Raw genomic sequence first — 51,454 nt, 5'->3', positions numbered from 1 at the left:
ACTAGCCTGCAATGTGCAATAGTGAATCTATCGGCTGCTTTGACTGCAAAGTAGACTTTGAGCAGAATTCACTGACTGACCGGTATAAGCCCAAACCTGACCTTCGGCACAATTGAGAATCTTAGTTCAATGGTCGGTTTAAACGTGCGCATTCTTCGGTGAGGGAGTTACGCTCGATGATCAATGGCGCTAAGACTACGGTAGAGGAAACAAGCAGGTTTACGTTATGCGAAGTACAGTCTTCTTGCCCTTAGTGGCATTTTTCCTATGCAACAATGTCTTAGCTCAATCCGCAACGGCAGCTTCTCTTGGGCTTTACGAGGTTTTTGGCGTTGAAGACGGAAGCATGCTGAAATTGCGTGCAGGACCGGGAATAGGGTTCAATGTGATCGTGGGACTTCCAAATGGTACCGCTTTAAGAGTTCACAGTTGCGAGCAGACCGGCGGCACCCGTTGGTGCCGCGTGTCCTTGCAACGTGCGCATGGCCTAAATGGGTTTGTCTCTTGGGCATATTTGCGAAAGTTGTAAGCATGACCTTGTTGCGGTGCCATCTTAGATGCTCAGATTTTTTTAGAAGAACCAAAATTGAATTGGTTAAGGTTGTATCCTAGCTTCGGCCAATATTGCACACACAATAGCTATTCAATCGAATGGCAGCGAACGACTGCTCCTAGCCCAAAGAGGTCACTGCCTTAACATTGACCATATACATTGTTACCGGTCTTTAATTTGCTTGTTGGTAGATATTTGTGATCCAAATGAAGCAGAGTTCGCCTTTGTATTTCTTCTTTGATTTTGGGCGGCGAAATACCAGAAAAACTACGCACAAGCTCGCACCTCGACCTAAGTTTCCCTTGCTTACTCAAGCTTATCCAAAAATTTGTAGTCTGTTGGCGGATCGTCGCAAATACCTGGCCCACACTCCAATAGAGCTGAGCCTGCGTTGGCGGCTCCCAAAGCTAAGATCAACATGAACGCCGTTTTGGCCAACTTGCTTCCACCGAACCGTTCCGATGCCCTAACGTCCGCAGCTAGATCATATTGCTTTTCAAAGACAAGCATCACCGCGGTTCCGAGTATGATCAATCCGAAGGCTATGCCGGCCCAAGTGTAAAAATGCAGACCAAGAACCGGAGACCCATAGTGCCCGGTGCCGGGCACTATGTGCAGTAGGATTTGGCGGATCGAAACGCTGATACCGAATATTGCTGCCACAAGGACGATTCCGTAGTTCCTTGCACGCGTACCCCATAACAGATTTAGCCCTAGCCCAAACCCCACGGCCACGAAACCGACACGCTGCAATAGACATAGCGGACAGGGTAATTCGTAGAGAACAAGTTGAAAATAGAATGCAAGAACCAACACTAGGCAAACAGCCAGGGCACCAAGCGCGTTCATATTTCGGGCAAATTCAGGTGACATGGAACGATCTCACAGTTGGATTGAAAGCGGCGTTGTTGCATGAAATTTAAGCCAATAAACGCTCGCCAAAAGCGTAACTACGAAGAGGGCGTATGAAAGGCGGACGAGTTTATAGTAAGCAAGCCCCAAGGCGCATGTGAACAACGCAAATAGTAATGCAATCATATTGATCCCTTTGATTTTTTGCCTTGCCGAGACTAGCAGATACTGAGGACACCGTTTCCTTTTCGAAAATCGGTTCTAAGCACCTTATCAAGTCTCGAATGATCTTCCGCATTGTTTGCTATACTGCCCCTCTGGGATTTCACTTTATGCCTCTGGGTCTTCCGAAGATATCCCGAGCTGTGCTAGTTCATCCCAAACACCATCAGGGATGGACCACTCTGCCCATTCCATCGCCTGTTGAACATGCTGAGGCCATGTCACTCCGCAAACGGTCGAAGTGATGTAGTCATTTTTCAAAGAGTGTTGCAACGCGACCGCCCCGACTGGGACATCGTAGTGACCGCATACCTCTTCAACAGCACGTATTGGCGCAAGTACTTCATCATCTGCAGGACGATAGACATAAAAGCGATGGATCGCGCTTCCTCGGGCAAGTGCACCTCCGGAATAAGGTGCTGCGTTCAATATCGAAACGCCTCGTGATTTCGCGAGTTCTATCAGAGGTGCCGCGTTGTCGTTTACCAGTGTGTGCCGGTTGTGTGTCAGGACCACGTCAAAATCCCAACCCTCCAAAATTGGCATCATCAAGTCTATACGTCCCGCTGCGATTCCGACCGCTTTTGCCAGACCTTCCTCCTTGATACGGAACAACTCTTCAATCGCGCCACCTGGTCCTTTGACCTCAGATAGATCACTTGCATATTCGACATCATGGACGTGGAGTATATCGACGCTGTCGACGCTTAGGGCCGAAAGACTTTCCTCGAATGACCTACGTGCCTGAGAAGCATCAAAGGCACCGGTTTCCATATCCCGGTCGACTTTGGTGGAAAGCACCCGCCCTTCCGGCCAACCGCCAAGCTCACGAATGACAGTTCCTATGCGCTCTTCACTTCGCCCCATGGCATAGCAACGGGATGTGTCCAGGAACGCATTTGGCTGCGAAAGAATTGCCCGAATTGTATCAATCGCGCGGTCTTCCTCAACTCCATACCCATAGATTTCCGGAATACTTCCCAACCCTGTCGATCCAAACCCGACGCGAGGAACCCGTATCCCTGTCTTCCCAATTTCGCGTAGCTCCGCCATGCCAACCTCCCAATTGGTTCCGGACGTTCATAGATGTTGCGCGAGTAGTCTGTTGAAAACAAGTCAGAGTTTCCGCGACGCTGTTTGGTCGTGCAGGAACCTTTCAAGCAATTACACTACGAGGGTCTTATGAAATGGCCACTTTGTCCCGCAGAGCTTTCATTCGTCGCAACTCTTTCCAATGTCTGCTTCGCGGACAAAGCTGCCACTAGCTAACAATTAAGCAATGGCAGCGGTTCGCGAGAAAGCGGACATGAAAATACCACAAAATATACCACTCAATGAAAGTATACGAGTATGGTCGGATAAAATCCAAAGAAACCCGCGAACGGGGTTACAGACATAAAATACAGAGGCTTTAGCAACCAAACGAGTTTCATCGAAATTTGGGAAAATCACCAAGTGGCGGACCGAGGAGGATTCGAACCCCCGACCCCTTGATTCGTAGTCAAGTACTCTATCCAGCTGAGCTATCGGTCCGCGTTGGTGAGGCGGTGTTTAGACCCGGGGCGGGGGACGTGCAAGCCGATTCTGCAAAAAATCATTAAAAAGTTAGATCGCCGCGTGGAAGGCTTATTTCGAAGGTTGTACCGGTGGGTCCGGTCTCTTTCAGCACGAGATCTCCACCATGTCCGCGCACCAGTTCCTGTGAAATCGCAAGTCCAAGGCCCGAGCCGCCCTTGCGCACGCCGCCTTGGAATGGCGTGAACAGATTCTCACGGGCTTTGGGTGGCAGGCCGGGGCCGGTATCGCGGATTTCGATGCACCAGCTGGCCTCCATGGCGCAGCCGGTGACAGTGACGCGCCCGGGTTTACCCGAGGCAACCAGAGCCTGCCGGGCGTTGCGCACGAGGTTCATGATCACGCGGAACAGTTGCTCCGGATCCGCGCGCACGACCAGATCCTCCGGCACTTCGTTCATGATTTCGACGCAGGCATCAGCAACGGCGAGCTGCTCGCTTGCGGCAACATCTTCGGCGATGTCGCGGACGCGCACCATGGTCAGGGTCGGCGCAGGCTCTTCCGCGCGGCCAAAGGCAAGGGTGCTTTCACACAGCGAAACCGCACGCGTGATCGAGTTGACCAGCTTGGGGGCCATGCGGCGGACAAGGGGATCATCGCTGGCTTCGATCCGATCCGTAAACAGCTGTGCCGAGGTCAGGATATTGCGCAGGTCATGGCTGACCTTGGCCACCGCACCACCCAACTGCGCCAGACGCTCGCGCTGTTTCAACGCCTGCGTCAGGTCGGTTTGCAACATCTTTAGGGCCTCTTCCGCCTCACGCAGTTCGGTGACCTTGGAGTTGGGAGTGATAATGCCGCGCGCATCCTCGGGCGCGCTGGCATAGCGTTGCATATAGCCGACAACGCTTTTGATCGGACGCACCAGCACGACGCGCACCGCAAGGAACAGGAAGAAGGCCGTAATGATCGAAATAACGAAAGACAGCCCCAGAATGCGCAGCCCATAGTCCACCATCGCCATGCGCAAAGGCATGCTATCAATAGTGACCTCGATCAGTAGACCGGCCCCTTTGACTGGCTCGCCAATCACGCGGATGACTTCATTCTCGGTGGTGAAAATCCGGTTCATTGCGTCGCGGATCAGGATCCACGGGCCAGCATCGCGCAGGTCATAGGTGTTGGTGATCTGTTCCGGGATCGGCGATGACAGCATCAGCTGCCGCACCTCATCGCGCCGCAGGACAACGTTGTAGACACCCGCATTTGCCAGTAGCTCGGCCTCAAGATCATCAGCGAGCATATCATCAGCCAGCAACGCCAAAGACGCGATCTGCGCGCGTTCCAGCCGGTTCAGCAGGAAGTCTTCTCGGAAACGCGCGATGGACGGCACAAAGATCAGGACCTCGGCCAACATCACGAAGACCGTCGTCAGGATCAGAAATCGGCCGGACAGCGAGTTCAATTGGCGCTCCTCTTCCGGTCAGGGGATCCAGCGTTGCACGAACCTGACCACGCGTTTAACCGTCTGATTCTCAAACAGCCTTGGCGAGAAATAAGCCCCCGCCACACGTTTGTTAAGTTCTCCGATCGTCGGATAGGGCGAAACCATCGCGGCGATCTGCCCCATCTTGAGGTTATTGGCCAGCGCAAGGGACCACAAGTTGATCAACTCTCCGGCCTGATGACCGACAATTGTCGCGCCTACGGGGCGTCCTTTCACGACCATGACCTTGATAAAGCCCTTTGTCTTACGCTCGGATATGGCGCGGTCATTGTGGTGGTAGTCGAAACGAGCAACCTCCATCGCATCGCCATGCTGTTCACGGGCCTGCGCCTCGGTCAAGCCAACTTGAGCCAGTTCGGGGTCCGTATAGGTGGCCCAAGGGATATGAGCGGTTTTCGCCTTTGACGGCAGACCAAATAGGGCTGAGCGGATGATGATGCCCGCGTGATACCCCGCTACATGGGTGAATTGCAGACCACCCGCCACATCACCAATGGCGTAGACCTTGCGGTTGGTCGTGCGCAGAGCGTCATCCACCTTGATCCCTGTGCGTGTGCGATCAATCCCGGCGACCTCAAGGTTCAGGCGTTCGACATTGGCCTTGCGTCCAGCCGCCATCAGAAGATGGGTCCCGGCAAAGATGTCTCCGTTCTGGGTGACAACTTCGACAGCGCAAGCCGAGCCTCGGATTTGCGCGACCATGGCTTGTTCTTGAATGTCGACGCCTTCGGACCGAAGGGTCTCCAAAACAAGGGCTGCAGCCTCGGGGTCATCCTTGCCCAGCGCCTTTGCGCCTTCGATCACAGTGACCTTGCAGCCCAGCCGGATATGGGCCTGCGCCATCTCTATCCCGATGGGGCCACCGCCGATAATCAACAGATGGTCGGGCTTATCCTTCAGATCAAAGATAGTTTCATTCGTGTAGAATGGTACCGAGTCCAGCCCCGGGATCGGCGGCACAAGCGGCGAAGAACCGGTGGCGATGACAACCCGCCTCGCGGTGATCACGTTCTCACCGGCCTGCACCTGTGTCGGAGACAGGAAGGTGCCGAATTCGCGGATCACCTTGACGCCGAAGCCCTCGAACCGTTCCTGACTGTCCATCGGCTCGATCTGAGCGATGACGCCCTGCACGTGATCCTTGGCTGCCGCATAGTCCACCTGCGGCACAACATCGGCCACGCCAAAAGGCGCTGAATGGGCCTGCCCATAGGCCATCTTGCCACTGGCGATCAGGGCCTTTGAAGGGACACAGCCAAAGTTCAGGCAATCCCCGCCCATCTTGTGGCCTTCCAGCAGGATCACATCGGCCCCCATCTGTGCGGCCCCTGCCGCAACCGACAAACCGCCCGACCCGGCGCCGATGACCAGGATATCTGTTTTCAGCTCTTTCATGGAATTCAGGCGTCCTTTTTCCCGCGCAGGGCTTTGATCAGAATGGGCAGAGCGGCCAATAGGCACAAGCCTATGATCGGACCGATAACAAAAGGTTCCCAAAGCAGCGAAACATCTGGCGTTTCTCCGCGATCAAAGACACCGCCCAGGCCGACACCGATCCAAGTGTAGACAATACCACCCGGAATGATGCCCAGCGCCGTAGTGAACAGGAAGTTGCGGAACTTCACGCCCACCAGAGCCGGGACCAGATTGGCCACAAAGAACGGAACCACGGGCACAAGACGCAGCAGGAACAGGACCGAGATTTCATTCTCCCGCAGGCCGTCCTTGAGTTTCTTGATGGTCCCTTCCGAGGATTCGAGTCGCGCCGTCAACGACTCACCCAAGCCCCAGCGCGCGGCCAGAAAGATGGCGGATGCGCCGATGGTGGCTGCGAACACGTTGAACGCGGTGCCTGCGAACAGGCCGAACAGGAAACCACCGGTCATCGAGGCGACGGCGGCCCCGGGCAGGGAAAACGCCACGATCACGATATAGATCCCAACGAAAGCTGCGGCCATGGCCCAATAATACTCATCCCTCCAGGCCAATAGGGCCTCGCGATTGTCGCGCAGGGTTTCAAAGGTCAGGTAGTCTCCAAGGGTGAAGAACCCCACCGCGGCAACGGTCAGTATCACAAGCAATGGAATATGCCGCGCAAACCCGCTGCGCGGTGCTTGGGTTGTTTCGCTCATCTGGCTGTCCGGCTTTGATTGTTTCATTCTGACCTCAAAATGCGCTTCCCTGTGGTCCGACAACAGGCCCCTCACGCGGCCTTGAACTCTGTGGCAGGGAATGTGAGGGTTCGGGGCGCAAAAAACCGGATTCTGAAATCTTTTGACCGGCCAGGTTACAGAATTGTTGCAAAAGGCGCGAAAACCCTTGCCTTGGGGTTTGACTTACCCCCCGCTTGGCAGTAGAGGACGGGCTTCGAACACTCGGGCTAGGCGAATCCGCGCCGCACCCACCGCTATAGATTGGAGACGGAGCGATGAAACGCACCTATCAGCCTTCGAACCTGGTTCGCAAACGCCGCCACGGTTTCCGCGCGCGCATGGCCACCAAAGCCGGCCGCAAAATCCTGAACGCGCGCCGTGCACGCGGCCGCAAATCGCTGAGCGCGTAAACCGCCTCACCGATCAGGTTATGAACATGACGCCGCCGGAGGCCCCTGAGGATGGTATCAACCAACCGAGGGTCAAGCCCCCGGCGGCGTCCGTTTGCGTGCCCAAACCTCTGACCGTTCTCAAGAATCGCTCCGACTTTCTGAAAGCGGCAAGGGCGCGTCGGCAAGGTACGTCCTCGATGATGGTGCAGGCGCGCAGGCGTGCGCCGGATGAGGGCGCAGGCATTCGCGTCGGGTTCACCTGTTCCAAGAAGGTCGGCAATGCGGTGGCCCGCAACCGCGCCAAGCGCCGCCTGCGTGAAGTCGCCCGTGCCGTACTGCCCACACAGGGGCATGAGGGCTGGGACTATGTCCTGATCGGCCGCGCCGAGTTCACCGCTGGGCGGGCGTTTGACGCCATGCTCGACGATCTGCGCTATGCGCTGCGCAAAATCCACGCCCCTCGCAAATGACGCTGCTGGCGCACATATTCGCCCTGCCCGTGCGCGCATACCGGTTGGTTTTCAGCCCCTGGGTCGGATTCAATTGTCGCTACCAACCCACATGCTCAGCCTATGCGCTGGAAGCGCTAGAGAAACACGGCGCGATCAAGGGCGCGTGGCTCGCCGCCCGTAGAATCGGGCGCTGCCACCCATTGGGTGGTACGGGGTATGACCCGGTGCCCGAGAAATCCGAAGACGATTAGACCAGCGCTAGATTCCCTCGGTCCGTAAACCTTCGGGTCGGGATAACTTCACGATCCAATTTACCCAGCAGAGTGTGGAGCAAATCCTCGTAGAATCGTGGCGAGTCGAAATACCAGCTGTGGCTGGCGGATGGCCCATCCGGGTAATCCGCGCGATTGTCATTGAAGAACTTGCCGCAATACAGGTTAACCGCCTTTTCAGGATGGTCCGAGGGCATACCCACCCGCCCTAATCTGCGCGAAACGCCCACGCGCTTGACCTCAGAGATCGAAAGAACCTCATCAAACGGGCTGTAGTAGCAGGTCAGCCTCGTACACCGCCGCATCAAGGATGAGTTCTTGGCGCTGCCTTCCCGGAAAGACTTGGCCGAAACATCCGCCGCGACAAAGGCGATCTGACTTGTGGTCCAGCTGTGTTGGGCGATCTCATGGTCGTCATCGGCGTAATCCATAGCCTCGCGCACCAGAAACGTCCCCATCGAATGCGCCAGAACGTAAACATTATGGGGGCAATCCGGGGTCTGCATTTTGGACAGACGTCTGATCCCGTCAATATACAGCTTATCCGCCGAGCGACGCGCATCGGCCCCGTCCGAGCTGTAGCCCAAGACGGATCCAACGCTTGGCCAGTCAAAGCTGACGATCACACCTTTTAAACCATGGGCCTCGAGCCCCTTCCGGATTTTGCGGTGCCGCTCCAGCATCTCGAACTGCTCGGTGTTGAAGCCATGCACGAAAAAGACGATGTGGCCCTTTTCATGATCCGTCGCCCCGACGGCCTGCTGCACCTTGCCCAGCCAGTCCGAAATTCGGATTTCATGTTTGCGCGCCGGTGTCTTTGCATCTGACGGTATCGCCAGATAGCGCGCCTTGCCCAGTTTGTTGGAATAGCTATTGCCGCTGCGTCCGCGGACGGTAACGAAATAGTCCAATTTAAACTCCGTCGATAAATCCGCAGAGCATATCACAGGCGGCGCTTTCCCCAAAAACCGGCCCGGGTTCACGACACCTTGCCCGCGCGCATCCTGCGCTGTAATCACGGCCCATGTTTGATGAAGCCGACGATATCCATCCGCTGTTTGCTGGCGCGCCCTCGACGACCGAGTTCAAGAAGCTGCGCAAACGCATCGTGCGCCAGACCCGTGAGGCGATCGAGCAGTACGGGATGATCGACCCGTCTGCCCATGACAAGGACGGCAAGCCGCCACGCTGGCTGGTCTGCCTGTCGGGCGGCAAAGACAGCTATACCCTGCTTGCTGTTCTTTATGAGCTGAAATGGCGCGGGTTGCTGCCGGTCGATTTTCTGGCCTGCAACTTGGATCAGGGACAGCCGGGCTTTCCCGCCACCGTCCTTCCCGAGTTTCTGGATAGGATGGGCGTTCCCCACCGGATCGAGTATCAGGACACCTATTCCGTTGTGATGGACAAGGTCCCGCAAGGCCGGACCTATTGCGCCCTGTGTTCGCGCCTGCGCCGGGGCAACCTGTATCGCATCGCGCGGGAAGAGGGCTGCTCGGCCGTGGTGCTGGGCCATCACCGCGATGACATTCTGGAAACCTTCTTCATGAACCTGTTCCACGGCGGGCGTCTGGCAACCATGCCGCCCAAACTGGTCAATGAAGAGGGCGACCTGTTCGTCTTCCGCCCGCTGGCCCATGTGGCCGAGGCCGATTGCGAGAAATTCGCCAAGGCGATGAACTATCCGATCATTCCCTGCGATCTTTGCGGCAGTCAGGATGGTTTGCAACGCCAGCAGGTCAAACAGATTCTCGATCAGTGGGAAAAGAACAGCCCCGGCCGCCGTCAGGTTATGTTCCGCGCGCTGACCAACGCCCGCCCCTCCCATTTGCTGGACCCGAAATTGTTCGACTTTTCAGGGCTTTCCCTGGATCTCAGCAAAAAAGACGAAAATTCTGCCAAAATTCCGCAGTTGCGTTAACGTCTGACTCAGACTGGTTTCCTACCGTTCACCTTGAGCGTTCGATGCCCAAGGCCTGGAATAGTTATGCGGAACCTTCCTGATTTTGACCGTTTTCTCCGTCCTGTGACCTCCGCCTTCAGCGGCCCATCTGCTCTGGCCTTTTTGCCAGCGCTCAGCCTTGGGGCTTTTTGGCTGGGCGGCGAACGCGCACTTGTCAGTGTGACGCTTGGCGTACCGTTGATATTCGCGGTGGCAGGGATTGTGAACAATCAGTCGAAAGCACGCGCAGTGCAGGCAATCGGTGGTGTGCTGCCGAACGACCAGTTCAATCTGGCCTTGGCAGAAAAGCTTGAAATCGCGTTGCAGCAAGAGGCTGGCGCCGCTTGCATCGCCATTGCAATCGACGGCTTTGCTGAGGTTGTGGATATTCACGGTCAAGCCTCCGCCGATCACATCCACCAGCAATTCTGCAGCCGCGTTCTTTCGATGATCCGCGACGATGATATTGCGATGTTGGTCGGGGATGACGGCCTGATGATCGGCTTGCATCCGTCGCAGCAACTGGATCTTGAGGCTTGTATTCAGATGTCCGGGCGCATCCAGTCTGCGGTAGAAGAGCCGATCATGCTCAATGGAATCGGCCTCTACCTGACCTGTTCGATTGGGTTCAGTATGAACAAAACCATTGCTGGCGATACGGTCTCCGACTGGAAAGCCGCCAGCACCGATGCGCTGACCGAGGCACAGCGCAGCGGGCCCTCGACGATTCGGGCCTATTCCTCCGAGACCCGGCGCAGGTCACTGGTCCGCAGCAATCTGCGCGAGGAGTTCGAGGCAGCGCTGGATCATGGCGACATCCGCCCGTGGTTCCAACCACAGGTGTCCACGGATACCGGCCGCGTCACGGGTTTTGAGGCGCTGGCGAGGTGGGAACATCCGCAGAAAGGCGTGCTAAGCCCGCAAGTCTTCCTGCCCTTCGCCGAACAAGCCGACCTGATGGAGCGTTTGGGTCAGGCCATCCGGCACCACGCCTTCACCGCCATGCGGGCCTGGGACAGGGCAGGCGTTATTGTGCCGCGTATGGGCGTCAACTTCTCCTCGGATGAGCTGCGCGCACCGGGCTTGATCGACCGCCTCAAATGGGAGCTTGATCAATTCGACCTGACCCCCGACAGGCTGACCGTCGAAGTGTTAGAGACCGTCTTTTCCCGACGCCCCGATGATGTGATCACCCGTAATGTCACCGGCCTTGCAGATTTGGGGTGCTGTATTGATCTGGACGATTTCGGCACCGGCCATGCTTCGATCGCGTCGATCAAGCGATTCAACGTCACGCGGATCAAGATCGACCGCTCATTCGTGGCCAAATCCGATCAGGACCCCAGCCAGCAACAGATGGCCAGCGCGATCCTGACCATGGCCGAACGCTTGAATCTTGAGACGCTGGCGGAAGGGGTCGAGACACCGGGGGAACATGCCCTGATGGCCCAGCTTGGATGTGATCACGTGCAGGGCTTTGGTATTGGCAAGCCAATGCCGTTCGAAAAGACGCTGGACTGGATGGCCGCGCATAACGGCAAGATGAACGGCGTTCCGAAAATCGGACGCCAAACCGGCTGAATTCCGTGAAAGAGTGGCCCGGAATGCCACGGCGCGACGAATTTGCAGCCGATTCCGCTTGACCTTTGGGCCTGCACTCTGTTGAACCCTGCGGGTGTCTTTCACTGCTCAAGGTGGCTGTCCCAGATGGACGATCAGAACAAGAATCTCATCCTTGCAACCGCGCTCAGCTTTCTCGTGATCCTGGTCTGGTTCGTGTTGTTCCCTCCGCCGGAACCCACGCCCGGAACGGAACAGACCGAGATCGCGGCAACCGAAGGGTCCGAGATTCAAACGCCCAGCGCAAGCGGCACCGGAACGGTTGGCGAGGCGACCGCAACCGCAGAAGAGGCTCAACCCGAAGAGCAAGCGCCGCGCGTTGCGATTGATACGCCCCGTCTTAAAGGCAGCCTGTCGCTGTCGGGCGGCCGCATTGATGAGCTGTTCCTGAAGGACTACAAAGTATCGCTTGAGGAAGACGCACCGATCGTGGAACTTCTGGCCCCCGTTGGGTCGGATTCGGCCTACTACGCCCTCTATGGCTGGGCGCCCGGATCCGGTGTGAGCGGCACGGATGTTCCCGGACCCAACACCCTTTGGACCCTTGAGCAGGGTGAGACATTGGGCGTAGACACCCCCATCACACTGGCGTGGGACAACGGAAACGGCCTGACCTTCCGCCGCACAGTCTCGGTGGACGAAAACTACATGTTCTCGGTGACCCAATCGGTCGAAAACGCCACCGACGCCGAGGTCAGTATGGCCCCCTACGGCATTCTGGCCCGCCATGGCATTGGCGAAGACGGCGATCTGCCGGGCCTCAAGAACTTCTTCATCCTGCATGAAGGGGTGATCGGCATGGCCGACGGGACTTTGACCGAGGTCGACTATGGCGATGTCCGCGACTTCGACATCGACCCGAACGAACGCGCTCAGGCCGAGGTCTATCAGGTCAAAGAGGACGGCTGGATCGGCTTCACCGATCACTACTGGATGACAACACTGATCCCCGAGCCCGGATCGGCCTTCAAAGCAGCCGCAAAATACGACTCGCGCCGCAAAATCTATCAGACCGAAACCGTACTTCCGACCCTGACAGTGGCTCCGGGTGCAACGGAAGAGGTCAGCACCCGCCTGTTCGCGGGCGCGAAGGAATGGGAAGCCATTCGGGAATACCAATCCGAGGGCGTTCAGAAATTCATCGACAGCATCGACTGGGGTTGGTTCTTCTTCCTGACGAAACCGATTTTCTGGCTGCTGCACAATATCAACCTTCTGATCGGCAACATGGGTTGGTCCATCATCGGCCTGACGCTGATCATCAAGGCGATCCTGTTCCCACTGGCGTTCAAATCCTACGTCTCGATGGCGAAGATGAAGGAGCTTCAGCCGCAGATGGAAGCCTTGAAAGAGGCTGCGGGCGACGACCGCCAGAAGATGCAGCAGGGCATGATGGAGCTGTACAAGAAGGAAAAGGTAAACCCCGCCGCGGGCTGTTTGCCGATCCTGATGCAGATCCCGATCTTCTTCTCTCTGTATAAGGTGATTTTCGTCACCATCGAACTGCGTCAGGCCCCGTGGTTTGGTCCATTCCAGGACCTCAGCGCGCCGGACCCGACCTCGATCTACAACTTGTTTGGCTTGTTGCCCTGGGCCGCACCCGCGCCCGAAAGCTTCCTTGCGCTGATCTTTATCGGGATCCTGCCCCTGCTGCTGGGTATCTCGATGTGGCTGCAGCAAAAGCTGAACCCGGCACCAACCGATCCGACACAGGCGATGATCTTTGCCTGGATGCCCTGGGTCTTCATGTTCATGCTGGGCGGGTTTGCCAGCGGTCTGGTGGTTTACTGGATCGCGAACAACACCATCACCTTCACCCAGCAGTATCTGATCATGCGCAGCCAAGGATATAAGCCGGACGTGTTTGGCAACATCAAGTCAGGCTTCAAGCGCACGCCGAAAACGGACGGCAAATGAGTGGGCAGGTCTCAGCCATCTGGCGGCACCCGATCAAGAGCCATGGGCGAGAAGCCCTGACCGAGATCACTGTACTCCCCGGGCAGACCATGCCCGGGGATCGTGTTTGGGCCGTCGCGCATGAGGCTGCCAGGACCGACGGCTCGGAATGGGCACCCTGCGTAAATTTCAGCCGCGGTGCGAAGGCGCCCAAGCTGATGGCAATCTCGACCGAATCCCACGGCGACAGCGTGACCCTTCGCCACCCTGATCGTCCGGATCTGAGCTTTGCACCCGATACCCAGCAGGACGTGTTTTTGGAGTGGGTCAAACCACTGATGCCTGCGGATCGCGCAGCATCGGCGCGGATCGTGCGTGTGCCCGGTCGGGGAATGACCGACAGTGATTTCCCTTCGATCAGCCTGTGCAACATGGCCAGCCACCGCGCTGTCGAACAGAAGCTGGGCCGTGAACTCTCACCCATCCGCTGGCGCGGCAATATCTGGTTCGATGGCCTGCCCCTGTGGGAGGAGTTCGATTGGCTCGGGCGTGAAGTTCAGATTGGACAGGCCGTGTTCCACGTGCGCGAACGGATCACGCGCTGTCTGGCAACCACTGCCAACCCCGACACGGGCGAGCGGGATGCGGACACGCTTGGCGCCTTGAACAGCTGGGACCATCAGGATTTCGGCGTCTATGCCGAGGTGATCCGAGGCGGTAAAATCCGCATTGACGACAAGGTTCAACTGCTATGACTGCCCTGCCTTTCCCTCTTGCCGAAGAACCTGACGCGTTCGCGCTGGAGCGTGGGCGCAAGCTGTTTGCAGGTGAATCCGAGTTCGTCAAAGGCGTCGTCGCGATGAACGGCCTGCCCGCCCCCGACCGGCTTGAGGTCTGTTTTGCCGGACGTTCGAACGTGGGGAAATCCAGCCTGATCAACGCGCTGACCGGCACCAAAGGTCTGGCACGTGCCTCAAACACACCGGGCCGCACGCAAGAGATCAACTTTTTCACCCAAGGTCCTGAGCTGTACCTGGTGGACCTGCCCGGCTATGGCTACGCCAACGCTCCGGTCAAGGTAGTTGAGAAATGGCAGCGGCTGTTGAAGCAGTATCTCAGCGGCCGGCAAACTCTACGCCGCGCCTTCGTTCTGATCGACTCACGCCATGGGGTGAAGCCTGTGGATGACGAGATCATGAAGCTTCTGGACACCAGCGCCGTGACTTTTCAATGCGTCATGACCAAGGCCGACAAGGTGAAGGCCAACGACCGCGAGAAAGTGCTGAACCAAGTTCGTACAGCCCTGTCCAAACATCCTGCCGCTTACCCCGAGATCGTTTTGACATCCTCAGACAAAGGGGATGGGGTGCCAACACTCCGCTCGATCATCGCCCATCTGGAATGACCCTGATCCTGCGCGTCTTTGGTGTTCTGACCCTGCTTGCACTGCTCATGACCAGTGCAATTCCGCAGGGCTGGATGCCGGCGCAAGGCAATGACGGCAAGATCCTATTGGTGCTTTGCACCGGAGCGGGAACGGTTGAGCAATGGGTCGATCTGAACCCGGACGATCCAATCCATGACGAGCATGACACGCGCTCCATGTGCCCTTTTGCGGGACTCACCGCGGACGCGAATTTGCCTGGGTTTGAGTTGATCATTCCAGCGGATTTCCAATTGCAGCCGCGTTGGGATCAATCCGATTTCACCCATCGCAGTGCGGGGTTCTACGCCCGCTATGATGCAAGGGGACCACCCCACTCCTCCTGAAACAGCGAAACCTTGTTTTTACCCTGCGCGTACCCGCGCGCGAGGGATGTCTGTATATGGAGATTTCAAATGGCAATGGATAGCCAAACTTCGGGCACGGCCCCGATGCAGAATACAGCTGCGCAAAAATTCTACTTTGCCGCGTGGCGGTGGCACTTCTACGCTGGGATTTTCGTGATCCCGTTTCTGATCATCCTCGCCGTGACCGGTTTGATGATGATGTTTATCACTCAGTTTGACGGGCGTGACGGCGAGAAAATCACAGTTGCAGTCGAAGGCAATGCCCTGCCCGTCTCGCAACAGGCCGAAGTCGCTTTGGTCGCGGTTCCCGGGCAGGTCGTCGAATGGATCGGCCCCAAGGCCGAGGATCTGGCGACCGTCTTCCGCGTCAAAACCGATGCGGGTCAACGCTTGGTCGCGGTCGACCCCTACGCTGGTCAGGTTCTGGAAATCTGGGATCGCCGTGCCGGATGGTATGATCTGGCGGACAATATCCACTCGACCCTTCTGATCGGTACCACTGGCGACCGCATCCTTGAAATCGCCGCAGGCCTGAGCCTCGTTCTGGTGTTCACCGGCCTCTATCTATGGTGGCCGCGCGGCAATGCGATGACGGGTTTTGTGCCCAACCTCAAGGCACGAGGGCGCGCGTTGTGGAAGTCCCTGCACGCGGTGGTCGGCTTCTGGATGTCGCTATTGCTAATCGTCTTCCTTGTCTCAGGCCTTTCTTGGGCCGGGGTCTGGGGCGGTATGATCGTTCAACCCTGGAGCAGCTTCCCAGCCGAGAAATGGGACAATGTGCCCTTGTCGGATGAAACCCATGCCAGCATGAACCACGGTCATCAGAACGACGTTCCCTGGGCGCTAGAGCAAACACCCATGCCTGCCTCCGGTTCTGACGCCGGACTTCAGGGCGTGCCAGAGGGAACTGTGATCGACATCGACGCCCTGGTCTCATTGGGGACAGCGTTGGAAATGACCGGACGATTCCGAGTGGCCTATCCGGGCGGCGAGGATGGCGTCTGGACACTCAACCGCGACAGCATGAGCAGCGACTCGACCGATCCGGTGAACGACCGAACTGTCCATGTCGACCAGTACACCGGCAAAATCTTGGCCGATGTCCGGTATGAGGACTATTCGCTGATGGGCAAATCCATGGCAGTCGGAATCCCATTCCATATGGGGTTGATGGGCACGTGGAACTTCATTCTCAACGTGGTGTTCTGCCTGTCGGTGATCTTCGTCTGCGTCTCAGGCGTGGTGATGTGGGTCAAGCGCCGCCCGCAAAAGGCGCGTCGTCTGGCGGCTCCACCGATGCCGGCGGAACTCCCCCTGTGGAAAGGCGCGGTCCTGATCGGGTTGTTCACAGCTATGGCTTTCCCATTGGTAGGGCTGACACTGTTGGGTGTACTGGTCTTCGACTTGCTGATCCTCAGCAATATTCCCGCGATGAAGCGCGCGATGAGCTGATCTGAACAGGGGCCGCGCCAACCCGGCGCGGCCATCGTTGACCGTATTTGCCTAGGTATGGTCTTGGCAGTCCGGTCCAAACGCCCTAACAGGGTGGATCAGAGGACTGACAGCCATGAAGACACGAGACATGAACCGGGATTGGATCGCCACCGCCGCAACCCTGAACAGCGCGTTGCCCTATTTGCAGCGCTATGATGGCGCGATTGTTGTCATCAAGCTGGGCGGCCATGCCATGGGCAGCGACGAGGCGATGGACAGCTTTGCCCGCGACGTCGTGCTCATGCGGCAGGTCGGGGTGAACCCGGTGATCGTGCATGGCGGTGGACCGATGATCAACGCGATGCTCAAACAGCTGGACATCCAGTCAGAGTTTGTGGGCGGCAAGCGCGTCACCGACAAAGCGACGGTGGAAGTGGTCGAGATGGTCCTGTCGGGGCTTGTGAACAAGCGGATCGTACAGGCGATCAACCGCCAGGGCGGCACCGCTGTGGGCCTGTCGGGCAAGGACGCCAACCTGATGACCTGCGAACAGACCGATCCTTCGCTGGGCTTTGTGGGGTCTCCGTCGAAGATGGACCCCAAGGTCCTGCACGACCTGTTCTCGCATGACGTCATCCCGGTCATCGCGCCGCTAGGCGCGGGCACCGAAGGAGAGACCTTTAACGTCAACGGCGATACGGCTGCGGGGGCTATCGCCTCGGCGCTGAAAGCGGATCGTCTGCTGCTGCTGACGGACGTCTCAGGTGTCAAGAACGCCGCTGGCGACGTGGTGACTGAACTGAAGGCCGGTCAGATCCGCGAAATGACTCTGGAAGGGACGATTGCCGGTGGTATGATCCCAAAGACCGAAACCGCGCTGGATGCGCTGCATAGTGGAGTGCGTGCGGTGGTTATTCTGGACGGACGCGCGCCCAACGCGGTCCTGCTGGAGCTATTCACCGAACACGGCGCCGGGTCGTTGATACGCCCCGACTAATACCAAACCGGAGGAGATATGACCCAACAGCCCGCCTCCTCTCACCACAATTATGACCGTGTCGAACACGCAGCGCGGCGGTTTGGGCTGATTGTCATGGGCGCGCTGCACCCGCGTCAGGTTCAAGCGAAACAACTGGATGGCGGAACGCTGATCCTTTTGGGCGCAGGGCCCGAGTTCTGGCCCCAGTTGAAAGCCGCGCCGGAATGGCAGGGCAAGGACCCGGTAGATCGTTGGTCACTCCGTGTGGTTGGGCAATTGGCACAGGAATTGGGCGCCGAGGCGCATTTTCCCTTCGGCGGCCCTCCCTACGCGCCGTTCATCGACTGGGCATTGAAATCAGGGCGGACCTTCAGCAGCCCTGTGGGCGCGCTGGTACATGACCAGATGGGCATGATGATCTCGTTGCGCGGCGCGCTTCATTTCGCCGATGAATTCCCAATACCCCTGGCAATCGCCCCTTCGCCATGCACCTCATGCGCAGCGCCTTGCACACAGACTTGCCCGGTAGGCGCGTTGAATGATCAAAGCTTCTACAATGTCGACGCCTGCCACACTCACCTTGCCACGCCCGAGGGGCGGGTCTGCATGACCGGAGGATGCCTCGCACGCCTCTCCTGCCCGGTTAGCGCCCACGCAGGCCGAGACCCGGACCAATCCGCACATCATATGAGGGCCTTTCATCCGTCATGACACACACCCTGATCCTGACCCGCCATGCCAAGTCCAGCTGGGATGATCCCAACCTCGGTGATCATGAGCGACCACTGAACAAACGTGGGCGCGCCTCAGCCCCGGCGATTGGATCTTGGCTCAAGAAAAACGGCTGGGTTCCGGATGAGCTTCTGAGCTCGAACTCCGTCCGCACACGCGAGACCTGGGACTACATGGGTCTGAGTGCTGAAAACGCCTACTACGCCTATGACCTCTATCTGGCGGGGCCGGATGCGATGCTGGCCGAGTTGAAGACGGCAACAGGCCGGACCGTGATGCTGCTAGGCCACAATCCCGGGATCGGTCAATTCGCGGCTCAGCTTGTCGAAACCGCGCCCGAGCACGCTCGGTTCCACGACTACCCGACCTGCGCCACAACGGTGATCCAGTTTGAGATCGACAAGTGGTCCGACATCCAGAAGCAAAGCGGCAAGGTCTTGGGCTTCGCGATCCCGCGCGAGCTTCTGAAATGAAAAAAGGCGGGGCAAAACCCCGCCTTTCCTTTGATGTAATCTCGATCAGTGTCCGAGGATCTGGCTTAGGAACAGCTTGGTGCGTTCGCTCTTCGGATTGTTGAAGAACTCTTCCGGTTCGTTCTGTTCCACGATCTGACCAGCATCCATGAAGATCACGCGGTTAGCGACCTGACGGGCAAAGCCCATCTCGTGGGTCACACAGAGCATGGTCATGCCTTCTTCAGCCAGCTCGATCATGGTGTCGAGCACCTCTTTGATCATCTCGGGGTCCAGCGCTGAGGTCGGTTCATCGAACAGCATGATCCGCGGCATCATGCAAAGCGAGCGGGCAATCGCCACACGCTGCTGCTGACCACCGGACAGTTGACCCGGGTACTTCAACGCCTGATCGGGGATCTTCACCTTCTCGAGGAAATGCATCGCGCGCTCTTCAGCCTCTTTCTTGGGCGTTTTGCGCACCCAGATCGGGGCCAGCGTGCAGTTCTCCAGAATGGTCAGATGCGGGAACAGGTTGAAATGCTGGAACACCATGCCAACCTCGGACCGGATCTTGTCGATGTTTTTCAGGTCATTCGACAGTTCGATCCCGTCCACCACGATCTTGCCCTGCTGGTGTTCCTCCAGCGCGTTAAGGCAGCGGATCAGGGTGGATTTGCCCGAGCCGGACGGGCCCGCGATCACAATCCGCTCGCCTTGGTTGACGGTCAGATTGATGTCGCGCAGCACGTGGAACGAGCCGTACCACTTGTTCATTCCGTTGATATCGATGGCGACCTCGTCGCTCACCTGCATCTTCGAGCGGTCGATTTCGCGGTCAATTGCAAGTTCAGACATGTGTTGAACTCCTTAGTGATGATCGGTGGCAAGGCGACGCTCGAGCCACTGAGAATATTGAGAGATGCCGTAGCAGACGACGAAGAACAGAAGCGCGGCAAAGCCTAGAAGCTCCCAATAGACGCCGTTCCATTCGGTTGACGCCAGGATGGGGCCTCGGATCATGCCCACCAGATCGAACATCGAAATGACCGAAACCAGTGTGGTGTCCTTGAACAGGCCAACGGCCACGTTCACGATACCAGGGATCGAGATCTTCAGAGCCTGCGGCAGGATGATCAACCGCATCGCCTGAGGGTAATCCAGACCAAGGCTGTCTGCTGCTTCATACTGTCCACGGGGAAGCGCTGCCAGACCGCCGCGGATCACCTCGGCGATATAGGCGGCTGAGAACATGGTGATCATGATCACAACGCGCAGGAACAGGTCGACTGTGCTGTCAGGCGGGAAGAAATAGGCCAGCATCACCGAAGCCACGAACAGCAGCGTGATCAGAGGCACGCCACGGATGAATTCGATGAAGATGACGCTCACCCACTTGATCAGCGGCATGTCGGACTGGCGACCCAGTGCCAGGGCAATGCCCAGCGGAACCGACAGCGACACACAGGTGACACCCAGCATCATGTTCAGCATGAAGCCACCAAGATCACGGCTGGGAACAGCTGTAAGCATCGCGTCTTCAGAAGCACCTTCCGGTATCAGCGCTCCGCCGACATTCCAAACGACAAGCGCCACAACGATTGCCCCGAAGAAGCCTGCCGCAAAGCTGTTCTTGCCGAATTTCTGGAACACGGCACCGCCCGCGACGCAACCCAGCAGAGCCACAAGCGGGACCAGAATGGTGCCACCCCAGATCAGCCAGAATGCAATGAACGGGTAGAGCGCTGTGAAGATCAGCATCTTGCGCGGCAGATCGAAAAACAGCACCGGCGCAAAGGCCACCAGCATCAGCACAAAGGCCAGGTTGGGGCGCCAGTAAGCTTCAACCGGGTATTTGAAGCCGTAGATCAGCTGTGGCCAGCGTTCGGTCAGAACCGCGAAACACGCGCCTGTCTTGCCACCCAGAATCTCACGACACTCTGCCAGCGAGTTCGCATTCCACACCCCGTTCAGAATCCACGGCAACGTGTTCTTCAGAAGGATGTAGATCAGGATCAGCGACAGAACCGTCAGGATGGTGTTGGCAACGCCAGAGAACAGGTTCTCACGCAGCCATTTGACCACGCCCGTCTCATTCGCCGGGGGCGGAGAGGGAGGGATGGTACCTTCGGCCACGAAAGCGATCGGATTGGTTGTTTGATCGGCCATGGCTCAGCGCTCCTTCAACTTGACGGATGCGTTGTAGACGTTCATCACCATCGAGATTACCAGCGAGGCGGTGAGGTAGAACAGCATCAAGAGCAGAACACATTCGATCGCACGACCGGTCTGGTTCAGGGTGATACCGCCCAACGTCGCGGTGATATCCGCGTAGCCCACGGCAATCGCAAGAGACGAGTTTTTGGTGATGTTGAGATACTGCGAAATCAGCGGCGGAATGATCACCCGCAGCGCTTGCGGCAGGATGACCAGATTCATGATCCGACCCTGACGCAGACCCAGAGCGGCCGCAGCTTCGGTCTGACCTTTTGAGATCGCCTGAATACCGGCACGCACGTTTTCCGCGATGAAGGCCCCGGTGTAGATCGACAAAGCAAACCACAAAGCGATCAGAGGACCACCGACCTTGATACCTCCGCTGAAGTTAAAGCCCTTCAGCGCGGGAATGTCCCAGGTCAGGCCCATCAGAACCATCAGCAACGCAAACGGCACCAGCCAGACGCCCAGTTTCACCAGCAGCGTTCTGGGGCGTTCACCGGTCTCTTCCTGTTTCTTGGTTGCCCGCTTTTCGATCTCGCGCGAGGCGAACCATGATCCGACCAGACCGGCAATCACCAGCAGCCAGTTCAGAATGGTTGCACTGAACAGGCCATGTGCGAATTCCGGACGGGGGATATAGACCCCGCGGTTGGTGAAGGCGAAGGCATCAAACAGCATGCTCGACGTGGGGTTATCACCGCGGAACGCCCGCGGCCCCGGCAGAACGGCCGTCATGATCGTGAAGATGATGATGATCCAGATCAGAACTGGAATGTTGCGGAAGATCTCGACATAGACCGCCATCAGCTTTGAGACGAGCCAGTTGTTCGAGAGCCGCAGAACCCCGGCGATCACTCCGAATATCGTTGCGGTGATACAGGCCAGAAACGCCACAAGCAGCGTGTTCAATAGCCCAACAACCGCTGCCCGCCCATGCGAGGACTGGCTGTCATATTCGATCAGACGCTGGTTGATGTCGTACCCGGCGGAATCGCCGAGGAATGTGTAGGATATGTTCAGGCCGGCGGCCCGAAGGTTCTGGATCAGGTTGTTGCCCAGATACCAAATGGATAGCGCAATAGCGATAGCCGCGATCACCTGAAAGGTCAGCGATCTGTAGCGGGTATCGTTTATGAGCATCGACAGCCGAAAATCAGCTTTCGGCGGGTCAGTCATAGTCGACATATTTTGGAATCCCCGTAGCTAGCGGACTTTGTTTTTATGGCGAGGTTGTCCCCGCTCTGCGTCCGTTCGCGTAAGTATTAGTGAAAAAGGGCGCAGGATGTCCTGCGCCCTTTTCCGTGGATGTCTTAGCGGAAAGGCGGCGAGTACAGCAGGCCGCCTTCGGTCCACTGAGCGTTCAGGCCGCGTGCCAGACCGATCGGAGTTTCTTCACCGATGTTCTTGGCAAACACTTCACCATAGTTGCCGTCCGCCTTGATGGCGCGCATGGCCCACTGTGCGTCCAGACCCAGCATCTCGCCCAGGGTACCTTCGGTGCCCAGCAGACGGTTGACTTCCGGGTTGTCGGTGCCAGCTGCCAGCTCGTCGATGTTCGCCGAGGTCACGCCCAGCTCTTCAGCCGAAACCAGCGCGTTCAGGGTCCAGCGGACAACATCGCCCCACTCGTGATCACCGTGACGGACCAGCGGGCCCAGCGGCTCTTTCGAGATGATTTCGGGCAGCAGGACGTGGTCACCGGGGTTTTCGAACGTGGCGCGGGTTGCGGCCAGGCCCGAAGCGTCGGTAGTGTAAACGTCACATGCGCCAGCCAGGTACTGCTGCTGCGCCTCGGCGTTGGTTTCGATCGGAACCGGCTCGTAGCTGATGTTGTTGGCGCGGAAGAAATCGGCCAGGTTCAGCTCGGTGGTGGTGCCGGTTTGGATGCAGACGGTGGCGCCGTCCAGTTCCTTGGCCGAGCTTACGCCCAGTGCCTTGGGAACCATGAAGCCCTGACCGTCATAGTAGTTCACGCCGGTGAATTCGAACTTCAGGTCGACGTCGCGGCTGAAGGTCCATGTGGTGTTACGGGCCAGCATGTCGATCTCGCCCGAGGCCAGAGCGGTGAAGCGCGTCTTGCCGGTGGTCGGAACGAATTCAACTGCGTTTGCGTCACCCAGAACAGCGGCGGCAACGGCACGGCACAGCGATACGTCGAAGCCTTTCCATTCGCCATTCGCGTCAGGTGCAGCGAAGCCAACCAGACCGGTGGTCACACCACAGTTCAGAGTGCCGCGCGCCTTGACGTCGTCTACAGTTCCCGCCGCGGCAGCACCTGCGGCCAGACCGGCCACTGTTGCCGCGCCCAAGATTACGGATTTTTTCATTTTTACCTCTTCCTGATTTTCCGCCCCGGTAAGGGCGGCTCTGCCCGGCATAGTGGATGCCGGAAAGGTTACCCCAAAGGTGTCTCCCCTTTAGTGGGCTTGAGTTTGGTCGCATTCATAAACAAACGTCAAGGGTCGGATCAGGGAAAACGATGGGTCTCCGCCTCTGGATTAGGCAGATGCGTAAAAAAACCAACGTTGGAAGGATCAAACAGAGAGATCGAAGAAGGTCTTGGCGTGCAAAAACGCGGCTTTCTTTGTTTCCGCAACGGCGTGGGCTTCGTCATCGTGGCCCCATTGTTCGATCTGCCAGTTCTCATCAAGTCGCGAAATGCGCCATATTTCGTCCGGTTCGCGCCAATCCTGTGCCGCCGCAAATCCCAGAATCAACGAACCAGACAAGCTGACCAGATCGTGGAAGGCCGCCAACTGAAACGCATCCAACGTATGGACCCGCTGACGCAACTGCGCCAAAGCCTCAGCCGATTGGGGCTGGTGCAGAACCCCCGCCACGGGAATCAGTCGGGCCTGCAGGGTCTCGGCGGCCCAGTCCAGCGCGGGATCCCAGTCTGCGGCCTGACGCTCTTGCAGCTCTTGCGGATGGGTGGCGCGATAGCACAGCAGATCGGAGTCACCGTAGTCCGCCAGCATATCCGCTACTTCGCCGTGCTGGATGCGCACCTTGTCGATCGCCGCATTGGCCGAGCGGGTAAAGGGCATGGTGGTCGGGTCCACCTCTTTGTCTTGAGCATCCCACTCAGCGGCAACGGCTTCAGCCATCGCTTTGGTCGGCAGAATCAATGCGGCCTTGGCCGGCGTTTTGACCCGACGGCCATCCAGTTCGACCGTATAGCCGTCCTCGGCCTCGACCGTGGTGCTGTTTGTCCAAAAGCGTTTCGGTTTCCAGTCGCTCATGTCTTCACTTCCAAAGAGTGGCCAGCGCATCCGGCAGCTGGTCGAATGTTTCAATCACACAAGAGGCCGCACTTAGCGCAGCAGTGTCGTGGTACCCCCACGAGACCCCGATCCCGGTGACGCCTGCAGCGGCGGCCATGTCCATGTCAAAGCTAGTATCCCCGATCATCACCGCATGCGCAGCCTCAACACCGGTTTCCGCCAGCGCAGTCTGAACCATCGACGGATGAGGTTTTGACGGGTGATGATCCGCCACCTGCCGGGTCACGAAATAGCGCTCCAACCCATGCGCTTCGATCAGCGCATCCAGACCGCGTTGCGATTTGCCCGTGGCGACGCCAAGCAAAATCTCTGGCACTGCATGCAGGGCTTCAATCGCGTCGCGCGCACCGGGATAAAGAGGGGAACTCGCCGCGCCGAGATCCAGCCGGTGCGCGTGATAGGCCTGCTTGTACCCTTCAACCAATTGCGCCTGAACGGTCGTCGACTGCTGTGGCACAAGCTGTGCAATGGCCAAAGGCAACGACAGGCCGACAATCGACAAAATGGCCTCACGGCTTGGTACCTCGACCGAGGCGGCCTGAAAACTGGCCGTCATCGAATGGACGATGCTGCCCTGACTGTCGACCAGCGTGCCATCGACATCGAACAAGACCAAACGCAGGGGTGCGCTCATTGCAGCTCCTCAAAGGGGTCGTCGGCGGCAAGGTCTTCGGTCCAGCCAAAAGTGTCCCAGCTGTCCTTCATATGCTCGGGCAGCGGGGCCTCAACCGTGATCGGTTTACGGGTCATCGGGTGCTGGAAAGACAAGCGCCGTGCGTGCAGGTGCAGTTTCTTGCTGATGATCCCGCCCAATTGCGCGCCCCAGCCATCGCCAAGGTTTTCCTGACCGGACCCGCCGTATTTCCCATCGCCGATGATCGGATGCCCAATCGCGGCCATATGCGCGCGCAATTGGTGAGTCCGGCCCGTAATCGGCTCCATCGCGACCCAAGCGGCGCGGCCCGCGACACGATAGAGCGTCGCGTAGTGGGTATGTGCCCGTTTCGCACCCGGCGTGCTGTCGATGTCGCCCATATGGACTGGGATCATCTTCTCACCCTCGCCCTGTTTGCCATGACCAGAAGCCTTGACCAGACCCGTTTTGATCTCGCCCAGATAGGGTGTCGGCACTCCGGCGACCAACGCCCAATAGATCTTGCGCGTATCGCGGTGACGGAAGGCAGCAGTCAACCCCTTAGCAGCCTCTCGCGTGCGGGCCAGCAGCAGAACGCCCGATGTGTCCTTGTCCAGCCGATGGACCAAACGCGGGTTCTCGTCATAGCCAAAGCGCAAAGCCTCAGACAGGCTGTCGACGTGGCGGGTCTGGCCACTGCCGCCCTGCACCGGCAGGCCGTGCGGCTTGTTCAGCGCCAAGACGTGATCGTCGCGATAGATAACACAGGACTGGATCATCTTCGCATCCGCCTCGGACACGCTGCGCTTTACTTCAGCCGGTTTGTGATCGGCATCCGGAAGAGGGGGCACGCGGACGACCTGCCCGACCTCCAGCCGGGTCGAGGCTTTGACGCGGCTGCCATCTACGCGCAGCTCTCCCTTGCGGCACATCTTTTCGATCCGCCCCTGGCTGACATGCGGAAACAGGCGGCGTAGCCAACGATCCACACGCTGGTCTCCGTCACCTTCTGCGACCGTAATCATCTGCACGCCACTCATGCCATCGCCCCTTGTCCCGCGCGGCCGATCCGCCCGGAGTATCCTGTTGCTACTGTCCTAGAAAACATGCGCGTCTGTGGCCTGCAACGGGTCGAGAGTCAAGCAATCGTAGGTGTTTCAGATGTTCAAGAAATCCCCATGTCGCCCGGCCCCGTCTCGAAACCGCCCGGCGCCTGCGGTCCCCTCCCGCCGGATCGCCTCCAGACCGTTGGCCCATTCAACCTTAAGCCCATCGCGCACTGACATCCCACGCGTTTCGATGATCGAGCGTCGGTCGGCCCGCACAGCCTCCTGCGGGAAACGGGCGATGTCGCAGGCCATGGCCTCAGCGGCGGCCCGCGCTTCTCCATGCGGCACGACTTTCTCTGCCAACCCGATCCGATAGCACTCCTCGGCCTCTACCTTGCGCCCAGTCAAAGCGATCTCAAGCGCTTTGCCCTGCCCAACCAAGCGCGGTAAGCGAACTGTACCGCCGTCCATCAGAGTAATTCCCCATCGGCGACAAAAAACCCCAAGGTAAGCCGTCTCAGCCATCACCCGTATGTCGCACCACAAGGCCAACTCCATCCCACCGGCGACGGCTGCACCGTCGATTGCTCCGATGACCGGCTTCGACAATTCCAACCGAGATGGCCCCATTGGCCCAAGCGTCGAGGTGGCGGATCCAATAGGAAAGCTGTGTTGCTCGTAATAGGCCTCACCCAATTCAGGGTCAGCCAGACTGGCGGCCAGCTTCAGGTCCCACCCGGCACAGAAATTGCCCCCCTTCCCCCAGAAAACGGCAACCTTTGCGGGGCCGTGTTCGAACTCAAGAAACGCATCCACCAGAGCCTTTGCATGATCCGGGTCAACAGCGTTCCGCGCCTCGGGCCGGTGATGGATGATGGTCCAAACGTCTTCGGTTTTGTCTATGGAAACGGGCATGACATGTCCTCCCTCATGGTCATTGACCCAAGGGAAGCCGGATGCGTGCCACCTGTCGCCTGTGACGTCACGGCAGCGCGTAGTTGACCCTGCGTTACCCGCTGTTGCGCTGCGTGCGCAGCTTGGCGAAATAGTCCAGCCGCTTCTTCAACTCACGCTCGAACCCACGTTCGACTGGTTGATACAGCACAGGCCGCTTCATCGTCTCGGGGAAGTAGTTCTGACCCGAGAACCCATCTTCTGCATCGTGGTCATAGGCGTAACCGTCGCCGTAGCCCTGATCCTTCATCAACGAAGTGGGCGCGTTCAGGATATGCTTGGGCGGCGGCTCACTGCCCGATTGCTTGGCCAAGCGCATCGCGGCCTTGTATCCCACATAGGCCCCGTTCGATTTCGGGGCCAGCGCCAGATAGACCAGCGCCTGCGCCAGCGCCAGCTCTCCCTCGGGCGAGCCGAGCCGTTCGTAGGTCTCCCACGATTGCAAACAGATAGCCTGCGCCTGGGGGTCGGCCAGACCGATATCCTCAACCGCCATGCGGGTGATCCGACGGGCCAGATAGCGCGGGTCTTCGCCCCCAGTCAGCATCCGCGCAAACCAATAGAGCGCCGCGTCCGGGTCCGAACCGCGCACCGATTTGTGCAAGGCCGAGATCAGGTTGTAATGCTCATCGCCGGATTTGTCATATTTCGCCGCACGCCGCATCAGACGCGTCGACAGCGCATCCGGGTCCAGCGGTGCGTCAACCTTCCACGCCGCAACCTGCTCGATCAGGTTCAGCAAGGCCCGCCCGTCGCCATCCGCCATCTCATGCAGTGCATCACGTGCGGCAGGCGTGAGGGGCAGCGCTTTGCCCAGTTCTTTTTCGGCCCGCTGGGTCAGACGTTCCAGATCGGCAAGGCTCAGGCGCTCCAGCACCAGAACTTGCGACCGGCTCAGGACCGCGGCGTTCAACTCGAATGACGGGTTTTCGGTCGTCGCCCCGACCAGCAGAATGGTCCCGTCTTCCATATGGGGCAGAAACCCGTCCTGCTGCGCTTTGTTGAAGCGGTGGATCTCATCCACGAACAGCAACGTCCCCTGTCCGTTTTGACGCCGGATCTTTGCCGCTTCGAACACCTTTTTCAGGTCCGGCACACCGGTAAAGATCGCGCTGATCTGAACGAAATGCAGATCGGTTTCCTGCGCCAGCAATCGCGCGATGGTCGTTTTTCCAACGCCCGGAGGCCCCCAGAAAATCAGGCTGGACAGGCTGCCTGAGGCCAGCATGACCCCCAAGGGCGCGTCGGAGCCCAGAACCTGCTCTTGCCCGATCACTTCGGCCAGCGTTTGTGGACGCAGGCGATCCGCCAAGGGGCGGTGCGGGTTCGCAGCTGGCTCGGCCGCGCCGGTATCGAACAGATCGCTCATGCGCTACAGCCGGATTCGCAGGGACAGGCTGCGGCCGCCACGTTGGATCAGCATGTTGATCCTGCGACCCGGATCGGTCAGCGCGTGCACCACGTCCTTAGGGCGCGCGATGTCTGCGCCATTGATCGCCTCCAGAACGTCGCCGACACGCAGACCCGCGCGGGCGCCGTATGGGCCGGGATCTACAACAACGACACCGGACTGGGACAGTTTAAGCCCCAGATCAATGATCACAGCAGGGTTGACGCCCGAGACTGTCAATTCGGGCAGTACAGTGCTTTCATCCAAGGTCGTCTTTTCGGCATCCGGCGTATCGGGCGCACGGATCAGCGCCACTTCGATGTCGTCGCTTTCCTCACCGCGCAAGCGGGTCAGAACGGATGTGCCGCCGACCCCCGCCACGGACATGCGGAATTTCATCTCGGCCGGAGAGTTCACCTCATCCCCGTCCACATGGGTAACCACATCGCCAACCCGCAATCCGGCCTCGGCCAGAGGGCTAAGGTCGTGCAAGTCCGAGATCACCACGCCCATAGGGATCACCAAACCCAGAGACTCGGCGATGTCGGCGCTCATGTGCTGGCCGCTCATACCCGCCCAGGGGCTGACAAACGTGTCATTGCCAGCTTGCGCCTGCCGCAGGAATTCGGCCACCAGATTGGCCGGGATGGCAAAGCCGATCCCGTTCGAGCCGCCCGAGCGCGTCAGGATCGAAGTGTTGATCCCGATCAGATCGCCATTCACGTCAATCAAGGCCCCGCCCGAGTTGCCCGGGTTGATCGCCGCATCGGTCTGAAGAAAATAGCCGCGCGCATTCCCGGTCGCCGTGCCGGTGCGCGCCAATCCCGATATAATGCCCGAAGACACCGTCTGCCCGATCCCGAACGGGTTACCGATCGCCAATGCCAATTCGCCCACCTCAACGTGATCCGAATCGCGCATGTTCAGGAAGGGCAGATCCTGAGCCTCTTCCAGCCGCAGGATCGCGATATCGCTTTCCTCATGGCCCAAAACCACCTCGGCGGTGAATTCGCGCCGGTCTGTCGTGACCACACGGATTTCAGTGGCCGAGCCGACCACGTGGTAATTCGACACCACATACCCATCCTCGGACAGGATCACGCCCGACCCGAGCGAGTTCTGCACCCGCTGCTGAGGCTCTCCAAATCCGCGCCCAAAGAAGTCCTGAAAGAACGGGTCCGAGAACAACGGCCGCGACCGCCCCTGCCGCACGATCTTGGCATAGATGTTTACAACAGCAGGCGCGGCCTGTTTCACCACTGGGGCAAAACCAAACGAGATTTCGGCTTGGGATTGAGGGACGCGCGTCTCGGCATGGGCAACCGATGCCATGGCGACCGAAACAGCGATGAAAATCCAGCGACGCATGAGGAACCTCAATCCAGTAAAGCCCTCTGGATATGCGCCGAGCGGATCGTCAATGCAAGAAGGCCAGTCGTCAGCCTTTTGCACCTTCGTCAAAAAACGGTGTCATCTGCGCGACAATGACGGCGTTCTCGTCCAGTGCCCGCTGCATCAGGGCGCGTTCATCGGGGTCGATGTCATGCCCCTGCGCCTCTCGCTCGGCCAATGTGCCATAGCCGGTCACGTCCAGAGGGGCCGTGTCGGCCTGTTTCAGGATCGCAACCGTTTCACGCACGGCCTCGGCCTCATCCACGCCGCTGGCAAAGCACATCAGGGCTGCTCCGGTCGCGCCGTCTGGCAGGCCATCTCCCTCCTTGCGGCCGATCTGCACGAGCAGGGTATAGACTTGCTGACGAGAGGGTTTCTTTTGCTTTTCCATGCAGGGGGCCATAGCTCTGCACCTTTGCACGGTCAAGCATTTGCATAGGGCTGACAACTCTGCATAGTGGTATTTTCACAAACCACTAGGGATATTTGATGACCTTTCCAGATTTCATTACCGACTTTCCCAGCCTTGACGTTCCCTTCCCCGAGGACGTCGTGCAAACAGCCGTGATCCGCTCTGATGCCGGGCTGGTGGCGTTTTTCACTTTCCTGAAGGATTTTGAACTGCCGATGCACGCCCACAAGGCCCAATGGGGCACTGTCATCGAAGGCGAGGTAGAGCTGACGATAGGGTCTGAGACCAGAACCTATCGCCCCGGAGACAGCTACTTCATCCCGGACGGGGTCGAGCATGGCGGCAAGATCAAGGCAGGCTCACGCGTGATCGACGTGTTTGAAGAGCCGGACCGCTATCCTGTCAAAGCCTAACAAAAAAGGCCGCAGCACAGGGCTACGGCCAATCCTTTCGATGAATCGCCCTTAGTCACGCAGCAATTCATTGATCCCCGTTTTCGAGCGGGTCTTTTCATCCACCCGTTTCACGATCACCGCGCAATAGAGGCTGATGTTGTTCTTCGATGGCATCGAGCCTGCAACGACCACGGAATAGGGCGGAACCTCGCCATAGGTGACCTCGCCGGTCTCACGGTCGACGATCTTGGTCGATTTGCCGATGAACACGCCCATGCCCAGAACTGAGCCTTCACGCACGATGCAGCCTTCGACCACCTCAGAGCGTGCACCGATAAAGCAATTGTCTTCGATGATGGTGGGACCAGCCTGCATAGGCTCTAGCACGCCACCGATGCCGACGCCGCCCGACAGGTGCACGTTCTTGCCGATCTGCGCGCAGGATCCGACGGTCGCCCATGTATCCACCATGGTGCCTTCGTCGACATAGGCGCCAAGGTTCACGAAGGACGGCATCAGCACTGCGCCCGGCGCGATATAGGCCGACTTACGGACAACGCAGTTGGGCACGGCACGGAAACCGGCGGCCTTCCAGTTGTCGTCACTCCAACCCGCGAACTTGCTGTCCACCTTGTCCCACCAGCCACCGGCCTGAGGGCCGCCGGTCTGAATTTCCATGTCCTTGATACGGAAGCCCAGCAGAACCGCTTTCTTAGCCCACTGGTTGACGTGCCAGTCACCGCTATCCAGTTTTTCGGCAACGCGCAATGCGCCGCTGTCCAGCGCGTTCAGCGTGTCTTCGATGGCTTCGCGCTGTTCGCCTGTTGTTGCGGGCGTGATGGTATCGCGCGCCTCCCAGGCGGATTCGATGGCGGCTTCCAGTTGCGCATTGGACATTGGGCGTCTCCCTACAGAATCTGTTCGTGTCGGTGTGGCCTATACGAAAGCCAAGCCCACGGCGCAATGCGACGAACAGGGGCTCTTTTGCGGCGGAATCGTCCGACCCTCAGCTGGCGCGGCGGATATGGCGGATCAGGATGGTCGTTGCGGCGCCAAGATCCTTGTGTTTCAGCGCTTGAACAATCGCCAGATGATCCTTGTCGACGCGCTGTTTCCACTTGGGTTTCCAATGGGCAAACAGATGACGCGCGCTAGCGATATGAAGGTCATCAATCGTGTGCAGCAGGCGCGGCATGCCGCAGGGCGTCAGGAGCGCCCGGTGAAAGACCCGGTTACGTGTTTCCCAGTCCGGCATGGTCTGCGCCTCGTCACAGGCAATCCGCGCCTCATCCATGCGTTTCACATCACCGGGCGTCATGTTCTGCACTGAATGTTGCAGGGCCAAAGGTTCAAGCACCACGCGCATTTCGACCACTTCGCGCACCTCGGCCGGGTCGAGAACAGCGACACGCATACCGCGCCGCGGTTCGCTTTTGGCAAGGCCATGCCCCTCGAGCCGAAGCAGAGCCTCGCGCACGGGGACATGGCTGGTCTCAAAGGCTTTGGCGATGTGATCCTGGCGCAGCTTCTCGCCGGCGTTCAGATCACCGGTGATGATCTGCTGCCTGAGATTTTCGTAGATTGTATCGGCAATCGTGGCGCTCATGAATTATAGATAAAATCCTCAACCTGTTTTCACAAGGCGATAATTCAGCCTGAAAAAGGGTCTGGCGCAATGTTCCCGCCGCAGATCAGAACGGCGACGCGTTCGCCCGGCTCTGGCGTGTAGGCCCCCGACATCAGCGCCGCCAAGGCGGCCGCTCCGGCAGGTTCGACAAGGATGCGATGCGCTTGCCACAATACGCGCTGCGCCTCAGATATGGCCTGATCGGATACCAGCACCGACTCCATACCCTGCGCCAGTTCAAAACAGATCGACCCGATCCGCCGCGCGCCCAGCGCGTTGGCCGCAACGCCGGAAACCGACACGTCCACTGGCTCACCAGCCTGCAAGGCGGCATTCAAAGCGCATGAGGTTTCCGGCTCGACCGCCACGACCTTGCGCGCGCCTTGAAACCAGGCCAGAGCGCCCGCGATCAGCCCGCCGCCGCCAACGGCGATCAGGACGGTATCGGCCTCCAGGCCCTGCGCCTCCCATTCGGCAAAGCAGGTGCCCTGTCCGGCGACCGTAGCAGGTGCATCATAGGCGTGGATCTGCATTGCGCCGGTGTTGTCCTCATGCGCCTGCGCCATCGACAGCGCGTTTGCATATTCGCCGGGCACCACGCTGAGATCCGCGCCGATCTGTTCGATCAGGGAAATCTTGGACGGGCCCGCGATCTCTGGCACAAAAATCTTGGCCGGGTGCCCCAACGCACGCGCCGCATAGGCCGCCGCCGCCCCGTGATTACCGCCCGAGGCCGCCACAACACCTGCTTGCGGCACCTCCATGCTCAGCAACGTGTTGAACGCCCCGCGCGCCTTAAAGCTGCCGGTGTGTTGCATATGCTCGAGCTTCAGCTCGATCGGATAGCCGGGAATGTGGCTCTCCATCACCGGGGTTATCTGCGCGTGACCGGCAATGCGTTCTGCTGCCGCCTGAATTTCCGTCTTCCAATCCATTCTTGTCTTTCCGTGACTGGCACTCTGCCCGCGAACCCTATAGCTGTTTGTCAAACACGCAAGCAGGGATCGTTCACCAATGAGAGAAGACCGCCACAGCCCTTTCCGCGACGCGCAGACTGACCGCTCGACCGCGAGCGAGGTGCCGGACACGCCTCAAACGCGGTCCCCGGCCTATCGCCTTGCCTTCGCCGATGAGGAATTCCTGTGCCGTGATGAGCTGCGCCCCGTGCGTTTGCAGCTGGAACTGCTGAAACCCGAGATGATCATGAGTGAGCGTGAGATCACTTCGACCATCGTCATGTTCGGCGGCGCGCGCATTCCGGAACCGTCGCAGAAACACACCGCGCGCACCGAAACACTGGCCGGTCTGTCGCAATATTATGACGAGGCGCGCGAGTTCGCGCGGCTTATGACCGAGAAATCGAACGAGACGGGCTGCCGCGAGAACGTCATCGTCACGGGTGGTGGCCCCGGCGTTATGGAGGCCGGAAACCGCGGCGCGCAGGATGCCGGTGGTTGCTCCATCGGTCTAAACATTGTTCTGCCGCATGAACAAGCGCCGAACCTTTATGTGACGCCGGACCTCAGCTTCAACTTCCACTATTTCGCCATCCGCAAGATGCACTTCCTGATGCGAGCCCGCGCCATCACCATCTTCCCCGGCGGCTTTGGCACGATGGATGAACTGTTTGAGTCCCTCACCCTGATCCAAACGGGACGGATGGAGCGTGTGCCCTTCCTGCTGTTTGGGCGCGAATTCTGGGAGAAGGTCATCAACTGGTCGGCGCTGGCCGATGCTGGCACGATCTCGGACGAAGACCTCGATCTGTTTCGCTTTGTCGACACCGCGCAAGAAGCGGTTGAGATCATCGACAACTGGGAACCCGCCCCGCCTCGCGACGCCATTCCGGGACGCTGAACCATGGCCCACAAAACCGGAGAGATGCTTCACCTGCGTGGTAACGCGTTGGACAAGGGTGACCCGGTCGCCCTGCCACTAACCCAAAGCAGCATGTACCACCTGCCCGGCCTGCCGGATGGGCATGCCACTTATGGCCGCGTCGACAACCCCACATGGGTGCATCTGGAACATGTGCTGTCCCATCTTGAGGCCGCGCCCTGCCTTAGCTTCCCGTCGGGCATGGCGGCCATCTCGGCCGCTTTGTTTGCAACCGTTCAGGCCGGGTCGCGCCTGTTGATCCCCTCGGATGGTTACTACGTGACGCGCCTGCTAGCAGACAGGTTCCTGTCGCGGCTGGGCGTTGTGGTCGAAGAACGGCCGACCACAGGCTTTACCGACGGAGGGTTTGAGGGCTTCGACGTGGTCTTCGTGGAGAGTCCGTCGAACCCCGGCCTCGACATGATTGACCTTGCGGATGTGGCCAAACAGGTTCGTGCTGCCGGAGGCATCACCATTGCCGACAACACAACCCTGACACCGCTGGGCCAGCGGCCGTTGGATCTGGGTATCGACGTGGTCGTGTCCTCGGACACCAAGGCCATGGGCGGGCACTCGGACATGCTAATGGGCCACGTCGCCAGCCGCGACGCGCAGATCATGGAGCGGGTTGAGGAATGGCGGCGCGTCTCAGGCTCAATCCCCGGACCGCACGAAGCATGGCTTTTGCATCGCGGGCTCGAGACTCTGGACGTGCGTTTTGACCGCATGTGCGCCTCGGCTCAGGTGCTGGCCGAGCGACTGTCAACGCACCCGGTAGTCAAGCACATCCGCTATCCCGGCTTGCCGAACGATCCGTCCCACGCGCTGGCGCAAGCTCAGACCACGCGGTTCGGGTTCCTGCTATCGCTGACGCTGGAAAGCGAGGACAAGGCCGAGGCCTTCATCAACACCTGCCCTTTGCTGCGGCCCGCCACATCATTCGGCGGCGCTCACAGCTCGGCTGAGCGCCGCGCGCGGTGGGGTGACGCTGTCGACCCCGCCTTTATCCGCCTGTCGGTCGGGTGTGAGCCGGTTGAAGAGCTTTGGCAGGCGTTCGAGGCCAGCCTGAACGCGCTCTGACTATTTCTTGGCTTCGCGCAGTTCCTTAAACACGTAGATCGGCAGCACCACGCTGGCGATCAACGCCCCCAGCCAGACCAACAGCGTTGCGGCCAGCAGGTTGGAAACACCTCCAACCGTCAGCCCCGAGGCAATCAGGTCGGTGACCAGCAGACCCACAAAGGTCACGATCAACGCGATCCCACCCTTGAGCGCCGGCGCCTTCTTTTCCCCGAGCTTCAGGATCAGCGGCTCGGCAATCACCTGAACGACGGTGAACACAAGCACCACAACGATGAATGAGATCGGCTTGATGGCAAAGCCGTTCAAAATGAGCGACGCCAGCAACAGGCCGATGGCATTCCCGGCCAGCAGGGCCAGAGCGGATTTGATTCTGCGCGACATTCAGGCTCTCCGTGTATGAACAGGTACAGACATACAGATATTATCAAACCTGTAGGATTTTTCGAGCCAATTCAATTGCCTCTTCCTTTTGGTCGGTTGAAATCGCATGATAAAACACATTCATAAAGATCAGACCGACCCACATCCGCGAGAGGTGAGATGAGCGACGATCCCTATTCCGTCCTCGGCGTCGCCAAAGACGCCAGTGCCGCCGAGATCAAGAAAGCCTATCGGCGCATCGCCAAGGAATGCCACCCGGACCTCAAACCCGGTGATGCCGAGGCCGAGGCCAAGTTTAAAGCCGCCGCCGCTGCTTACGATCTGCTGAAAGACCCCGAAACCCGTGCCCGCTATGACAATGGCGAGATTGACGCTTCGGGTCAGGAGCGCCCTCAACAGCAATATTATCGCGACTATGCCGAGGCCGCCGGAAACCCCTATCGCGGACGGCAGGCGGACCCGGATGACATGTCGGACATCTTCGCCGAATTCATGCGCGGCCGCGGTGGGTTTGGCGGCCAGCGCACGCAGGAATTCCATGCGCCGGGTCACAATCTGAATTACTCGCTGCAGATCAGCTTTCTGGATGCCGTGTTTGGGGCCAGCCAAAAGCTTACCCTGCCCGATGGCAACCGGATCGAGGTTAAAATCCCGGCGGGTATCACCACGGGTCAAACCATCCGGCTGCGAGGCAAGGGCGCTCCGGGCTATGGTGAGGGGCCTCCGGGGGATGCGCTGGTCACGATTTCGGTCGAGGATCATCCGGTGTTCGACCGGCAGGGGGATGACATCCACATCACATTGCCGATCACCATTGATGAGGCTGTTCTGGGCGGCAAAGTCCCGGCCCCTACGATCGACGGTGGCGTCAACGTCACCGTTCCGGCAGGCACCAGCAGCGGCAAAACCCTGCGCCTGCGGGGCAAGGGAGTCAAAAAACGCGGCTCGTCCGAACGGGGGGATCAACTGATCGAACTCACCGTCGCCCTGCCCGACCAGATCGACGACGACCTCAAGCAATTCATGGAAACATGGCGCGACGCCCATCGCTATGATCCTCGGAAAGGAATGCCGTCATGACCCTGACCGAAGAGGAACTGATCGAAACCATCACTCGCCTGACCTCGGACCGCCTGACCGAATACCTGGCCGCCGAGATCGTGATCCCCGAGCAATCAGACCAAGGCGTGGTCTACCACAGCATCGACGTTGCCCGGCTGGAACTGGCCTGCGAACTGCACGAGCAATACGATATGGAGGCCGATGCTTTGTCGATGATGATTTCTCTGATCGACCAGATGCACGGGCTACGCGCTGAACTGCGTGAAGTTCTGAACGCGGTCGAGGCGCAACCCGATCCCGTGCGGCAGCAACTGATTGAGGTTATCGGAACCGCCCGCTTTCGTCGCGGATAGGTCTACTCACCTTTGATCTGGTAATCCTCGGGAACGTAGAAGGTGTAGTCCCTGTCGGCTACCTGCACGTGGCAGTCATGGCAATAGGCCACGGCCCCGGCCCGATCGCCCAGAGTGTCGCCAAACAAAGACCCATCGGGCAGTACCATAATGTAGCGCCAGTCTGCAGTCTCGGGATTGGCACCTTGGGCCAGTTTCTCCATCACGAACATCGCACCGGGGTAGATTTTACCCTCATCGGTCACCGTCATGCTGTCCTTGGCCAGAACCGAGCCCATGGGCAAAAGCTCACCCGGTTGCAGGGTCGCGTAGTTCAGCGCCATGCGGTTGGCATAGCTGTTCACGAACCGCTGCCCGTGTGTTGCCGAGATATAGGGCGCATCGTTGAAAAGTGGCCAGCTTTGGTAGTTCAAAATGAGATCCAGCTGAGAAGTCGCATAGCCACGGGCCATACGTTTCGACAGCGCGCGATAATGCGCGCTAGCTTCGTCCTTGCTCAGCTCGGCCGGGTTTTCGATGGCCAGATGCGCATCGGGGTCTTCCGCAAAAGCGCCCACTGCAGATAGCGGTACAAATAGGACTGCAAATGCAATGGTTTTCAATTTACTTCGAGGTCGTTCAATCATTTGGGGCTCACCTGAAATATCAGTTTGCCTACATGCCGCGCGTAGCGAAGAAATAAGCTGGCGGCGAAAAGCCCCGGCGTTTCAAGGGAAAGCCGAGCGTCCGAAACAGGAACGGACGCCCTAACACATAGCAAATATTGAAGACAAAATCAGCACCGGAAACATTAAGTTTACCGCTGCAACCCTTGGCAGAAGTGGCTTAGCTACCGCTCAACCCGGCCTCAGCTTCGATCTGCTTACGCGATTTGCGCGCACGCTCGGTTGCCGATTTCAACTGACCACAGGCCGCCATGATATCCTCGCCGCGCGTCTTGCGGATGGGTGAGGCATAGCCGGCCTGGTAGATGATATTCGCAAAGGCCCGGATACGATTGTTCGAGCTGCGCTTGTACGGCGCACCGGGCCATTCGTTGAACGGAATCAGGTTGATCTTGGCCGGGATCTTATGACGCTTGATGTGGTCGATCAGACGATGCGCGTCCTCGTCGCTGTCATTCACACCATCCAGCATTACATACTCAAACGTGATCCGCTCGGAATTCGAGACATTGGGATAGCTGGCCAGCGCTTGCAATAACTCCTCAATGTTCCAGCGCTTGTTGATCGGCACCAGAACGTCGCGGGTTTCATCGGTGGTCGCGTGGAAGGAAATCGCCAGCAAACAGCCGATTTCTTCGGCCGTGCGCGCAATTTCCGGCACCACGCCCGACGTGGACAACGTGATCCGGCGACGAGAAAGAGAAATCCCTTCGGGGTCCATGGCGATCTTCATCGCGTCTCGGACGTTTTCGAAATTGTAGAGCGGCTCACCCATGCCCATCAGAACGATGTTCGACAGCAGGCGCGTCTCATCCTTCGGCGCACCGGGGGTCGGCCATTCCTCAAGATCATCGCGGGCCATCATCACCTGGCCCACAATCTCGGCCGCGGTCAGGTTGCGCACCAGTTTCTGCGTGCCGGTATGGCAGAAAGAGCAGGTCAGCGTACAACCTACCTGAGACGAGATACACAGCGTGCCGCGATCCTCTTCGGGGATATAGACCACCTCGACCTCGTGCCCGCCCGCAATACGGCACAGATATTTGCGCGTGCCGTCCTCGGACACCTGACGGGTGACCACTTCGGGAATTTCGATCACAAAGCTCGCGGCCAGTTGCGCGCGATAGGCTTTGGCCAGGTTGGTCATCAGTGCGAAATCACGCACGCCCCATTGGTAGATCCACTGCCAGATCTGACCGGTCCGCATCTTGGCCTGCTTTTCCGGCGTGCCATGTTCGATCAGAGCCGCGCGGAGCTGATCGCGCGTCAGACCGACAAGGTTCACCTTCCCCTCAGGCAGTTTGCGGGGGATGGTCATGACGTCTTGAGTGATCGGCGCTTTGGGCGACATTTGGGTACCTACTGGGCGTATCTCAGGTGGATTCCGGATTGGGATGCGCCTCTATATAGGATCGCGCGCAAAGATCAAAAGGAATCGTATTGACCCTTACGCGCTTTTATCGCCGGATCAGACCCCTGCAGGCGGGATAAAGCAATCCTCGGCATCCAGTGTTTTCACCGGATCTTCAGGCCCGCATTCTTCACCTGTAATCGGGTAGGTTTCAGGCTCTTTTTCACAGGCCGCCAGAACCAGTGAAGAAGCCAACATCAGAGTTATCAGAGTTTTGTCGAACATATTCAGACATCCTTTGTTATTACTGAACAAATTAGTTCAGATGCCAAAAGGACGCGCTTTGATACGGATCAAGCTTTCTGAATATTTGGTAGAATTATGCGAGAAGCTGCAAAATAGACGGGTCGCTTGTGATCGCGACCCGAAAGATCAGTTGGTGCAGCGCGTCTCCGCGTCTTCGATCGCGGCGGTGAAGCCCAGCAGAGAGAACGTGTCCTTTGTTTGCGTCCCGCGTTCCGAGCGTGCGGTCAGCACAGCCTCGGTCCCGCGCTTCATGGCGGTGACGATCTTGGCATCGTCCTGAGCAGTCGCCGGCCAGGCCCACTCGCCCTCGGTAAACAGTTCGAATTCAGACCCGTCTACAACCAGGTTCACCGTGGAACCGGCCGCAAAAGGGTAGCCACCGGTAAAGGTCACTTGTCCTTTGACCTCGGCATTCGGACGATAGAAGACAAACAGCAAGATGTCGCTGCGGCGCACAGAAACGACACGTCCGCCCCGCGTATTCACGGTTTCCTTGGGGGCCGAAACGCTCCAGCATTCGGTGGGATCATCTTCGACAAAAACGCTCCAATCCGTTTTTGCCGCGACGCGGTTCGTACTTGTTCCCTGCTGTGCGATTGCAGTTGTGGCCATACCCGCCACACACAGACCCGCAAGCACGCGGGTAAGCATTGATCCCATTTGTCCAGCCTCCTAGCTCGACCTTCTACCTCATACCCATCGGAAAGCCATGCGAACCCTGCCAGTTCGTCTTGGAAACGTTGCGCATTCCGATGATTGTCGACATACACACACTAACGCAGGTTTCGCCACAGGCGAAAGGGCGATTGGCAGAATTTTGCGCATAAATCCGGAGGTCCAGATGACGCAGCCCATCCCGATGACAGAACTGTGGCGTGGTGATTTGCTGGAAAGCCTGCATCTGGGTCATGCGGTGGTCTGCGATGAAACAGGGCAGATCATGCAAAGCTGGGGTGATCCGAACGCAGTAATCTACCCGCGTTCCTCGGCCAAGATGATTCAGGCTTTGCCTTTGGTTACGTCCGGCGCTGCGGCAAAATACGGGCTGAACTCAGAACATCTAGCACTAGCCTGCGCTTCGCATAACGGGGCCGCCATTCACACGGATCGCGTTTCGGCCTGGCTGGATCATCTCGGTCTCACCGAGCATGATCTGCGCTGCGGCCCGCAAGAGCCCGCCGACATAGCCGCGCGCGACCGGCTTATTCTAGCCGACGATACGCCGTGCCAGATCCACAACAATTGCTCGGGTAAACACTGCGGGTTTCTAACCCTGTCTCAGCATATGGGGGCCGGACCGGAATACCTTGAGATTGACCACCCCGTTCAACAAGCGTGCTTGTCTGCCATCGAGGAAACAACCGGCGAGACCAGCCTCGGCTACGGCATCGACGGATGTTCGGCCCCGAATTTCGCGACCTCACTGGTCGGGCTTGCGCGTTCCATGGCGTGGTTTGCCTCAGCCGCTGATCGGTCGGACCGGTCGAGCGACGCGGCGCAGCAACTGACCGCCGCGATGATCAAGCACCCAGAGCTTGTCGCGGGCGAAACCCGCGCCTGTACCGAGTTGATGCGCGCGATGAACGGTCGCGCTGCGATCAAGACCGGGGCCGAGGCCGTCTTCGTCGCGATCCTGCCGGAAAAACGCATGGGCGTTGCGCTGAAGATCACCGACGGCACCACCCGCGCGAGCGAATGCGCCATCGCCGCCATTCTGGTCAGCCTCGGCATGTTGGAGGCCGATCACCCGGCCACGCGCAAATTCATGAATGCAACGCAATACAGCCGCCGAGGGCTGGAATGCGGCGTGATCCGACCCGCGCCGGGCTTTCCGAACTAAGGCGGCTACATCTCGATTTCGTGGATTTCCGCCACTTCGACCGAGCCAGATCCGTTGATGACCATCGGGCAGCCTTTGGCCATCTCGGTTGCAGCATCAATGCTGTCGGCTTTGATCACCGTGAAGCCAGAGGCCGGGTTTGCCCCGCCATTGTCGACAACGCCGCCGTTACTGACGGTATAGGATTGGCCTACCGGGTTTCCCGGGATATCCAAAGCCTCGCCCATGTTTTGAAACCACGCGCCCCATGCGGCCATGGTTGCTTCGATTTCTGCGGGGTCAGTTGGGGTGTGGCCCCCGTGATAAACAAATAGATATTGGGGCATTTTGTTCCTCCCTGAATGAAATCTATTGGCACTGCGCTTCGAGTTTGCGCAGCGAGGATGTCCAGCCTGTGTTGTGGTTCTCAGCAGCCTCGGCGTCCGCGAGTTCACGGTGATCGATAACAAGCCGGGCACCGGTTTCGGTTGCCGCTATTGAAAAAGTCACGTGGCTTTCCGGCCCGCGTTGATCTTGGTCGCCATGCCAACCCCACGTGAAGCCAACCGAGTTCGGAGGATCAACATGCGTGACATGTCCCGAAACCTTGAATTGCTGCCCATCGCTGTTTTCCATCACTGAAAACCAGGGGCCGGTTCTCGAAAAATCCAGATTGTGATCCGGCACATGCATGCCTTCCGGCCCCCACCACTGCAGCAGTTTCGAGCCATCTGTCACCCAATCAAAAAGGTCCTCCGGGCTGACGGGAAAGTCCCGCTCCAATTTCAGGTCGGCCATGAATTTTCCCTTTCCAAGATGTCACCCAAACGATCCAGACTGCTTTCCCAGAACTGCCGTTTCGAGATCGTCCACTCGGCAATCGCACGAAGGCCTTCGGAGTGGACGGAATACAGCCGCTGGGTACCCAGCACGCGTTGTTGCACCAATCCGGCCTGTCGCAGCACCTTCAGGTGGCGCGAGATTGCGGCACCTGACATGCCTTTGCCTTCGATCAGGTCTCCGGCGGGCAGTTCACCGCCTTCCATCAGTTGTTCGACGATGGCGAACCGAGTGCGGTCAGATAGTGCGGAAAAGGCTGTAATAAGATCGGTCATGATTCTTATTTAACACAAATGTTAAATTTAGGAAAGTCTACCTTTTGTCAGCGCCAATCAGGAAAATTGGCCGTGCCTCTTCTTTTCGTGTATATGTGAAAAGGTTCATAGACCTGCTCCAAAGACACAAGTTACGGTGTTATGTGTGAGTTTAATAAGTTGTTTTATTTTAGGAGGCTTGAGATGCGCTTCGCGTCCACTTCATTGTTTATCGCCTGTACCCTTGTTGTTGCAGGCTGTGCATCCCCTTGGTCACAGACTGAGACTGTCACCCCTGCTGCAACCGCCCCTCAACCAACCCCTGCGGCGGCGGTAGCGACAACTCCCACGCCTGCATCCACGACGGCGACGGCGGCAGCCTCTACGGTCATTTCATCGACAGCGCGCCAAAATGCGTATGACCGCGATGGCGGAGATGGCGGCGGTGGCGGCGGTGGCGGCGGTGGAGGAGCCGGCGGTGGCGGCGGTGGAGGAGCCGGCGGTGGCGGCGGTGGAGGAGCCGGCGGTGGCGGCGGTGGAGGAGCCGGCGGTGGCGGCGGTGGCGGCTGGGGCGGATAAGCCGGAGACGACACCACATGCTAAAGCTTGGGTTCAAAACCGGTCGGCGCCATTTACTAGCAGCTGCGTCTATCTTAACGATTTGCGCAAGCGGCCTCAGCGCGCAGTCCCCGTCGGCAACTAGCGGGAATAGCCGGGTTGCGATTGTCATCGGCAATCAGGACTACACGAGCGTTGGCGACCTGACCAATGCCAGAAAAGACGCCGAAGACATTGCGGACATGCTGCGAGACTTCGATTTCCAAGTCTTCGACGGCTATGACCTGACCAAACGCGAGTTTGAAGAGCTGATCCGCACAGCGGTTCTGAACATCCCGGATTCCGCAGATGTTCTGTTCTACTATGCGGGTCACGGCATTCAGATCGGGCGGCGAAACTATTTGCTGCCCGTGGATGCCAAGTTTGAAAGCGTCTATGATGTGCCGCTGGCAACGATGACGCTGGATCGTGTGATTGACACCCTGTCCGCCCGTAGCGCGGCCCATGTGGCCATTCTGGACTCGTGCAGGGACAATCCGTTTCAAGACCTCAGATTGGCGGCCGATCTGGACGCCAATCTTTTCGAAACTCGCGAAGGGTTCGACGTCTTCAAAACGCCGCTGAATTCCTTGGTAGCTTATTCGACCTCGCCAGGTGCGGTGGCCAGTGATGGCGAAATCGGCCACAACAGCCCCTATACGGCGGCCGTTCTGGAAACTGCCCAATCCTCTCCGTTTGAGAATATCCAACAGCTCTTTCCGGTCATTCGCGAGAGGGTTCACACCAAAACATCGGGGCAGCAGATCCCCTGGGAAAGCTCGACACTGGTGCGCCCGTTCTATCTGGCGCAGCAAAAAGTCGAGGTTGAACCAGAAGCGCTGCAGGACGGCGCCCCCCAATCCCTATCGCTCAGCTATCAGTTCGACAAATCTGTCCCGCTGTCCCAAAGCCTGAGCCAAGCGCTGGGAAGGGACATTGTAGATGTGCGGGTGACGGAAACCCCTGACCGGGGTGCTGTCAGCGCAAGCGAAACATCTCTGACCTACACGCCCGAGATCACGGACACACGTGCCGTTGACCTGCCCAAAACCGGTTTTGCGGACACCTTTGCGGTCGAGGTCGTAACCGCCGATCAGACGCGCCAGACGGTTGAGGTCTCTCTGGAATTGGGCATGAACGCCTGCGATCTCGAAGCGGGGGATGCGCTGGATCTTAATGGCGTTGGCGTGTTCCGCCTGCCGAATGAGCTGGATATCACCAAAGGTCTGGCCGCCTGTTCGCAAGCGGTCGAGGACTATCCGGAAAACGCGCGGTTCCAGTACCAGCTGGGCCGTTTGCAACAAGCCGCAGGCAATGTGCCAGGTGCCTTTGAGAGTTTCACGAGTGCTGTCGACGGCGGGCATATTCGCGCCAAATACGCTCTGGCAACTTTGTTGGATACACAGCGCATCGACCGCGCGGTCACCAAGACCCCTTATGACCCGGAAAGAGCGCGCGCGCTGCTAGAAGAAGCCATCGCCCAGCAAGACCCCTATGCCATGCACCGGCTGGGCCAACAATTGCTGCGCAAAGGTGAAACGACCGAAGAGAAGAATCGCGGCTTCGAGCTGTTGGAACGCTCGGTCGAGCTTGGACATACCTATTCGATGAATGAACTTGGCATGTATTTCCTGCGTGAAAACTCGGAACGCTATATCCCCGAGCGTGGGTTGCGATATCTGCGGGCGTCCGAGCTGCGGCAGGACATCTATGGGTACGACAATCTGGCCTATGTCTCGCTGAATGGGCTGGGCGGCAATCCGGTCGATTTCGACAAAGCCGAATCCTACTTTCTGGCGGCAGCTCAGGGTGGGCATCCAACTGCTCCGGCCAGTATCGCCCGCATGATCCTGCGGGATCAGTTGAAAGGTCGGCCTCGCACCGAGGCCTTGGCCTGGTACGACACCTCGCTGGAACGCGGTGATGCCTGGGGCGGTGCGAACGGAGCCTATATCATTCTGGACGGTCAGGTACCGGGCAAAGGTCCGGCTGACGCGGCGCTCAGGGCGGCAAAAGCGGCGCTGCTGCCGAATGAGGACCCTGCCGCGCAGGCTCAATCGCAGTTGGACAGCTTATCGCGTGGGGATCTGGATCGGGCATTGCAACTGGCGCTGAATGAACTTGGGGAAAATGTCACCGTCGATGGCCAAGTCGGCCCTGCAACCCTGACTGCGCTTGAGAACATCAGCGCCAAGTTCGGTGTTCCGGTTCCCTATGCCGCCGCCAGCGATCCGAAGGCCCGGCTGTTGCTGGCCGCGCGTGTGTACTGGGCGCAGAATCCGGTGCGCTTTGACTTGTTCTAGACGCTGAAGTCAGCCTTGCTGTAACCTTGAATATAAAGCAGGGCCGTTAGGTCTCCGTGGTTGATCCGCACGTCGCATTCGGCGGCGACCGAGGGCTTTGCATGTAGCGCAACGCCGGTTCCGGCCCGCCCCAGCATGCCCAGATCGTTAGCCCCATCGCCAACCGCGATCACGTCGCCCTCGGACAAGCCAAGCGTTGCGGTGATCCGCTCCAGCGATTCAACCTTGGCCCGCCGCCCGAGGATCGGGCGCTGCACATCGCCCGTCAGCTGCCCATTCTCGGTCAACAGCGTGTTCGCCCGGTTCTCATCAAACCCCAACTGCGCCGCCACACGGGCCGTGAACGCCGTGAACCCGCCCGAGACCAAGGCCGCATAGCCGCCAGCCTTGCGCATGGTCGCCACCAACTCGCGCCCGCCGGGCATGAGGGTGATCCGCGTGTTCAGAACGTGGTCTATGACCGCCTCGTCCAGCCCTTTCAACAGGCCGACCCGTTCGATCAGCGCGCCTTCGAAATCCAGCTCACCATTCATCGCGCGCGCGGTGATGTCCTTGACGCGCTCACCCACGCCCGCCTCATCCGCCAGCTCATCAATGCATTCCTGCTGGATCATGGTGCTGTCCATATCCGCCAGAAGCATTTTCTTGCGCCGCCCCTCGGATGGCTGAACGACCAGATCAACGCTCATTTCCTGCAGATCGGCCCAGACATCCCAGCGATTATCCGGCATCTCGGGCAGCGTGAACGCGGCCGCCTCACCGGGGTTGAGCCACGTGACTTCGCCCCCGCCCCACGCATTTCGCAGCGCATCCACCATAGTGACCCCAAGCGAGGGTGTGGTGGGATTTGTGAGCAAGGTGGCAACGTACATGGCAGGTCTCCGGCAATCTGCATAGCGCATATCGCAGGTGCAGCATTTTCGCCAGAGTTGGTTGGAAATATCTGCCAAACGGGGCTTTACGGTCCCGGTTTTCCCCGCCAGATTCAGCCCACGACGCACGGAAAGGAACACCGAATGGCCAACCCGCTTTATGATCGTCTGTTTGGCATTCACGCTGGGAAAACCACTCCGTTCCTGCATCTGCCCGACGGTCAGGTTCTGACCCATGCCACCTTTCTCGACACGGCCGCGCGGCTGGCCAACGCGCTGACGGGACTGGAGCTGGAGCCCGGAGATCGCGTCGCGGTTCAAGTCGAAAAATCGCCCGAGGCGCTTGCTCTCTACGCCGCTTGCGCGCAGACCGGGCTGATTTTCTTGCCGCTCAACACCGCCTATACGACCACTGAGCTGCAGTATTTCATCGAAAACAGCGGCGCAAAGCTGGTAGTCTGCGATATCGCGAACGAGGCTGGCCTGACCCCGATTGCCCAAGCGCAGAACGCCCATATTGCAACTCTGAACGCCGATGGCAGTGGCAGCCTGATGCGCCGGGCGCTGGGAATGCTGCCTGCGTATGAACCTGTTTCACGGTCCGAAGACGATCTGGCCGCGTTCCTTTATACCTCAGGCACTACGGGGCGGTCGAAAGGCGCGATGCTGACGCAGGCCAACCTGCTGTCCAATGCCGAAACGCTGGTGCAGGAGTGGCATTTCACCAAGGACGATGTGCTGCTGCATGCGCTGCCGATCTTTCACACCCATGGCCTGTTCGTGGCGACCAATGTGGTGCTGGCTTCGGGCGGGTCGATGATCTTTCTGCCCAAATTCGATCTGAACGACATCCTGCGTCTGATGCCAGAGGCCACCTCGATGATGGGTGTGCCAACCTTCTACACTCGCCTGCTGGGCGAAGACCGGTTTACCGGAGATCTGACGCGCCATATGCGGCTGTTCATCTCAGGCTCGGCGCCTCTGCTGGCGGAAACCCATGAGCAGTTCGAGGCCCGCACCGGGCATCGTATCCTCGAACGCTATGGAATGACCGAAACCAACATGAACACCTCAAACCCCTATGACGGCGAACGCCGCACCGGGACCGTCGGGTTCCCGCTTCCGGATGTCGAGCTGAAGGTTACGGACCCCGAAACCGGCGCGCCTTTGCCACAAGGCGAGATCGGCATGATTGAGGTTCGCGGTCCGAACGTCTTCAAGGGCTATTGGCAGATGCCCGAGAAAACCGCCGCTGAGCTGCGCGAGAACGGGTTCTTTATCACTGGCGATTTGGGCCGGGTGGACGAGGATGGCTATGTCCATATCGTCGGCCGTGGCAAAGACCTGATCATCTCGGGCGGGTACAACATCTACCCCAAGGAAATCGAGCTGTTGTTGGATGACCAACCAGGCGTTTTGGAAAGCGCGGTCATCGGCGTGCCGCACCCGGATTTTGGCGAAACCGTGCTGGGCATTCTGGTGCCTCAGCCCGGACAGGCCCTTGATCTGGATGCCATTCTAGCACGCGTTCAGGATCAGCTGGCCCGGTTCAAACATCCGCGCAAACTCATCGTGCTTGGTGAGCTACCCCGCAACACCATGGGCAAGGTGCAAAAGAACGCCCTGCGCGCGACCTATAAAGACAGCTTTATACAAGGCTGATTTATACAAGGCTGACCCGGCCCTTTTCAGTCAACTCCCAACAGGTGCGGCCTTCGAAGACAACGACACTGGCCGGGCGTCCATACCCCGCGCCGGTATCCAGGTTCACGCGATTGCCGCAATACGTCACCCGGTCGACCGGAGTATGGCCATGGACGATCAGCTTGGGATGCGGCGCGGTATTTTTCAAAAACTCCTGCCGGATCCAGACCAGATCGTTTTCATCCTGCTGATCCAACGCGATACCGGGGCGGATGCCCGCATGAACGAAAGCCAGATCGGGTGTCTGGTGCATCAAGACCAGCCCCCGCAGGAACGCACGATGATCCTCGGGCACGGCCTGCAACGCCATGGCGTGCAGATCCTCAAGCCGGGTTTGCCCCTCGAACACGATACCATAGCTGGCAAGTGTTTCGACCCCGCCCAGACGCTCATGCAGCCAGTGGTAACCGACCAGAAGATGCGGATCATGGCGGGGGAAATCCTCAAGAAACCATGCAAACATACGGTCGTGATTACCCAGCAAAGTGATCCAGTCCCGCCCTTCGGCGCGTCCCGCGATCAGGCGGTCGAGAACACCCCGGCTATCTGGTCCCCGGTCGGTATAGTCGCCCAGAAACACCACCTGAGCCTCAGGCCCGCCGTCGCGGTCAATCAGAGAAAGGAGTCGGTCGAACTCGACGCTCTGCCCGTGCAGGTCGCCAATGGCGTAAATCGGTTTAGTCATGAAAAGGTCTCGGCTGCTGTCACGGCAGTTTAGAGGCGAAAGCGTTGATAGCGCAATCAGGAACACCCGCGCCGGTCCTTGGCGCGGGTGTCAAATTGTCTGAAATGACAAAGGGTGCCAATCAGACGACGTCGAACTCCAGCGGTTTGATCTGCGTGAACAAGCCCGTTTCCGCCAGCTTAGCGCGCGCCTCGGCCGGGACAGGTTCGTCCACATAAAGCAGCGCGATGGCCTCCCCACCCGCTTCAGACCGGCCAAGAGTAAAGTTCGCGATATTGACGTCGTTCTCGCCCATGGTCTGACCCAGCGCACCGATAATGCCCGGCACATCCTCGTTGGTGGTGTAGAGCATATGCGCCCCGATCTCGGCGTCGATATTGATGCCTTTGATCTGGATGAAGCGAGGCTTGCCGTCGCTGAACACTGTGCCACCGATCGAGCGTTCGCGCTTGGTGGTCACCACGGTGACCTTGATATAGCCCTCAAACGCACCGGATTTGTCCTGATTGGTGGTCGAGATCTTGATGCCACGCTCTTTGGCGACAACCGGCGCCGAGACCATGTTCACCTCGGGATTGAACTTCTTCATGATCCCCGCAACGACGGCGCAGTTCAGAGCGGCCAGGTTCATTTCAGCCGCTACACCATCGTAGAGGATGTTGATCGCCTGAACCGGCTCATCGGTCATCTGGCCGATGAAACTGCCCAGATGGCCCGCCAGTTTGATCCACGGCCCCATGACCTTGGCCTCTTCAGCCGTCACGCTGGGCATGTTCAACGCATTTTCCACCGCACCGGTCAGCAGATAGTTCGAGATCTGCTCCGCCACCTGCAGCGCCACGTTCTCCTGCGCCTCGGTCGTTGCCGCGCCAAGGTGAGGCGTGCAGACCACGTTGGGCAGGTTGAAAAGGGCATTCTCTTTCGCCGGCTCTTCGCTGAACACGTCAAAGGCCGCACCGGCGACATGGCCCGATTGCAGCGCCTCGGCCAAAGCATCTTCGTCGACCAGACCACCACGGGCACAGTTGATGATCCGTACACCCTTTTTGGTCTTCGCCAGGTTCTCTCGGCTCAGGATATTGCGCGTCTGATCCGTCAGCGGGACGTGCAGAGTGATAAAGTCAGCGCGGGCCAGCAGCTCGTCCACCTCGACCTTTTCAACACCCATCTGCGCGGCTTTCTCTTCACCCAGATAGGGATCATAGGCCACAACCTTCATCTTCAGGCCGAGCGCGCGTTCGCAAACGATACCGCCGATATTGCCCGCCCCGATCACGCCGAGGGTCTTGTTGGTCAGCTCGATGCCCATGAACTTGGACTTTTCCCACTTACCCGCATGGGTCGAGGTGCTGGCCTCGGGGATCTGCCGCGCCACTGCGAACATCATCGCAATCGCATGCTCAGCGGTGGTGATCATGTTGCCGAACGGCGTGTTCATCACGATCACACCCTTCTTCGACGCCGCATCCTTGTCGATATTGTCGGTCCCGATCCCGGCACGACCGATCACTTTCAGTTTGTCGGCTTTCTCCAGAATGGTCGGTGTAACTTTTGTGGCCGAACGGATGGCAAGGCCGTCATACTGACCGATCACCTCGGCCAGTTTGTCTTTGTCCTTACCCAGATCGGGCATGAAATCCACGTCGATGCCGCGATCACGGAAAATCTGCACGGCGGTTTCGCTGAGCTTGTCAGATACGAGTACTTTGGGGGCCATTTTCTCTGGTCCTTGAATTGTATGGAAGGTCCGGGCCTTGGACGGCCCGGTGAAAAGTCAGGCAGCCTCAGACTGCGCCGCGATCTCGGCCTCAAAGGCCCATGCCAGCCATGGCAGCATCGCTTCGATATCCGAGGTCTCAACCGTACCGCCGCACCAGATGCGCAGGCCTGCAGGCGCGTCACGATAGGCACCGATGTCCAAGGCGATATTCTCGGCCTCAAGCCGTTTGGCCACGGCTTTCGCGAATGTTGCACCGTCCTGAATGCGCCCATCTGTGAATTTCAGGCAGACCGAGGTGTTCGACTGCGTCGCCTCGTCCTCAGCAAGATTGGCGATCCAATTGTTCTGGTTGCAGAACGCATGCACCGCACCGGCATTGGCATCAGCACGAGCGATCAGCCCCTGCAACCCACCAACCGAGCGCGCCCAATCCAGCGCGAACAGGTAGTCCTCAACCGCCAACATGGACGGCGTGTTGATCGTGGCCCCGGTAAAGATACCGTCGATCAATTTGCCGCCCTTGGTCAGGCGGAAAATCTTAGGCAGAGGCCATGCGGGAGTATAGCTTTCCAGTCGTTCGACTGCGCGTGGGCTCAGGATCAGCATCCCGTGTGCAGCCTCGCCACCCAGCACTTTCTGCCAGCTGAAAGTGGTCACATCCAGTTTGTCCCAGGGCAAGTCCATCGCAAAGGCCGCCGAGGTCGCATCACAAATCGTCAGGCCCTGACGATCATCGGCGATCCAGTCGCCATTGGGCACCCGAACGCCCGAGGTTGTACCGTTCCACGTAAACACAACGTCATTGGAAAAATCGACCGAAGCAAGATCAACGATCTGACCGTAATCTGCGGTCTTCACCTTGGCGTCGATCTTCAGCTGCTTGACCACGTCAGTCACCCAGCCCGCGCCGAAGCTCTCCCACGCCAGCATTTCAACCTTGCGCTCACCCAGCAGCGACCAAAGCGCCATCTCAACCGCGCCGGTGTCCGACGCGGGAACAATACCGATCTTGTAGTCCGCTGGGATGCCCAGAATCTCACGCGTGCCTTCGATGGCCGCTTTCAGCTTGTCCTTACCGACAGCAGCACGGTGCGAACGACCCAGCGCGGCATCGGCCAGTTTGGACAGATCAAATGTGGGGGGTTTGGCGCAGGGGCCCGAGGAAAAACGCGGATTCGCCGGCCGCGTCGCCGGTTGTTCAATGCTCATCTGTATTACCCTTCCAGATACACGCCCCTCGTTGGGGAGGGGTGTCCCACGGACAGAGCTATGAGGCCTTCGCAGACGCAGCAAGCGAAAAAGACGCTTTCACCGCAAAAAACGACACCAAAGATGAGCGCAAATAAGAACAGAGGTTTCCGATAAGCGAAAACCCCGCCTTTCGGCGGGGTCTTTTAGTTTTATTCTGCGGCTTCTTCGTAAGCTTCCATTGGTGGGCATGTGCAGACGAGGTTTCGGTCTCC

56 protein-coding genes and 1 tRNA gene are annotated in these 51,454 nt (G+C 58.7%); 23 read left to right on the top strand and 34 right to left on the bottom strand.

The features are described 5' to 3' along the window. Window positions 1-226 precede the first annotated feature (226 nt). Window positions 227-529, top strand: a complete 303-nt coding sequence (locus ACXAH8_RS21925; protein WP_475220648.1) for an SH3 domain-containing protein — start codon at window positions 227-229, stop codon at window positions 527-529. A gap of 330 nt (window positions 530-859) precedes the next feature. On the opposite strand, the gene ACXAH8_RS21920 is transcribed toward ACXAH8_RS21925, so the two are convergent. The 7 genes from ACXAH8_RS21920 to ACXAH8_RS21890 all read right to left on the bottom strand — a co-directional run bounded on the left by ACXAH8_RS21920 (window position 860) and on the right by ACXAH8_RS21890 (window position 6,808). After that, complete coding sequence (locus ACXAH8_RS21920) at window positions 860-1,402, bottom strand: disulfide bond formation protein B (protein WP_475220647.1); 543 nt, start codon at window positions 1,400-1,402, stop codon at window positions 860-862. Between the two features lie 33 nt (window positions 1,403-1,435). Then, window positions 1,436-1,591, bottom strand: coding sequence for a DUF5993 family protein (locus ACXAH8_RS21915; RefSeq protein WP_425084400.1), 156 nt, complete (start codon window positions 1,589-1,591; stop codon window positions 1,436-1,438). Window positions 1,592-1,735: 144 nt separating this feature from the next. Beyond that, on the bottom strand, window positions 1,736-2,680 hold the full coding sequence (locus ACXAH8_RS21910; RefSeq protein ID WP_475220646.1) for an aldo/keto reductase: 945 nt from the start codon (window positions 2,678-2,680) through the stop codon (window positions 1,736-1,738). Between the two features lie 403 nt (window positions 2,681-3,083). Then, window positions 3,084-3,160: transfer RNA gene (locus tag ACXAH8_RS21905), tRNA-Arg, on the bottom strand. A 64-nt stretch (window positions 3,161-3,224) separates the two neighbouring features. After that, complete coding sequence (locus ACXAH8_RS21900; RefSeq protein ID WP_475220645.1) at window positions 3,225-4,607, bottom strand: sensor histidine kinase; 1,383 nt, start codon at window positions 4,605-4,607, stop codon at window positions 3,225-3,227. An 18-nt stretch (window positions 4,608-4,625) separates the two neighbouring features. Beyond that, window positions 4,626-6,044, bottom strand: coding sequence for a dihydrolipoyl dehydrogenase family protein (locus ACXAH8_RS21895; protein ID WP_475220644.1), 1,419 nt, complete (start codon window positions 6,042-6,044; stop codon window positions 4,626-4,628). A gap of 5 nt (window positions 6,045-6,049) precedes the next feature. After that, window positions 6,050-6,808 (bottom strand): TVP38/TMEM64 family protein, encoded by a 759-nt coding sequence (locus ACXAH8_RS21890; RefSeq protein WP_475220643.1) that lies wholly within the window; start codon window positions 6,806-6,808, stop codon window positions 6,050-6,052. A gap of 269 nt (window positions 6,809-7,077) precedes the next feature. On the opposite strand from ACXAH8_RS21890, the gene rpmH reads away from it, so the two are divergent. The 3 genes from rpmH to yidD are packed head-to-tail and all read left to right on the top strand — an operon-like array spanning window position 7,078 to window position 7,897. After that, window positions 7,078-7,212 carry a 50S ribosomal protein L34 gene (rpmH, locus tag ACXAH8_RS21885; RefSeq protein WP_005980833.1) on the top strand — a complete coding sequence of 45 codons (135 nt, stop codon included), beginning with the start codon at window positions 7,078-7,080 and terminating at the stop codon, window positions 7,210-7,212. 26 nt (window positions 7,213-7,238) lie between these two features. Further along, entirely contained in the window at window positions 7,239-7,664 is a 426-nt protein-coding gene (gene rnpA / locus ACXAH8_RS21880) for a ribonuclease P protein component (protein WP_475220642.1), read from the top strand. Next, complete coding sequence (gene yidD, locus ACXAH8_RS21875) at window positions 7,661-7,897, top strand: membrane protein insertion efficiency factor YidD (RefSeq protein ID WP_475220641.1); 237 nt, start codon at window positions 7,661-7,663, stop codon at window positions 7,895-7,897. The genes rnpA and yidD overlap by 4 nt, the downstream gene beginning before the upstream one ends. Here yidD and ACXAH8_RS21870 read toward each other — a convergent pair. Further along, complete coding sequence (locus ACXAH8_RS21870; RefSeq protein WP_475220640.1) at window positions 7,894-8,829, bottom strand: alpha/beta fold hydrolase; 936 nt, start codon at window positions 8,827-8,829, stop codon at window positions 7,894-7,896. The genes yidD and ACXAH8_RS21870 overlap by 4 nt on opposite strands. Window positions 8,830-8,942: 113 nt before the next feature. On the opposite strand from ACXAH8_RS21870, the gene ttcA reads away from it, so the two are divergent. From ttcA to ACXAH8_RS21820, 10 genes are all read left to right on the top strand, one after another. After that, on the top strand, window positions 8,943-9,836 hold the full coding sequence (ttcA, locus tag ACXAH8_RS21865) for a tRNA 2-thiocytidine(32) synthetase TtcA (RefSeq protein ID WP_475220639.1): 894 nt from the start codon (window positions 8,943-8,945) through the stop codon (window positions 9,834-9,836). Window positions 9,837-9,902: 66 nt separating this feature from the next. After that, window positions 9,903-11,438, top strand: a complete 1,536-nt coding sequence (locus ACXAH8_RS21860) for a putative bifunctional diguanylate cyclase/phosphodiesterase (protein WP_475220638.1) — start codon at window positions 9,903-9,905, stop codon at window positions 11,436-11,438. 126 nt (window positions 11,439-11,564) lie between these two features. Continuing rightward, window positions 11,565-13,394, top strand: coding sequence for a membrane protein insertase YidC (gene yidC, locus ACXAH8_RS21855; protein WP_475220637.1), 1,830 nt, complete (start codon window positions 11,565-11,567; stop codon window positions 13,392-13,394). Beyond that, window positions 13,391-14,128, top strand: coding sequence for an MOSC domain-containing protein (locus ACXAH8_RS21850; protein WP_475220636.1), 738 nt, complete (start codon window positions 13,391-13,393; stop codon window positions 14,126-14,128). Before yidC ends, ACXAH8_RS21850 begins: the two co-directional genes overlap by 4 nt. After that, window positions 14,125-14,778 carry a ribosome biogenesis GTP-binding protein YihA/YsxC gene (gene yihA, locus ACXAH8_RS21845; protein ID WP_475220635.1) on the top strand — a complete coding sequence of 218 codons (654 nt, stop codon included), beginning with the start codon at window positions 14,125-14,127 and terminating at the stop codon, window positions 14,776-14,778. Before ACXAH8_RS21850 ends, yihA begins: the two co-directional genes overlap by 4 nt. Further along, window positions 14,775-15,143 carry a DUF2946 domain-containing protein gene (locus ACXAH8_RS21840; RefSeq protein WP_475220634.1) on the top strand — a complete coding sequence of 123 codons (369 nt, stop codon included), beginning with the start codon at window positions 14,775-14,777 and terminating at the stop codon, window positions 15,141-15,143. The genes yihA and ACXAH8_RS21840 overlap by 4 nt, the downstream gene beginning before the upstream one ends. Before the next feature lie 69 nt (window positions 15,144-15,212). After that, window positions 15,213-16,616, top strand: coding sequence for a PepSY-associated TM helix domain-containing protein (locus ACXAH8_RS21835; protein WP_475220633.1), 1,404 nt, complete (start codon window positions 15,213-15,215; stop codon window positions 16,614-16,616). A 115-nt stretch (window positions 16,617-16,731) separates the two neighbouring features. Continuing rightward, window positions 16,732-17,595, top strand: a complete 864-nt coding sequence (argB, locus tag ACXAH8_RS21830) for an acetylglutamate kinase (protein ID WP_170375950.1) — start codon at window positions 16,732-16,734, stop codon at window positions 17,593-17,595. Between the two features lie 18 nt (window positions 17,596-17,613). Continuing rightward, on the top strand, window positions 17,614-18,288 hold the full coding sequence (locus tag ACXAH8_RS21825; RefSeq protein WP_475220632.1) for a ferredoxin: 675 nt from the start codon (window positions 17,614-17,616) through the stop codon (window positions 18,286-18,288). Continuing rightward, on the top strand, window positions 18,285-18,782 hold the full coding sequence (locus tag ACXAH8_RS21820) for a SixA phosphatase family protein (protein ID WP_475220631.1): 498 nt from the start codon (window positions 18,285-18,287) through the stop codon (window positions 18,780-18,782). The genes ACXAH8_RS21825 and ACXAH8_RS21820 overlap by 4 nt, the downstream gene beginning before the upstream one ends. A gap of 45 nt (window positions 18,783-18,827) precedes the next feature. Here the strand turns inward: ACXAH8_RS21820 and ACXAH8_RS21815 are convergent, their stop codons facing one another. From ACXAH8_RS21815 to ACXAH8_RS21765, 11 genes are all read right to left on the bottom strand, one after another. Beyond that, on the bottom strand, window positions 18,828-19,619 hold the full coding sequence (locus ACXAH8_RS21815; protein ID WP_170375957.1) for an amino acid ABC transporter ATP-binding protein: 792 nt from the start codon (window positions 19,617-19,619) through the stop codon (window positions 18,828-18,830). A gap of 12 nt (window positions 19,620-19,631) precedes the next feature. Next, the gene (locus tag ACXAH8_RS21810; protein ID WP_475220630.1) at window positions 19,632-20,930 is read right to left on the bottom strand and encodes an amino acid ABC transporter permease; all 1,299 of its coding nucleotides are present in this window, start codon (window positions 20,928-20,930) and stop codon (window positions 19,632-19,634) included. 3 nt (window positions 20,931-20,933) lie between these two features. Continuing rightward, the gene (locus tag ACXAH8_RS21805; RefSeq protein WP_170375961.1) at window positions 20,934-22,166 is read right to left on the bottom strand and encodes an amino acid ABC transporter permease; all 1,233 of its coding nucleotides are present in this window, start codon (window positions 22,164-22,166) and stop codon (window positions 20,934-20,936) included. Between the two features lie 125 nt (window positions 22,167-22,291). Next, window positions 22,292-23,308: an amino acid ABC transporter substrate-binding protein gene (locus ACXAH8_RS21800; protein ID WP_170375963.1), complete on the bottom strand. Its 1,017-nt coding sequence runs from the start codon at window positions 23,306-23,308 to the stop codon at window positions 22,292-22,294. Between the two features lie 207 nt (window positions 23,309-23,515). Beyond that, window positions 23,516-24,223 (bottom strand): ATP12 family protein, encoded by a 708-nt coding sequence (locus tag ACXAH8_RS21795; protein ID WP_170692996.1) that lies wholly within the window; start codon window positions 24,221-24,223, stop codon window positions 23,516-23,518. Between the two features lie 4 nt (window positions 24,224-24,227). After that, window positions 24,228-24,899 carry an HAD-IA family hydrolase gene (locus ACXAH8_RS21790; protein WP_475220629.1) on the bottom strand — a complete coding sequence of 224 codons (672 nt, stop codon included), beginning with the start codon at window positions 24,897-24,899 and terminating at the stop codon, window positions 24,228-24,230. Next, the gene (locus ACXAH8_RS21785) at window positions 24,896-25,939 is read right to left on the bottom strand and encodes an RluA family pseudouridine synthase (protein WP_475220628.1); all 1,044 of its coding nucleotides are present in this window, start codon (window positions 25,937-25,939) and stop codon (window positions 24,896-24,898) included. Before ACXAH8_RS21785 ends, ACXAH8_RS21790 begins: the two co-directional genes overlap by 4 nt. 117 nt (window positions 25,940-26,056) lie before the next feature. Next, on the bottom strand, window positions 26,057-26,863 hold the full coding sequence (locus ACXAH8_RS21780) for a crotonase/enoyl-CoA hydratase family protein (protein WP_475220627.1): 807 nt from the start codon (window positions 26,861-26,863) through the stop codon (window positions 26,057-26,059). 94 nt (window positions 26,864-26,957) lie between these two features. Further along, on the bottom strand, window positions 26,958-28,271 hold the full coding sequence (locus ACXAH8_RS21775) for a replication-associated recombination protein A (protein WP_475220626.1): 1,314 nt from the start codon (window positions 28,269-28,271) through the stop codon (window positions 26,958-26,960). Window positions 28,272-28,274: 3 nt separating this feature from the next. After that, window positions 28,275-29,660, bottom strand: a complete 1,386-nt coding sequence (locus tag ACXAH8_RS21770; protein WP_475220625.1) for a trypsin-like peptidase domain-containing protein — start codon at window positions 29,658-29,660, stop codon at window positions 28,275-28,277. A gap of 70 nt (window positions 29,661-29,730) precedes the next feature. Then, window positions 29,731-30,075, bottom strand: coding sequence for a hypothetical protein (locus ACXAH8_RS21765; RefSeq protein ID WP_170375977.1), 345 nt, complete (start codon window positions 30,073-30,075; stop codon window positions 29,731-29,733). Between the two features lie 98 nt (window positions 30,076-30,173). On the opposite strand from ACXAH8_RS21765, the gene ACXAH8_RS21760 reads away from it, so the two are divergent. After that, the gene (locus tag ACXAH8_RS21760; protein ID WP_475220624.1) at window positions 30,174-30,509 is read left to right on the top strand and encodes a cupin domain-containing protein; all 336 of its coding nucleotides are present in this window, start codon (window positions 30,174-30,176) and stop codon (window positions 30,507-30,509) included. A 51-nt stretch (window positions 30,510-30,560) separates the two neighbouring features. Here ACXAH8_RS21760 and dapD read toward each other — a convergent pair whose 3' ends face one another. The 3 genes from dapD to ACXAH8_RS21745 all read right to left on the bottom strand — a co-directional run bounded on the left by dapD (window position 30,561) and on the right by ACXAH8_RS21745 (window position 33,053). Then, the gene (dapD, locus tag ACXAH8_RS21755; protein WP_475220623.1) at window positions 30,561-31,388 is read right to left on the bottom strand and encodes a 2,3,4,5-tetrahydropyridine-2,6-dicarboxylate N-succinyltransferase; all 828 of its coding nucleotides are present in this window, start codon (window positions 31,386-31,388) and stop codon (window positions 30,561-30,563) included. Window positions 31,389-31,497: 109 nt separating this feature from the next. After that, window positions 31,498-32,097, bottom strand: coding sequence for a GntR family transcriptional regulator (locus ACXAH8_RS21750; RefSeq protein ID WP_170375984.1), 600 nt, complete (start codon window positions 32,095-32,097; stop codon window positions 31,498-31,500). 44 nt (window positions 32,098-32,141) lie between these two features. After that, the gene (locus ACXAH8_RS21745) at window positions 32,142-33,053 is read right to left on the bottom strand and encodes a threonine/serine dehydratase (RefSeq protein WP_475220622.1); all 912 of its coding nucleotides are present in this window, start codon (window positions 33,051-33,053) and stop codon (window positions 32,142-32,144) included. Between the two features lie 79 nt (window positions 33,054-33,132). On the opposite strand from ACXAH8_RS21745, the gene ACXAH8_RS21740 reads away from it, so the two are divergent. Continuing rightward, window positions 33,133-33,975: an LOG family protein gene (locus ACXAH8_RS21740; RefSeq protein ID WP_170375987.1), complete on the top strand. Its 843-nt coding sequence runs from the start codon at window positions 33,133-33,135 to the stop codon at window positions 33,973-33,975. 3 nt (window positions 33,976-33,978) lie between these two features. After that, a complete protein-coding gene (locus ACXAH8_RS21735) occupies window positions 33,979-35,076 on the top strand; it encodes a cystathionine gamma-lyase (protein WP_475220621.1) in 1,098 nt (365 codons plus the stop codon). Here ACXAH8_RS21735 and ACXAH8_RS21730 read toward each other — a convergent pair whose 3' ends face one another. After that, window positions 35,077-35,460, bottom strand: coding sequence for a hypothetical protein (locus tag ACXAH8_RS21730; RefSeq protein WP_170644204.1), 384 nt, complete (start codon window positions 35,458-35,460; stop codon window positions 35,077-35,079). It abuts the gene before it with no gap. A gap of 159 nt (window positions 35,461-35,619) precedes the next feature. Between ACXAH8_RS21730 and ACXAH8_RS21725 the strand changes: the two genes are divergently transcribed. Both ACXAH8_RS21725 and ACXAH8_RS21720 read left to right on the top strand, forming a co-directional pair. Continuing rightward, complete coding sequence (locus ACXAH8_RS21725; protein WP_475220620.1) at window positions 35,620-36,540, top strand: DnaJ C-terminal domain-containing protein; 921 nt, start codon at window positions 35,620-35,622, stop codon at window positions 36,538-36,540. After that, window positions 36,537-36,875, top strand: coding sequence for a hypothetical protein (locus ACXAH8_RS21720; protein ID WP_170375995.1), 339 nt, complete (start codon window positions 36,537-36,539; stop codon window positions 36,873-36,875). The genes ACXAH8_RS21725 and ACXAH8_RS21720 overlap by 4 nt, the downstream gene beginning before the upstream one ends. Before the next feature lie 2 nt (window positions 36,876-36,877). Here the strand turns inward: ACXAH8_RS21720 and ACXAH8_RS21715 are convergent, their stop codons facing one another. The 4 genes from ACXAH8_RS21715 to ACXAH8_RS21700 all read right to left on the bottom strand — a co-directional run bounded on the left by ACXAH8_RS21715 (window position 36,878) and on the right by ACXAH8_RS21700 (window position 39,857). Then, the gene (locus ACXAH8_RS21715) at window positions 36,878-37,477 is read right to left on the bottom strand and encodes a cytochrome P460 family protein (RefSeq protein ID WP_475220619.1); all 600 of its coding nucleotides are present in this window, start codon (window positions 37,475-37,477) and stop codon (window positions 36,878-36,880) included. 223 nt (window positions 37,478-37,700) lie between these two features. Next, window positions 37,701-38,891 (bottom strand): dual-specificity RNA methyltransferase RlmN, encoded by a 1,191-nt coding sequence (gene rlmN / locus ACXAH8_RS21710; protein ID WP_475220618.1) that lies wholly within the window; start codon window positions 38,889-38,891, stop codon window positions 37,701-37,703. Between the two features lie 117 nt (window positions 38,892-39,008). After that, window positions 39,009-39,176 carry a hypothetical protein gene (locus ACXAH8_RS21705; protein ID WP_170376001.1) on the bottom strand — a complete coding sequence of 56 codons (168 nt, stop codon included), beginning with the start codon at window positions 39,174-39,176 and terminating at the stop codon, window positions 39,009-39,011. A 147-nt stretch (window positions 39,177-39,323) separates the two neighbouring features. Further along, window positions 39,324-39,857, bottom strand: coding sequence for an invasion associated locus B family protein (locus tag ACXAH8_RS21700; RefSeq protein WP_170376002.1), 534 nt, complete (start codon window positions 39,855-39,857; stop codon window positions 39,324-39,326). A 181-nt stretch (window positions 39,858-40,038) separates the two neighbouring features. Between ACXAH8_RS21700 and ACXAH8_RS21695 the strand changes: the two genes are divergently transcribed. Next, a complete protein-coding gene (locus ACXAH8_RS21695; RefSeq protein ID WP_475220617.1) occupies window positions 40,039-41,037 on the top strand; it encodes an asparaginase in 999 nt (332 codons plus the stop codon). Window positions 41,038-41,042: 5 nt separating this feature from the next. On the opposite strand, the gene ACXAH8_RS21690 is transcribed toward ACXAH8_RS21695, so the two are convergent. Genes ACXAH8_RS21690 through ACXAH8_RS21680 form a run of 3 tightly spaced genes read right to left on the bottom strand, consistent with a single transcriptional unit; the run spans window position 41,043 to window position 42,131 of the window. Continuing rightward, window positions 41,043-41,363, bottom strand: coding sequence for a YciI family protein (locus ACXAH8_RS21690; protein ID WP_170469513.1), 321 nt, complete (start codon window positions 41,361-41,363; stop codon window positions 41,043-41,045). Between the two features lie 22 nt (window positions 41,364-41,385). Next, window positions 41,386-41,814 carry an SRPBCC family protein gene (locus ACXAH8_RS21685; RefSeq protein ID WP_475220616.1) on the bottom strand — a complete coding sequence of 143 codons (429 nt, stop codon included), beginning with the start codon at window positions 41,812-41,814 and terminating at the stop codon, window positions 41,386-41,388. Next, window positions 41,802-42,131 (bottom strand): ArsR/SmtB family transcription factor, encoded by a 330-nt coding sequence (locus tag ACXAH8_RS21680; RefSeq protein ID WP_475220615.1) that lies wholly within the window; start codon window positions 42,129-42,131, stop codon window positions 41,802-41,804. The genes ACXAH8_RS21685 and ACXAH8_RS21680 overlap by 13 nt, the downstream gene beginning before the upstream one ends. A gap of 183 nt (window positions 42,132-42,314) precedes the next feature. Between ACXAH8_RS21680 and ACXAH8_RS21675 the strand changes: the two genes are divergently transcribed. Both ACXAH8_RS21675 and ACXAH8_RS21670 read left to right on the top strand, forming a co-directional pair. After that, window positions 42,315-42,689: a hypothetical protein gene (locus tag ACXAH8_RS21675; RefSeq protein ID WP_475220614.1), complete on the top strand. Its 375-nt coding sequence runs from the start codon at window positions 42,315-42,317 to the stop codon at window positions 42,687-42,689. Window positions 42,690-42,706: 17 nt separating this feature from the next. Continuing rightward, window positions 42,707-45,010, top strand: coding sequence for a caspase family protein (locus ACXAH8_RS21670; protein WP_475220613.1), 2,304 nt, complete (start codon window positions 42,707-42,709; stop codon window positions 45,008-45,010). On the opposite strand, the gene serB is transcribed toward ACXAH8_RS21670, so the two are convergent. Beyond that, window positions 45,007-45,882: a phosphoserine phosphatase SerB gene (serB, locus tag ACXAH8_RS21665; protein WP_475220612.1), complete on the bottom strand. Its 876-nt coding sequence runs from the start codon at window positions 45,880-45,882 to the stop codon at window positions 45,007-45,009. The genes ACXAH8_RS21670 and serB overlap by 4 nt on opposite strands. Before the next feature lie 144 nt (window positions 45,883-46,026). Here serB and ACXAH8_RS21660 point away from each other — a divergent pair, with 144 nt between their 5' ends. Then, the gene (locus ACXAH8_RS21660; RefSeq protein ID WP_475220611.1) at window positions 46,027-47,544 is read left to right on the top strand and encodes a malonate--CoA ligase; all 1,518 of its coding nucleotides are present in this window, start codon (window positions 46,027-46,029) and stop codon (window positions 47,542-47,544) included. Between the two features lies 1 nt (window position 47,545). Here the strand turns inward: ACXAH8_RS21660 and ACXAH8_RS21655 are convergent, their stop codons facing one another. The 3 genes from ACXAH8_RS21655 to ACXAH8_RS21645 form a co-directional block, all read right to left on the bottom strand. Beyond that, a complete protein-coding gene (locus ACXAH8_RS21655) occupies window positions 47,546-48,271 on the bottom strand; it encodes a metallophosphoesterase family protein (RefSeq protein ID WP_475220610.1) in 726 nt (241 codons plus the stop codon). 121 nt (window positions 48,272-48,392) lie between these two features. After that, window positions 48,393-49,988 carry a phosphoglycerate dehydrogenase gene (gene serA / locus ACXAH8_RS21650; RefSeq protein ID WP_475220609.1) on the bottom strand — a complete coding sequence of 532 codons (1,596 nt, stop codon included), beginning with the start codon at window positions 49,986-49,988 and terminating at the stop codon, window positions 48,393-48,395. A 57-nt stretch (window positions 49,989-50,045) separates the two neighbouring features. Next, window positions 50,046-51,200 carry a phosphoserine transaminase gene (locus tag ACXAH8_RS21645; RefSeq protein ID WP_475220608.1) on the bottom strand — a complete coding sequence of 385 codons (1,155 nt, stop codon included), beginning with the start codon at window positions 51,198-51,200 and terminating at the stop codon, window positions 50,046-50,048. Window positions 51,201-51,454: the final 254 nt, after the last annotated feature.

The sequence above is a fragment of the Ruegeria sp. ABV3_008 genome (genome assembly GCF_056161185.1).
This window is presented reverse-complemented; position numbering and strand designations above follow the sequence as displayed.

What these genes read in the sequence shown, in the direction of transcription:
- ACXAH8_RS21925 (WP_475220648.1), top strand. Translation starts at nt 227, where the DNA reads ATGCGAAGTACAGTCTTCTTGCCCTTAGTGGCATTTTTCCTATGCAAC.
- ACXAH8_RS21920 (WP_475220647.1), bottom strand. Translation starts at nt 1,402, where the DNA reads ATGAACGCGCTTGGTGCCCTGGCTGTTTGCCTAGTGTTGGTTCTTGCA.
- ACXAH8_RS21915 (WP_425084400.1), bottom strand. Translation starts at nt 1,591, where the DNA reads ATGATTGCATTACTATTTGCGTTGTTCACATGCGCCTTGGGGCTTGCT.
- ACXAH8_RS21910 (WP_475220646.1), bottom strand. Translation starts at nt 2,680, where the DNA reads ATGGCGGAGCTACGCGAAATTGGGAAGACAGGGATACGGGTTCCTCGC.
- ACXAH8_RS21895 (WP_475220644.1), bottom strand. Translation starts at nt 6,044, where the DNA reads ATGAAAGAGCTGAAAACAGATATCCTGGTCATCGGCGCCGGGTCGGGC.
- ACXAH8_RS21890 (WP_475220643.1), bottom strand. Translation starts at nt 6,808, where the DNA reads ATGAAACAATCAAAGCCGGACAGCCAGATGAGCGAAACAACCCAAGCA.
- rpmH (WP_005980833.1), top strand. Translation starts at nt 7,078, where the DNA reads ATGAAACGCACCTATCAGCCTTCGAACCTGGTTCGCAAACGCCGCCAC.
- rnpA (WP_475220642.1), top strand. Translation starts at nt 7,239, where the DNA reads ATGACGCCGCCGGAGGCCCCTGAGGATGGTATCAACCAACCGAGGGTC.
- yidD (WP_475220641.1), top strand. Translation starts at nt 7,661, where the DNA reads ATGACGCTGCTGGCGCACATATTCGCCCTGCCCGTGCGCGCATACCGG.
- ttcA (WP_475220639.1), top strand. Translation starts at nt 8,943, where the DNA reads ATGTTTGATGAAGCCGACGATATCCATCCGCTGTTTGCTGGCGCGCCC.
- ACXAH8_RS21860 (WP_475220638.1), top strand. Translation starts at nt 9,903, where the DNA reads ATGCGGAACCTTCCTGATTTTGACCGTTTTCTCCGTCCTGTGACCTCC.
- yidC (WP_475220637.1), top strand. Translation starts at nt 11,565, where the DNA reads ATGGACGATCAGAACAAGAATCTCATCCTTGCAACCGCGCTCAGCTTT.
- ACXAH8_RS21850 (WP_475220636.1), top strand. Translation starts at nt 13,391, where the DNA reads ATGAGTGGGCAGGTCTCAGCCATCTGGCGGCACCCGATCAAGAGCCAT.
- yihA (WP_475220635.1), top strand. Translation starts at nt 14,125, where the DNA reads ATGACTGCCCTGCCTTTCCCTCTTGCCGAAGAACCTGACGCGTTCGCG.
- ACXAH8_RS21840 (WP_475220634.1), top strand. Translation starts at nt 14,775, where the DNA reads ATGACCCTGATCCTGCGCGTCTTTGGTGTTCTGACCCTGCTTGCACTG.
- ACXAH8_RS21835 (WP_475220633.1), top strand. Translation starts at nt 15,213, where the DNA reads ATGGCAATGGATAGCCAAACTTCGGGCACGGCCCCGATGCAGAATACA.
- argB (WP_170375950.1), top strand. Translation starts at nt 16,732, where the DNA reads ATGAAGACACGAGACATGAACCGGGATTGGATCGCCACCGCCGCAACC.
- ACXAH8_RS21825 (WP_475220632.1), top strand. Translation starts at nt 17,614, where the DNA reads ATGACCCAACAGCCCGCCTCCTCTCACCACAATTATGACCGTGTCGAA.
- ACXAH8_RS21820 (WP_475220631.1), top strand. Translation starts at nt 18,285, where the DNA reads ATGACACACACCCTGATCCTGACCCGCCATGCCAAGTCCAGCTGGGAT.
- ACXAH8_RS21815 (WP_170375957.1), bottom strand. Translation starts at nt 19,619, where the DNA reads ATGTCTGAACTTGCAATTGACCGCGAAATCGACCGCTCGAAGATGCAG.
- ACXAH8_RS21810 (WP_475220630.1), bottom strand. Translation starts at nt 20,930, where the DNA reads ATGGCCGATCAAACAACCAATCCGATCGCTTTCGTGGCCGAAGGTACC.
- ACXAH8_RS21805 (WP_170375961.1), bottom strand. Translation starts at nt 22,166, where the DNA reads ATGTCGACTATGACTGACCCGCCGAAAGCTGATTTTCGGCTGTCGATG.
- ACXAH8_RS21800 (WP_170375963.1), bottom strand. Translation starts at nt 23,308, where the DNA reads ATGAAAAAATCCGTAATCTTGGGCGCGGCAACAGTGGCCGGTCTGGCC.
- ACXAH8_RS21795 (WP_170692996.1), bottom strand. Translation starts at nt 24,223, where the DNA reads ATGAGCGACTGGAAACCGAAACGCTTTTGGACAAACAGCACCACGGTC.
- ACXAH8_RS21790 (WP_475220629.1), bottom strand. Translation starts at nt 24,899, where the DNA reads ATGAGCGCACCCCTGCGTTTGGTCTTGTTCGATGTCGATGGCACGCTG.
- ACXAH8_RS21785 (WP_475220628.1), bottom strand. Translation starts at nt 25,939, where the DNA reads ATGAGTGGCGTGCAGATGATTACGGTCGCAGAAGGTGACGGAGACCAG.
- ACXAH8_RS21780 (WP_475220627.1), bottom strand. Translation starts at nt 26,863, where the DNA reads ATGCCCGTTTCCATAGACAAAACCGAAGACGTTTGGACCATCATCCAT.
- ACXAH8_RS21775 (WP_475220626.1), bottom strand. Translation starts at nt 28,271, where the DNA reads ATGAGCGATCTGTTCGATACCGGCGCGGCCGAGCCAGCTGCGAACCCG.
- ACXAH8_RS21770 (WP_475220625.1), bottom strand. Translation starts at nt 29,660, where the DNA reads ATGCGTCGCTGGATTTTCATCGCTGTTTCGGTCGCCATGGCATCGGTT.
- ACXAH8_RS21765 (WP_170375977.1), bottom strand. Translation starts at nt 30,075, where the DNA reads ATGGAAAAGCAAAAGAAACCCTCTCGTCAGCAAGTCTATACCCTGCTC.
- ACXAH8_RS21760 (WP_475220624.1), top strand. Translation starts at nt 30,174, where the DNA reads ATGACCTTTCCAGATTTCATTACCGACTTTCCCAGCCTTGACGTTCCC.
- dapD (WP_475220623.1), bottom strand. Translation starts at nt 31,388, where the DNA reads ATGTCCAATGCGCAACTGGAAGCCGCCATCGAATCCGCCTGGGAGGCG.
- ACXAH8_RS21750 (WP_170375984.1), bottom strand. Translation starts at nt 32,097, where the DNA reads ATGAGCGCCACGATTGCCGATACAATCTACGAAAATCTCAGGCAGCAG.
- ACXAH8_RS21745 (WP_475220622.1), bottom strand. Translation starts at nt 33,053, where the DNA reads ATGGATTGGAAGACGGAAATTCAGGCGGCAGCAGAACGCATTGCCGGT.
- ACXAH8_RS21740 (WP_170375987.1), top strand. Translation starts at nt 33,133, where the DNA reads ATGAGAGAAGACCGCCACAGCCCTTTCCGCGACGCGCAGACTGACCGC.
- ACXAH8_RS21735 (WP_475220621.1), top strand. Translation starts at nt 33,979, where the DNA reads ATGGCCCACAAAACCGGAGAGATGCTTCACCTGCGTGGTAACGCGTTG.
- ACXAH8_RS21730 (WP_170644204.1), bottom strand. Translation starts at nt 35,460, where the DNA reads ATGTCGCGCAGAATCAAATCCGCTCTGGCCCTGCTGGCCGGGAATGCC.
- ACXAH8_RS21725 (WP_475220620.1), top strand. Translation starts at nt 35,620, where the DNA reads ATGAGCGACGATCCCTATTCCGTCCTCGGCGTCGCCAAAGACGCCAGT.
- ACXAH8_RS21720 (WP_170375995.1), top strand. Translation starts at nt 36,537, where the DNA reads ATGACCCTGACCGAAGAGGAACTGATCGAAACCATCACTCGCCTGACC.
- rlmN (WP_475220618.1), bottom strand. Translation starts at nt 38,891, where the DNA reads ATGTCGCCCAAAGCGCCGATCACTCAAGACGTCATGACCATCCCCCGC.
- ACXAH8_RS21705 (WP_170376001.1), bottom strand. Translation starts at nt 39,176, where the DNA reads ATGTTCGACAAAACTCTGATAACTCTGATGTTGGCTTCTTCACTGGTT.
- ACXAH8_RS21700 (WP_170376002.1), bottom strand. Translation starts at nt 39,857, where the DNA reads ATGGGATCAATGCTTACCCGCGTGCTTGCGGGTCTGTGTGTGGCGGGT.
- ACXAH8_RS21695 (WP_475220617.1), top strand. Translation starts at nt 40,039, where the DNA reads ATGACGCAGCCCATCCCGATGACAGAACTGTGGCGTGGTGATTTGCTG.
- ACXAH8_RS21690 (WP_170469513.1), bottom strand. Translation starts at nt 41,363, where the DNA reads ATGCCCCAATATCTATTTGTTTATCACGGGGGCCACACCCCAACTGAC.
- ACXAH8_RS21685 (WP_475220616.1), bottom strand. Translation starts at nt 41,814, where the DNA reads ATGGCCGACCTGAAATTGGAGCGGGACTTTCCCGTCAGCCCGGAGGAC.
- ACXAH8_RS21680 (WP_475220615.1), bottom strand. Translation starts at nt 42,131, where the DNA reads ATGACCGATCTTATTACAGCCTTTTCCGCACTATCTGACCGCACTCGG.
- ACXAH8_RS21675 (WP_475220614.1), top strand. Translation starts at nt 42,315, where the DNA reads ATGCGCTTCGCGTCCACTTCATTGTTTATCGCCTGTACCCTTGTTGTT.
- ACXAH8_RS21670 (WP_475220613.1), top strand. Translation starts at nt 42,707, where the DNA reads ATGCTAAAGCTTGGGTTCAAAACCGGTCGGCGCCATTTACTAGCAGCT.
- serB (WP_475220612.1), bottom strand. Translation starts at nt 45,882, where the DNA reads ATGTACGTTGCCACCTTGCTCACAAATCCCACCACACCCTCGCTTGGG.
- ACXAH8_RS21660 (WP_475220611.1), top strand. Translation starts at nt 46,027, where the DNA reads ATGGCCAACCCGCTTTATGATCGTCTGTTTGGCATTCACGCTGGGAAA.
- ACXAH8_RS21655 (WP_475220610.1), bottom strand. Translation starts at nt 48,271, where the DNA reads ATGACTAAACCGATTTACGCCATTGGCGACCTGCACGGGCAGAGCGTC.
- serA (WP_475220609.1), bottom strand. Translation starts at nt 49,988, where the DNA reads ATGGCCCCCAAAGTACTCGTATCTGACAAGCTCAGCGAAACCGCCGTG.
- ACXAH8_RS21645 (WP_475220608.1), bottom strand. Translation starts at nt 51,200, where the DNA reads ATGAGCATTGAACAACCGGCGACGCGGCCGGCGAATCCGCGTTTTTCC.